The sequence below is a fragment of the Saccharopolyspora oryzae genome, assembly GCF_027853915.1.
GTDB classification, from domain to species: domain Bacteria; phylum Actinomycetota; class Actinomycetes; order Mycobacteriales; family Pseudonocardiaceae; genus Saccharopolyspora; species Saccharopolyspora oryzae.
Genome location: NZ_JAQGLA010000063.1, coordinates 1 through 45,398, shown reverse-complemented (window position 1 = coordinate 45,398; position 45,398 = coordinate 1). Strand labels below are relative to the sequence as shown.

Genomic DNA, 45,398 nt, shown 5'->3' with positions numbered 1-45,398 from the left:
GATCGGTGACGATCGCGGTGAGCTCGCCGTGCATGTCGTGGATGCGGCGCGGGCTGTGCGGCGGGCCGAACGGCCGCATCGCCAGTCGCCGCAACCGGTCGTGCTCGGGCGGGTCGAGGCGGATGAAGCTGGGCGGCAGCGTCGCCTCGTCCGCCTCGGCGAGCAGGTTGCTCGCGCCCGGCGCGAGGTTGCGGGAGTCGGAGCTGATCCGCGGGTCCTGGAGCAGGTCGCGGATCTCCCAGTAGGTGGTGACCAGGTGGACGCCGCTCTCGTCGCGCAACACCGGCGTCCGGCGGAGTTCGGCGTAGATCGGGTACGGGTCGGGACGCGCGGCCGGGTCGGTGACCCGCTGCACCGGGCTGGTCGAAGTCATGCGACGGCTCCTGTCGATCAAGCGCGGGACGGGGTGAACACGACCCGCTTGTCGCTGGGCGAGTGGCCGGTCAGGGTGACGGTGGGCCCGTGGCTGGGCAGCGCCGGGTCCGGGAACCGCGCCGGCACCGGCCGCACACCCCGGGTGCCGGGCAGCTCCGGCGGGAATGCGGCGGCGCGCTCGATCAGCCTGCGGTAGCCGCCCATCCACTTCCCGTGGTCGAAGCCGACCGCGGCGATCACCCGCCCCTGGTAGCCGTAGGCGGCGGCGAAGCTGTGGTCGGTGAGCGAACCCTGCGTCACCACGATCTCCTCCCCCATCGACGGCGCCCCGACGGATTTGATGTTCACCCCGAACTGCGACGACCAGAACGACGGCGTCCACAGGTGCGGCAGCCGCCGGGAGTCGGGACTGATCATGTTGTGCGCGGCGATCTCGGCCTGCGCAACGGCGTTCCCCCAGTGCTCCAGCGAGAGGAACTGGTAGCCGAACAGCGGATGCGGGGTGCGCGCGACGTCGCCCGCGGCGAACACGTCGTCGGTGACGATGCCGTGCACGTCGAAGGCCCGGCACCCGGCATCGCAGGCAACACCGCGAGGCCCCGCGGCCAACCCCGAGCCGTCCAGCCAGGCCGTGTTGCGCACCGCGCCGAGCGCCACGACGGCGATGTCGGCGTCCAGCACGGAACCATCGGACAGGTGAGCGCGCTTGAGCCGCCCGGCCGGATCACCTTCCAGCGACGTCACCATGACGCCGCAGCGCAGGTCGACCCCGTGCTCGCGCTGCAACCGCGCGGCCACGTCACCGACGACACCGCCGAGGGCTCCCACCAACGGTGTTTCGCCCCGCTCCGCGACGGTGACGGCGAAACCCCTTTCCCGGCAGGCGGAAGCGATCTCCGACCCGGTGAACCCGGCGCCGATGATCAGCACTCGATTGGGCCTGCGCGCCAGCAGGCGCTCCAAGTGCCTCGTGTCGTCACTGGTGCGCAGCACGCACACCCCGTCCAGGGCGGCTTCGGAGTCATTGGGCCACGGCCGCGAACGCACACCAGTGGCGATCAGCAGCTTGTCGTACGCGACTTCCGAACCGTCGGCCAGCTGCACCCGCCTGCGATCCCGGTCCAGCCCGGCCGCGGCGACGCCGAGCCGCCACTCGGCGTCGACCTCGCGCCGTCGAGGCAGCGCGGTGTCCTCCGGCAGCACCCTCCCCAGCAGGACCTGCTTGGACAGCGGCGGCCGGTCGTAGGGCTCGTGCGGCTCGTCCCCGATCAACGTGAGCGAACCGTCGAACCCCTCCTCGCGCAGGTGTTCAGCCGCGCGCAACCCGGCCAGCGACGCACCGACGATGACGATTCCGGTCATCGCCGCTCGCCCCGCTCGAGGTCGACGCGGTCCACGAGTATCGCCTGAACAGGACAAGCGGCCGCGGCCCGCAGCACGTCCTCCCGACGAGCCTCGTCGACGTTCGGCTGGTAGAGCAGCGCTTCCTCACCGTGCAGCTGGAACACGTCCGGAGCCAGGAAAGCGCACTGCGCATAAGCCTGGCACCGGTTGAGATCAACGTTGATCCTCATGACCCCGCCCCCTCGAAGTCCGCCGTCCCCCCATGCTCACCGACCCGGGAACGCGCCGCATGACCACCGGGAACCCGCACGTCCGCGAAGGGATGCCGGAAAATTTCCCACCGAACCACGGCCCGCATCCACAACGGCGAGCACAACACCGACCACAATGGACAGCGGCAGAACCGGTGTGGTCGCGGCGACCGGCCCGCTGCGATCCGTCCTGAGTGGCCGGTCGCCGTGGAGCGCGGCCGATCTCGCGAAAGATCAGCGCTCGTCGGAGCCCTGGCTCCGCTGTCCGATCCGTAGCATGTGAGGCATGTTCCAGGCTCTCCGCACAGCGCGCAGGCGGATCTCCGACCTTGATCACGCTCTCGTGCGACGGTGCGCTGCGCTCCCGAAGAGCGTTGCCGACCCCGCGTTGCGGAACCTCAGCACGCTGGCGAACCACAGCAAGTTGTGGTTCGCGCTGGCCGGCGGACTGGCGCTCCGCAAGGGCCCCACCCGGCGGGCGGCGCTGCGCGGCGTCGCGGCCATCGCAGCGTCCAGCTCCACGACGAACCTGCTGGCCAAGCAGTTGCTACCGCGACGGCGCCCGGCCACCGACCTGCTCCCGGCGCACCGACGGCTCATGTCCCCGCCAGCCTCGTCGTCGTTCCCGTCCGGGCATGCGGCCTCCGCCGCGGCGTTCACCACGGCGCTGTGCATGGAGTCACCGCTGCTCGCTGCGGCGGTGGCGCCGGTGGCGGCAGCGGTGGCGTACTCGCGGGTCCACACCGGGGTGCACTGGCCGACCGATGTCGCCGTCGGGGCCGCAGTCGGCTGCGGGATCGGGCTCGCGACCCGCTGGTGGTGGCCGGTCCGCCCCGCCACTCCCGCGCTGGCTCGACCGAGCGAGCGCGTCGCCGCGCTGACCGGTGGGAACGGTCTCGGGCTGCTGATCAACCCCTCGTCCGGCGATTCCGATCCGTCCAGCGCGCTGGCCGACCTGTGGCCGGGGGCCGAGGTCCTGCACCCGGACCCCGGTGGCGACCTCGTCGAGCAGCTGCACCTCGAACTCGACGCCGCAGGCGACACCATCCGCGCACTGGCCGTCGCGGGTGGCGATGGCACCGTGGCGGCTGCTGCCTCCGTCGCCGGCGTCCGCGGCCTACCGCTCGCCGTGGTCCCGTCCGGCACGCTGAACCACTTCGCCCGCGACGTGGGTGTGACGAGCGCGCAGGACTCGGACCGCGCGCTGACCGCCGGTTCGGCGGTGCACGTCGATCTCGGTGCGGTCAGCGTCGACGGCGAGCCCGAGCGGTGGTTCGTCAACACCGCCAGCCTGGGCGGCTACCCGGACATGGTCCGCATGCGGGAGAAGTGGGAGCAGCGCTGGGGCAAGTGGCCCGCAGGGGCGGCGGCGCTGGTGCGCGTCCTGGCCGAGGCCGAACCGATCGAGGTCCGCATCGACGGTGCGCACCGCAAGATCTGGCTGCTGTTCGTGGGCGCCAACAGCTACCAGCCGAAGGGCTTCGCACCCACGTGGCGCCCGCACCTGGACGACGGGATGCTCGACATCCGCTACGTCCGCGCCGACCTGCCGCTGTCCCGCATCCGCTTCGCCTTCGCGGCGCTGACCGGCGCCCTGTTCAACAGCCACACCTACGTCCAGCAGGAACGGCAGTCAGCGCACGTCGAGGTGCTGGGCGAACGAGTGGCGCTGGCCTGCGACGGCGAGGTCATGCCGCCGGGACGCACGTTCAACTTCACCGCGCACGACGAAGCGCTGCGCGTGTACCGCCCGGAGCACCCCGCGGAGTGATCACCGCACCCCTGCTCCCGTTCGAGGGGCCACCGCGTGTTCGGTGAACTCGCCACAGGCGCGGAAGCCCAAACGCCGGTACACGGGCTCCCCATCAGCCGACGCCTGCAGCACCGCCGTGCGATGGCCGCCTTCGATGGAAGCGTGCAGGACCGCCAGAGTCATGGCCCCGCCGTAGCCGCGGCGACGGTGAGTGGCCAGGGTGCAGATGTTGTAGATCCCGGCGACTCCGGCGTTCAGGAAGACCTCCGCCGAGCAGACCGGACGGCCTGCCGCGTAGCCGACCAAGTAGCGGGACGGGCAGTCGTCGGCCAGCGCTCGATCCGCGGTTCGGGCGAAGAAGTCGCGGACGGTCTCGGCGGGCGGATCCCAGTTCGCCGCGAGCACCTTCGCGTAGTCCGCGAGCTCGGCGGGCGTGGTCGCCGTTCGGATCTCCAGCCCGTCCACCTCGGGCCGCGGGAGGCTCTCGTCGAGGTCCGCCCACATCGCCGTTTCGCGTTCCGCCTCGGGTAGACCGGCATCCGCCAGACGGGCGCGCAGGTCCACCGGAGTCGACGCCGGCCCCACCCACCACGAGAAGGGGCGGCCGGTGGTGGCCAGCACCTCGACGGTCTCCTTGATGCGGGCCTCGACCACATCGGGGGCGAAGCGGGCCGCCGCGACGATGTTGAACGTGTCGTCGTCGAGGCCGCTGTCGGCCACCAGCAGGTCATCCGTCCTCGTGACCGTCGCTCCCGCCAGCCCGCTATGCAGGTGGCAAGCGTGCTCGGCCAGGTTCCGCTCCATGCGGACCAGCAGATCGGCTTCCTCGATGCGGGACGACGCGCTCACAGCGCGATCCCACCACAGCCAACCCGACGACGCACCCGATTTTCAGCGTCCACTGTGTCCTGTCGAGCCGCTGGCAACGCAAATTCAATGGAAATCGGACGTCCAATTTCCATTGAATTTGCGGGATCGGAGCCGTTACCTCGGGAACAAGCCGTTCAGGGTGCCGTAGTCCAGGGCGTCGTCCAGCGACGTGTAGGTGCCTTCGCCCAGGAGTTCCAGGGTGGCCTTGCGGGCTGCGGTGTAGGCGGCCTGAGCCACTCCGGTTCCGACGCTGATCCGCCGCACCCCGGCCTTGACCAGGTCCGCGACCGCAGGGCCGCCCGGGACTGCCATCGCGTTCACCGGGAGCGGGCCTGCCGCGAGTTGAGCCAGGGTGTCCAGGTCGAGCAGCCCGGGTACGAAGATGCTGTCCGCCCCGGCCTCCGCGTACGCCGCCGCGCGGGCCTCCACATCGGCCAGCCGGCCGCTCTCCTCGCCGATGCCGAACAGGTACACGTCCGTACGCGCGTTGATCACCAGTTCCGGCAGGCCCGCCGCCACCGATGCCGCCCGGGCCTCGGCGATCCGGGCCGCCTGCTCCTCGACCGGGTGCAGGGTGCCGTCCGCCTTGGAGTCCTCCAGGTTGATCCCCACGACTCCGGCACCGATCAGGCCGGTCACCGTCGCGGTGATGTCGCCGTAGCCGCCTTCGGCGTCGAACGTGACCGGCACGTCCACCGCGGCAACGATCCGCGCCGCGGCTGCGACCATCTCCTCGCGCGTGGCTCCCTGGCCGTCCGAACGCCCCACCGACCAGGCAACACCGCCGCTGGTCGTCGCGATCACCGGCGCACCCGCCGCCGCGATGACTGCCGCGCTACCGGCGTCCCAGGCGTTGGGCAGCACCAGCGTGCTCGCACCCAACTCCCGCAGGCGCAGGGCCTTCTCCGTCACCTTCGCGTCGACCGTCATCGTTCTCCTCCCGCAGCAATTCCGGGCTCGTAGGAAGTCGTGCTGACCCAACGGCCGCGCACCACCCATGTCCCGCCGTCCGCCGTCGCACCGCGCATTCCGTCCAGGACGTACCCGTCGGCGAGCGCGGGCAACCTGGAGTCCTGCAGCGAGGCGAAGGCGACCGTCCGGCTCGGCTCCCACTCGGTGCTGTGCCGCAATCGCCGGGCCAGCTGCGCGAAGCCGAGCGGAGCAGCGGCCACCACCCACGCATCGGGCGCATCGGCGGTCATCCGCCGCGCCGGCCGCAACCAGGACGCGGCCTCCTCGGGCCAGTCCACTGTGGCCAGAACGGTGCCGCCCACTTCCGGCCAGGCAGCCGCGAACGCCTCCGCCGCAGCTCGGGACGCCTCATAGCGACTGCGGCCGATCACGACCGTCCGAGCCCGCCCCAGCAGATCGACCACGGCAGCGAGCTCAGCAGCGGTGTGCGGCGCCGGTTCGGAGAACTCGCCGACCCACGCCGAACCTGCCCCGATCAGGGGCGACCTCTCGTCCACGCCCCGAACCTGCCACGCACCACCGACAGTCGCTGGCAGCATTCAGCCCTCGATCTGCCGACCTAGCGCCTATTTTCCCCAGTTGGCATACTTCGGGGGTGTCGGTTTTCGGAGCACTCGCGCAGCCGATCCGGCGGCAGATCCTGGACCTGCTGCTGGAGCGCCCCCGCCTGGCCGGCGAGGTCGCCGAGCAGCTCAGCCTCCCCCAGCCCGCCGCGTCCAAGCACCTGCGCGTGCTGCGCGAGACCGGGCTCGTGCAGGTGCGCGTGGATGCCCAACGCCGCTGGTACGAGCTCCGCCCCGAAGCGCTCAGCGAACTCGACGAATGGCTGGCCCCGTACCGCGCGCTGTGGTCGGAACGGCTCGACGCGCTCGAACGGCACCTCGACGCCAGCGAGGACGGGTCGTGAGTGCTTATGCAGTCACGGCCGCGACCAGCTCGTCCAGTCCGTTGAAGTACCCGTCGAAGGTGTCGGAGCTGGTCGGCGGATCACCGACCGGACGCTGGACGTAAGCGGTCCGCATGCCCCGGGCTTGCGCCCCTCGGAGGTCCCAGGCGTGGGCGGCGACCATGAGCACGCGTTCCGGCGGGCATCCGGCAGCGTCGATGGCGAGCTGGTAGACCTCCGGCGCAGGCTTGTAGGCCGAGGCGGATTCCGTGGACAAGGCTTGGTGCCAGCGCAATCCGGCATGCGCGTTGAGCCGCAGGAGGGCAGCGCGGCTCGCGTTGGAGAGCCCGATCACGGGGTACTTCCGAGCGAGCCGCTCGAGCCCGGCGACGGAGTCGTCCCAGGCAGGTAGCCGTTGCTCCGACGTGGCCAGCCGGACAACGGCCGCCGGATCGGCGAGCCCGGCGCGGTCCGCCACCAGCTGAGCTGCTTCTCGGTCGATGACCTCGGAATTGGCGTACGCACGCCGTCCTTGCCCGATGCGCTGCTGCTCGACCTCGACGTGCCGCGACCACAGCGCGACCAGCTCGTCGACGTCGTCGAAATGCGGTGCCACTTCGCGAATTCCCGCCCGGAGCCCACTGGGTTCGTCCACCAGCGTGCCCAGGACGTCGAAGACGATGACCTCGATGTCGTCCATAGCTCCCCTTCGCGTCACCAGTTGAACCGGTGACGAGGTTGCCACCACGTCGCGTCACCGGTCAAGATGGTGACGTGAATTTCGCGTTCGTGAGCGGCAACCCGGCCCTGGACCTGGCCGCAACAGTGGGATCTCGCCGGGACACGCCCGACGACGCCCTGGCCACGCCCAGTGACCTCGAACGATGGGTGGCCGAATGCGACGAGCTCCCCGATCGCGTCACCGCCGACGCCGCGGGCTTCGAGTCCGCGCTGGCCCTGCGGGAAGCGATCTACCAGCTAGCTCTCGACCGCGTACTAGGCCGTCCCTTCGACCAGGACAGCCTCGAAGTCGTCAACAACGCCGCCGCCGAACCACCGCCCGCGATCGAACTCAGCGATGCGGGACTGCACACGTCGGGAGATCTCCCCGCCGTCCTCTCCCAGATAGCCAGGAGCGGCATCGCGGCACTCGCCGATCCCCAGGCCTGCCTCAAGGAATGCGGGCGCGCCGACTGCACGCGCATCTACCTCGACCGCTCGCGCGGAGCGCGTCGCACCTGGTGCGGCATGGAGGAGTGCGGCAACCGAGTCAAGGCGGCGGCTTACCGGGCCCGCAAACGGGCTTCAAGCACGTAGAGAAGTGCGCAGCAGTGTTCGAGCACCGCTGCGCACTCACGATCCGTCAGCACCGGCCGCGCTGGTTGCGACGGACCCAGCTGACTGCGTACGTCGCCAGCGCGAATGCCACGGCGGCTTCCATCAGCAACAACGCCCACATCGGGACCCTCCTCCGATCGCTCCGTTCGCCTTTCACGGCAATCGTGCGACAGCAGGCACCCGCCAGCGAGTGTCCCGATGGACAACGTCCGAAAGAATCGGGCCACACAAGGCGGCCGTGGTCACTGCATGCTCACCGCGAGGACGAGAAGGCCGACGGCGACCACTCCAACGACGACGATCAGCGCCAGGTTCGAAGTCTTGTTCATGCCCCCACCCTCCCCACCTGTTTCGCCGAGCAACCACCACCTGCACCTACGCGAAACCCTCTGACCTGCAAGAACTCCACTGCGCACGTTTCCACGAACGGGTGGGTGAGACGCAGCTCGCAGAGCCGTCCCCCACAGATGAGGGGGGGGCAGCGGCGCACCGCCCGCGGTTCGGCCTGGTCAGATCCCGTGAGTCTTTTGGGGCGCTATAACAACCCAAAGTGCTCACGGGTCAGAGCAGGCCGGACTTCGCCGCCTTGGTGATGAGTTCGATCCTGTTGCGCGCGTTGAGCTTTCGCATCGCGTTGCGGAGGTATCCGGTCACCGTGTGGCGGGTCAGGCCGAGCTGTTCGGCGATCTCCGGGTTGGTCCGGCCCGCCGCCGCGTGGCGGAGGACGTCGTACTCGCGTTGGGTCAGGCCGGTTTCGTGGAGGCGGGAACGCATCCTCGGCGCCGCCCGGTCGTCCACGCGCGGGTCGAAGATCCCGATGCCGTTCGCCGCCTGGTGCACCGCCGTGACCAGGTCCGTTGCGCCCGCGTCCTTGAGGATGCAGCCGTCGACCCCGGCTTCGAGGGTGGCGCGCAGGGCAGCGTGGTCCCGGTAGGCGGTGAAGACGACGATGCGCGCGTCCGGGGCCGCTCGGCGCAGCGGGGCGACCATCTCGCTGGCCACCGCGTCCGGGAAGCGGAGGTCGAGCAGGACCACGTGCGGATTGGTCCGGGCCGCCAGGCCGACCGCCGAGGTCGCATCGGTCGCGCCGCCGACCACGCGGATCGTCGGGTCGTCGCGGAGCAGCAGGCGCACGCCGTCGACGACCACCGGGTGGTCGTCGACGACCACGAGTCGGATCTCGTTCACGGCAGCGGGATCCAGATCCTGACCGTCAGGCCACCGTCCTCGTTGGCCACCACCGACAGCGTGCCGCCGAGCTCGGCCAAGCGGTCGGCAGTGGTGCGCAGGCCGATCCCGTTGCCCGCGGGCTCGGACCAGCCGTTCCCGTCGTCGGCCACCGAGATCGCGACCCCGCCGTCGAGCGCGATCGTGCTGATCAGCACCGATCGAGCGCCGGCGTGCTTCTCCACGTTCAGCAGCGCTTCGCGGGCCGCGGCGACCAGGACTCGCGTGCGGTGCTGGCCGCAGTCCGGGATCTGGCCGATCTCGACGGCCTGCGCCGAGGTACCGGTCCGGCGCTGGAAAGCCGCGCAGTCGCGGGACAAGGCCGAGGCCAACCCGCCCACCGGTTCGTCGTGGTCGAGCGCGTGCACCGAATCGCGGAACGCCGACGCCGTTTCCGCCAGCTGGTCCTCCAACGACGCCAACCGGTCCAGCAGCTCGGTGCTGTCCGAGTCGGCGTGGGTGCGCAGGTCGCGGAGTTCGGCGCCGATGCGGAACAGCCGCGCCCCCACCGAATCGTGCAGTTCCGCGGCGATGCGCCGCCGCTCGGCCGCAGCCGCTTGCTCCCGCTGGCGACGCGCCGCCGATGCGGTTTGCAGCGCCAGACCACCGCTGTCGGCGAGGTGCACCGCGGCGTCCAGCTGCCTGCCGCCGAAGTACGAAACTTCCCGCATGGCCGCGTAAACCACGCCCTGCACCAGGCCCGCGCGGACCATCGGCACCGCGAGCATGGTCTTGATGCCGTCCGCCGAGATCGGGATGTCGAAGTCGTGGGTGATCAGCTCGGAAGCGCAGTAGTCGGCCACCCAAACCGGACGCCGCTCAGCAGCGGCCAGCCCGCCCAGGCCCCGCCCCATCGCGACGTGCAGGTCGTGCAGACCGGTCGCCCAGGTGCCGTTCCACTGCCGCAGCACCAGCATCTGCTCGGCCTCGACCGGACCAGCCAGGCCGATGTGCGCGCCGGTCTCCTCCCGGACCCGCCGCGCCAGGCCGCGCAGCGCAGCCGCGTCGTCGAGCAGGTGGAGGACTTGGGCGTGCTCGTCGATCAGGTGCTCGAACCGCCGTCCGTGCTCGGCTGCGCGTTCCGCGCGGTGCTGCTGCGCCACCTGCACCCCCGTGTTGTCCCAACCGCCCGGATGTTACCTGCCGTGCTGGGACTTTCACGATCCACTGTGCACTGTGAGGGTCCGCACAGCGGACTACTTGCCACCTCGCGCCGACGCGATCAGCTGGTCGATCTCCGCGCCAATCGCCCGGGCGTCCGCGGGCGCGAGCACGCAGAGCTGTTCACCGGACGAGCCGCGTTCGCGGTAGTCGAGGTAGCGGCCGTCAGGTTCGGCGTTGTCGAACCAGCGCAGCACTTCCGACCGCCGCACGCGACCGTGCTGGTCGCGCATGTTGGCCGCGATCTGCCCGCCGCGCACGTGCTCGGCCTGCCCGATCTCCTGGTAGGCCGCGACCTGCCGGTCACCGCTGCTGCCGCGGGACTCGGTGACCTCCTGCATCAGGCTGTCCGGCGTGTCCTCGGCCGGTGCCTGCGGGCGGAACGACTCCACCGGCACCCGGACCGCACCCCGGTTCCCGGGCGGCGCGGGCGGGAACGTGGGCAGCAGGACCTGCGGCAACGGCGCCTTGTCGTGCACCTCGACGGTCAGCGGACCGCCGTAGCGCTCGGTCTCGCCGGGCCCCTGCACGCCGAGCACGACGCGCTGGCCTTCGGTGATCGCGGCGACCGCGCGCCAGGAGTGATCGCTCTCGAAGTCCGGGAACCACAGCGAGTCGACCCACAAGTACGGCTTGGTGAGCACCTTCAGCGCCTGCGCCAAGCCCGGCTCGACCTCGTTGTCGACGAGGATGCCCAGCGACGCCATGGTGGGTGCTTCGCGCTGCGCGACCTCGCTGAGCTGCTGGAGGGTGCGGCCGTAGGCCTGCCCTTCCAGCGGCAGCGTCAGGTCGTCGAGTTCGAGGTACCGGCGCACCAGGTACAGGTGCAGCGGGTGCAGTTGCCAGCGGCCGACGAGGGCCACGCGTCCTCCCCCAGATATCTCGTGAGCGGCGATGGTGGTTATCACGACCATCGCCGCTCACGAACGGTTTGATCAGGCGCCGAAAACGGGCGGCGCGGTCTTGGGCATGTCGTCGAGCCAGACGTCGTCCTGCTCCTCGAGCCAGCTGGGACGGTCGTGCTCCTGGTCCTCGCTGCCCTGCCCGCGCTGACCGGCACCGGCAGCACCAGCGCCCATGCCGCCACGACCGCCGGCACCCGCACCAGCAGCGCCGGCGGCTCCACCACCAGCGCCAACGCCGGCAGCGCCGCCCGCACCGAGCGCACCGGCACCAGCACGACCACCGGCGCCGAGACCACCAGCGCCAGCACCGGCTCCGGCGCCCGCACCGAGTCGGCCAGCACCCATGCCGCCGGGCTTACCGCCGCCAGCACCACCGGCACCACCAGCGCCGACGCCGCCGGGCCGCCCCAAGCCGCCACCGGCACCGCCGCCACCCGGACCGCCCATGCCCGGGCCGGGCATGAAGCCCATACCGCCGCCGGTCGGATCACTGCCGGGGCCGCGACCGACACCGGGACCACCAGGCCACGCGCCGCCGCCCGGCCCGTTCGGATGGCTGGGCGTCCACGCCGAACCGGTCCCGGCCGGAGTCGTCCCCGAACCGGACCCGCCGCCGGAACCGCCGGGGCCGCCACCGGAGATGTCGCCACCACCAGGAACGCCCCCACCCCCGGGACCACCCCCGCTGTAGTCGCCGCCGCCCCCGGTGCGGGGCGGAGCGACCTGGGGCGGGCTGATCGGCGGAGGTGGCGGCGGAGGCGGTGGCGGCGGAGGAGTCGCGGGCTTGCCGTCGAGATCCCGGAACGCCGGAACAGAGCTGTCCACATTGGAGTAGGTGGGGGTCAGGACACGACCCATGGTCTCCTGAGCAGCCCGCTCGGCCTGCTGCCGCTCCTTCATCTGAGCGACCTGGTCAACCCCGCCAGCAATGGGGCTGGCCACGCCCATCGCAAAGCTGCGCCCGTAGTGCTGCCCCTCGGGCTCAGGCACCATCAGCTTGACCTGCCCAGCAGCAGACCCAGCTTCCTCGATCTTGTTCCCGGTGGCCTGAAAAGCGTCCCCGCTGTCGGACATCCACTGAACCAGCGGCTCGGAGGACTGGTTGGCGGCATCAGCGGCCTCGCCTTCCCAACCACCTTGAATCGCCGAGCTAGATTCCTGCTGAAGCTCCGGTCCCAGAGTCCGAAGCTTCTCTGCGATCTCTCGCCAACCATTCGCCGCTTCAGCGGTTTTGCCCTGGTCCAAGGACCGCTGGTTGGTTTCGTAGAGTTCTTGGTGGCCGTAGGCCTGCCAGTTCTCCTGCTGGGTGATCGAAGTGGGGTCGACGTCCATCCCGCGCGTCAGACCACGGTTCTCACGCTCAAGCTCCGCACGCAGCTGCGCATTGTCTTTCTGCGCTTGCTCAGCAGCATTCTGCCGCGCGATCTCCGCCCGAGAGTCATAGCCGAAGAGATCAGCACCAGCGTCGTAGACCTGACCAGCACCTTCCGCAACCGCGTTACCCACGGTCTTGACGCCGTCGACTACAGCGCCGCCGACGGCGCTACCGACTTCGCCGGCCCACTCCAGAAACCCCATCATTCCCCCAGGTCACTTCGGCAATCCCGGCGCGATCTTCTCAGCGATCTTCAGACCCTCAGCGCAGGAATCGATGCTGGCCTCGCCCTTATTGCTAACGGTCAAGATGATCACGCCACCGCCTGCATCGAACAAGGTCGTGCAAACTCCTGTGTCGCCCGCCCCGGTTGCAACCCCACTGGCAGCGGCACGGCCATCAACCTGCTTACGGTCGTATCGCTCCCAAATACCCGGCTTATCGCCGTAGGTGGCGACGGTCATCTCCTGGTTCTTGTAGAACGTGCCGGAAATCGGATCCCCCGCGAAGTAGCAACCAGGTTCCGAGGCACCGTTGCTGTCCGGGTCACCAGGTCCCCGAAGGCCAAAGGATGCCAGCACGTCCGTGGGCACCATCGTGCACGGATCCACCTGCGCGAGGCCGCTCGCAGAACCTTCCTCGTCCTTATCCCCGTTCCCCGGCGCCCCGGCACCACAGCTTGCCGTGGAAAGAATGGCTGCACCCGCGACCGCCGCGATCGCAGCTCGAGACAATGCCCTCACGCCTGACTACCCCTCTGCAAGTCCTCGCTGATCTGCTCGTCCGTCGCAACATAGTCCTTCGCCGCTTGCTCGAAGAGCTCCGCCTTGCGCTTGAGCTCATCGCGCAGGCCAGTAAGCAGGTCAAACGCACCTGTCGACCCATTTTTGGCCTTCATGACGAACTTGCCCCTGAGCTCCTGAGCGGAGCTATAGTCACCGAAACCCTCGAGACGCACGAGGTCCGCAGCCTTCTGGATCAGGCGGTCTACCTCGTCCATCTTGCCTCGGTAGACCTTGGCCGCCTTGTTGGCGGCTTCCGGGTTCATCTTGAGCTGACCGGACGAGATCTGCTGCCCCAGCTTGTCGTTCTCGCCCTTGATCGCGTCCAGCTTCGCGCCAGCGCCGGCGAAGCCCATGGCGGCGCCCGCCGCGCCAATCGCCCCCAGGTCACCCGACATCTGCGCGTCAGCCATCCGTAGCCCCCTCCGGCACCGATCGATCGACCGAAGGTGAACCTAACGAACCCGACAACCCGCCCGCAGCGAAACCCGAAAGATGATCACGTGATAGTCAGCACGTCACCCGTTCAGACCGGCAAGGAACGCCGCCCACCTGGCCTGCGAGAACACCAGCACCGGCCCACCCGGATCCTTCGAGTCCCGAGCCGCCACAACCCCATCGCCACCAGCGACCTCAACGCAGTCGGCCCCGTCGTCGCTGTAGCTGCTCTTACGCCACTCCGCGAGCGCCCGCTGGTCAACAAAAGCGACCTCGACGCAGGCTCCCTGGTTCATGCTCCTGCTCGACTTTCGCCAGCGGACTGCGGGTAACTCACGCACCGGTCACTCCTCACGGCAGGCCAGCAAGCACACCTTCGATGAACCTCGCGGATTCGCTCTGGCTCAACGCTTCTTCGCGAAGAGCATTCGCGATTGACGAATAGGTGTCAATCAGCACGGGATCCTCCACGTCGTAGCGAGCACCCAAGACAGGGTGTCCTTCCAGGAAGACACCGGGACTGAAGTCTTCGAACTCCAGCAAGACGAACTTGCCATCCATCCCGGAGTGTGCGCCCACGCTCGCCGGGATCACCTGCACACCGACATGCGGAAGTTTCGACATCTCCAGCATGTGCGTGAGCTGCGCCCGCAGGACTTCCCAACCGCCGATGGGCCGCCGCAACACGCCTTCCTCGACCACGACGTCGAGCTTCAACGAGTTCTGCTCGACAACGCGCCGCTGACGCTCCAGTCGAAGACTGGTCACCTTCGCCTGGTTTTCCGCGGAAACACTCCGACTCGCCTTGGTCAACGCAGCCGCGTAGTCATTCGTCTGAAGCAGACCAGGAACCACAAGCTGCTCGTAGTTGAACTCACGAACAGCTTCCCCCTCCGAACCGAGGAAGAACGCGAACCAGTCCTCGACGACGTCGGCATAGGGCGCCCACCAGCTGGGCTCCGCAGAACGTTTCGCCTGCTCGACGGCGATCTCCACTTCCGACTCCGACGCACCGTAGAAGCGGAGCAGGTCACGGACGTCTCGATGCTGAAGCCGGTACATGCCGGCCTCCATCTGACTGATCTTGCCCCGCGAACAGCCAAGCTCCTCCGCAGCCTCGTTGGTCGTCTTCCCAGCCTGAGAGCGAAAGTGCCGCAATCGCGCGCCGATCCTGCGTCGCAATGATGCGGGGTCTGTTCTGGTCGCCACGCTTGCCTCCTGTTCGGCCACAAGTCTGCACGGTCGACGATCACAACCGGCAACCACCCAATCGTGCTCTGTGATGGCTAACCGTTAGCAATTAACCTGTTAGCAAGATCACGCTCGATCACAGGGAGGTTGTTATGTCGGAGCTGTCGTCGTGGAGCCGGGAGGAGTTCATGTCCGCCCTCGAAGAGCTCGCTCGGGAGAACGCTCCTCGAGTGTTCGCGTTGTGCGAGGAAGTCGGCGATCAGCAGGACGGACACGTCGAGTACTGGGGCATGGCCTTCGAAGAGAGCACCGACGTCGTCAGCGCTTCCGGCCAGCTGCGCGCCAGCTTCCAGTCGCCCGAAGCCGCACTGAACCGCTTGTCGCGCCGCGCGAACCTGCACCTCGTCTGGGTTTGACCACGCGGAGCTGACCCAGGGCACCTTGATACTGGCGCCCTGGGCAAAGCCCTAGCTACTTCGGCAGCTTCGGCGCAACAGCCTCAGCGACCTTCAATCCCTCAGCGCACTCGTCAAGGCCTTGATCACGAAATTCCTGAACCGTCAGGATGATCACGCCGCCGCCAGCGTTGAACATCGCCGAACAAATTCGGGCCCGCGTGGACCCGCTAGAAATACCACTCGCCGCTGGACGGCCATCAACCTCAAGGCGGTCGAACTTCGCCCAGGTTCCTTCTTGCCGCCCCAGAGACTCAACAGTCTCTTCCTCGTTCTTGAAGACGGTGATACTAAATGGCTCGCCCTTGAAAGCACAGCCAGGCTGCGACGGAACGATCGACGTTGGCTCACCTGGACCATTGAACCCAAATGACTTGAGCTGCTCGGGGGCCAAAAGCTCACAAGGGTCGACCGCAGCAAGCCCTTTCTGTGACTGCGCCTCAGAAGCGGGGTCTCCGCCCTGAGTGGGACCACCACAACCCGCTACCGTCAGCGCCACCGCACTGGCGCACGCGGCAAACACAGCTCGCGACAACACATTCACGCCTGGATCCCCTCTGAATGTCCCGTTTGTCAGCTGCAAGATAGTCGGCCTCGGCTTGGCGGCGGACCGGGTTCGATCAGAACCGCCCGGCTGCGGACCGTGAGGGCTTGCACAGCGGGCAGCCGTTCGGTGATCACCGAATTGACACCTCATCGAACTGCAACTACGTTCGTTGCAGTTCGATCGGAGGGAGCGGAGTGGGCCTCAGCAGCAGGAGCGCGGTCGCCATCCACGCGCTCACCATGTTGGCGCGCTGGAGCGACAAGTCGCTGACCTCCGCGGAGATCGCCGACAGCCTGGCGAGCAATCCGGTGCTGGTGCGGCGAATCCTCGGCAGCCTGCGGGACGCGGACCTGGTGCGATCCACCGAGGGGCGCGGCGGCGGCTGGCTCTTGGCGCGCGCCGCGCGCGAGATCACGCTGCACGACGCGTACACCGCCGTCGAGGCCGGGCCCGTCCTGTCGCGGCACCCCCACCCGCCCAGCGATGCGTGCGAGGTCGGGCGCAACATGCAGGCCCTGCTCGAAGCCGAGTTCCAGGACGCAGAGCGGGCGATGGAGGAACGGCTCAGCCAGACGACCATCGCCGACCTGGTCCAGCAGGTGCTGACCATCGAACGCAAGATCGGGCGATCGGCCCGGTAGTCGAGCAGTGGCGGAGGCGCTCCCTCCGCCGTTTTCACACCCAAACTGCAACCACATTGGTTGCAGTCAAATGGAGGAACGCGGAATGACAACCACGTCGACCCCGACCGAGCGGGCGCCATCGGGGGTGGGCCTGCTGGCGGTGCTCCTGCCCGCTCTGCTCGTCACGGTCATCGCCAGCGACATGGTCAACCTCATGCTCCCGTCGATCGGCGCGGAGTTCGGGGCTTCCGAGGCCGAACTCGCCTGGGTCGTCACCGGATTCCTGCTGGTGTTCGCGGTCGGAATCCCCTTCTACGGCCGCACTTCCGACCGGGTGGGCCTGCGGCAGCTGTTCACCTTCGCCCTGCTGGCCTACGCGGCCGGAAGCCTGATCTGCGCGCTCGCACCGGATCTGCTCGTCCTCGTGCTCGGCCGGATCGCCATGGGGATCGGCGCGGCGGCGGTACCGGTGCTGTCGATGGTCGCCATCACCCGGCTCATCCCGGCCGACCGGCGCGGGACCGGGATCGGCGCCCTCTCCGCGGCCGCCGGCGTCGGCGCTGCCGCCGGACCTGCGCTGGGCGGTGGTATCGGCCAGTTCCTCGGCTGGCGCGCGCTGTTCTGGGTCATGGTCGTGGCGGTGCTGGTACTGCTTCCCGCGGCGCGACGCGTGCTGCCGGGCGATGTTCCGGAAGGCGCGAGCCGGTTCGACCTGCTCGGCGGCATCTTCCTGGGCGTCGGGTCCGGGCTTCTGCTCTTCGGCGCGACTCAGGCGCAGGTCGCCGGGCTCACCGCACCCTCGTCGTGGGGCAGCTTCCTGGTGGCTGCTGCGGCGATCGCGCTCTTCGGCTGGCGCACTGTGCACGTGGCGAACCCGTTCGTCCCGCCCGCGCTGTTCGCCAACCGCGTCTACCGGATCGCCGTGCTCGTCACCTTCCTGGCCATGGCCGTCAACCTCGGCGGTCTGGTCTTCGTGCCGCTGCTGATCGTCGACGTCAACGGCCTGGAACCGGGAATCGGCGCCCTGGTGATGATCCCGGCCGGGATCTCCGTCGCCGTCCTCTCCCCGCTGATCGGCCGCCTCGCCGACCGCATCGGCACGAGGCCGCTCGTCGTGGTGGGCCTCGCGATCATGGCGGCGTCCGCGCTTTTCCTCGCCACCGCGACGACGTCGGTGGTGCCGATCGCGGCCGGGATCCTCGGGTTGAGCGTCGGTTTCATCCTCGTGCTCACCCCGATCATCAGCGCTGCGGCGAGCGCACTGCCGTCCGAGCAGGTCGGGATCGGCCTCGGGATCCTCCAGGGCGCCCAGTTCCTCGGCGCCGGCACCGGACCTGCCCTGTTCGCCGTACTGGTGGCCGCGCGGCAGCAAACCGTCGGAGCCGCAGCAGCATTCTCCGAGGTCTTCTTGGTGATGGCGGTCGTCGTCGTGCTCGCCCTGATCACCGCGTTCCGGATGCGCCCGGCGCACCACGAAGCGCACTAGAGCGCGCATCGGGTCGTGATCCGGGATGGTGCGTCAGAGAACGGCGAGCCGGTCCACCAGCAGCTCCATCCTCCGCTCGGTGTGCTCCGGCGGCTGCCGTCCCGCCCGGGTCAGGGTCGCCAGCCCGTGCAGGGACGCCCAGAACACCTCGGTGAACAGCCCCGGATGGACACCGTCACCGGCGACCTCTTCGAGGCTCTCCAGCAGAGCAGCGAAGGCATCCTTCAGAGGTTCCGGGGTGTCCTCCTGCGCGAACGCCAGGCCGCCGTCGAGCTGGAATATGGCGTCGTAGACCGCCGGGTTGCGTGCGGCGAAGTCGAGGTAAGCGCGGGCGAGGGCGGCGACCCGGGCGCGCCGGCCGTCCGCGGCGGAGGTCGCGGCCCGCAGCGCCGCGGCCAGCTCGGCGGCGCCTTCGAGGGCCACGGCGCCGATGATCTCGCGCTTGCCGCGGAAATGGCTGTAGAGAACGGGTTGGCTGTATTCGATGCGCTCGGCGAGCCGGCGGGTGGTGACCGCGTCCCAGCCCTGCTGCTCGGCGAGTTCGCGGGCCGTCGCCAAGATGAGGCGTTCGCGGTCCGCCCGTTCGCGCTCCTTGCGTTCCTGTACCGACATACCTCGATCCTAGCACCGCTAGACAAAAGAGCAGCAGCAGCGCTAGCGTTGCTTCATCATCTAGCAGCACTAGATTCCTGGAGGGGCAACATGCTCAGCACGCTCGAGGTCGTCACAGTCGTGGTCGTCGGCCTGATGGTGGGGGTGGAGTTCTCCGTCGCCTTCGTCCTGAACCCGATCTTCAACGCACTCCCCGACGACAGCAATCAACGCGGCCGAAGCCACGGCGGCCGGATGCTCGGCGCCGCCATGCCGGTCTGGTACATCGGCTCACTCGTCCTGAGCGCGGTCTGGGCCATCGCCGGATGGCATCAGCCAGGCACCGGCCTCGTCGTCATCGCCGCCGCGCTGCTGATCACGAGCATCATCATGTCGCTGCTGCTGCTCGTCCCGATCAACAACCGGGGCAAGACGTGGACCCCCGAGAACCGGCCCGCGGACTGGAAGGAGCAGATGAACCGCTGGGACCGCTACCACTACGTCCGCGTCGCCATCATCATCGCCGCGTTCGCCCTGCTGGTCGCCGCCCTCGCCTGAGCCCGCGGGCCGGCACCACGCCCCGGGCGCCAGCGATGCCCCTTGAGCGTCCGTCAGATCCCCTCGTGCCACACGTGAGCGTCGCCGGATCCAGTACGGCCGGCCTCGGTGGAACAACCGATAGTGAGAGGAAGTACCGAAGATGGCCGAGCTGCAGAGCCTGGACCCGAATACGCCGATTTTCGCGCAGTTCAAGGAGAAGACCGGCCCCATCGTCCTGGCCAACACCTTCTTCGTTCCGGAGGAGAGGACTGAGGAGTTCCTGTCCCTCTTCCGGAGGCAGGCGGAGTTCATGAAGGCTCAGCCGGGATTCGTCTCCCTGCAGATGCACAGGGGAACAGCGGGCAGTCGACTTCTGATGAACGTCGCGGTCTGGGAGTCGACCGAGGCACTCGCCACGGCGTTCGGCCGCCCGGAGTTCCAGCGCATGGCTGCCGAGTCCCCCGACGACATCGTGTCGTACCCGCACATCTTCGAGCAGATCGACCTGTGACACACCAGCTGCAGAGGCCTGCCAGCGGTCGTCCTGACCGCTGGCAGGATTGCCAAATTCCTTGAAACCACAGGGGATCCCGGCTTCTGATCCACCCTCGAGCTGGTCCGTCGAACCCGATCGGCGGAATGTCAGAGGCTTCGGGCCAGGGCTCGTCCTGCGGCTCGGCCGGAGAAGATGCAGCCGCCGAGGAAGGTTCCTTCCAGCGCGTTGTAGCCGTGCACTCCGCCTCCGCCGAAGCCGGCCACCTCGCCCGCCGCGTACAGGCCGGGCAGCGGGGCTCCGTCCGGGCCGATCACCTGCGAATCCAGGTTCGTCTGGACTCCGCCGAGGGTTTTGCGGGTCAGGACGTTCAGGCGGACCGCGATCAGCGGGCCGTGCGAGGGATCGAGGATGCGGTGCGGCTTGGCCACCCGCGACACCTTGTCGCCGAGGTAGCGGCGCGCGTTGGCCACCGCCATCAGCTGGAAGTCCTTGGCGTACTTCTGCGTGACCTCGCGGTCCCGCGCGACGATCTGCTGCTTGATGGCGTCGTGGTCGAGCTGCGGGCCGCGGGCGATCGCGTTCATGCCGTCCACGAGTTCGCGCAGGTTGTCCGCGACGACGAAGTCCACGCCCTTGTTCTTGAACGCGTCCACCGGTCCCGGCGCGCCCTTCGCGAGACGGCTGGCGAGGGTGAACTTGAGGTCCTTGCCGGTGATGTCCGGGTTCTGCTCGGATCCGGAGAGGCTGAACTCCTTCTCCAGGATCGACTGGGTGAGCACGAACCACGAGTAGTCGTAGCCGGTGGACAGGATTTCCCGCATGGTCCGGTTGGTGTCGAAGCCGGGGAAGTTCGGCGCCGCCATCCGCTTGCCGGTCGCGTCGAACCACAGCGACGACGGGCCGGGGATGATCCGGATCGCGTGGTCCGGCCAGATCGGGTCCCAGTTGTGGATTCCCTCGGTGTAGTGCCACATCCGGTCCCGGTTGACGATGCGCCCGCCTGCGGACTCGGTGATCCCGATCATCCGCCCGTCCACGTGCGCGGGAACGCCGGAGATCATCGTCTCCGGGCACGGTCCCAGCCGTTCCACCGGCCAGTTCGCCCGGATCAGCTCGTGGTTGTGCCCGATCCCGCCGGAGGAGACGACGACAGCCTTCGCCCGCAGCTCGAAATCGCCCACCGCTTCGCGCGACGACGCCACCCCGCGGTCGGCCTCCGACGGCTCCAGCACGGTGCCGCGCACGCCCACCACCGCGCCGTCCTCGACGACGAGCTCGTCGACCTGGTGGCGGAACTCGAACCGGACCAGCCCGCGCTTCTCCGCCGCCAGCACCGGTTCGGCGAACACCCGCACCACCTCGGGACCGGTTCCCCAGGTGAGGTGGAAGCGGGGCACCGAGTTGCCGTGCCCGCCCGCGACCCCGCCACCGCGCTCGGCCCAGCCGACCAGCGGAGTCAGCCGCAACCCGAGGTCGTGCAGGTACTTGCGCTTCTCGGTGGCCGCGAAGTGCACGTAGGCGCGCGCCCACTGGCGGCCCCAGTGGTCCTCGTCGTCGCGGTCGAAACCGGCCGAACCGAGCCAGTCCTGCATCGCCAGCTCGTAGGAGTCGCGCACCCCCAGCCGGCGCTGCTCCGGGCTGTTGACCAGGAACAACCCGCCGAGCGACCAGAACGCCTGCCCGCCCAGGTTGGCTCGGTTCTCCTGGTCGACGACGACCACCCGGCGGCCGGCCTGCACCAGCTCGTAGGTCGCCACCAACCCGGCCAGCCCGGCGCCGACCACGATCACGTCCGGTTCGCTCATCCTTCGCCCTCCACGCTGTAGGCCAGCACGACCCGCTCGAACAGCTCGACCCGGCGCTGCCGCACGGCCGGGTCGTCGGGTTCCATCAAGCACTGCACGGCGGTTCCGTCGTGCACGGCGATCAGCGCCTGCCCGAGCGCGACCGGGTCCGGGACCTTCCGCCCGACCCGGTCGAGCAGCGCCTCGACCCCGGGCACGATCGCCGCCGCGATCGCTTCCTCGCGGGCCACCACGACCCGCCGCAACGCCGGATTCCGCAGCGCGTGCGCGCTGAACTCGGCGGTGATCCGGTACCAGTCGTCGTCCACCGGCGTGGCTTCGAGCAACCGCTCGACCGCCGACCGGACGTCGTCGACCCCGGCCGTCCGCGCGGCGTCGACCGCTGCCCGGACCTCGGCGAGCATCCGCTGCGAGTGCTGCTCCCACATCGCGAGGAACAGCTCCTCCAGCGAAGCGAAGTTGGAGTAGAAGGCGCCGCGGGTGTACCCGGCCCGATCGCAGACCTGCTCGATCGTCGACCTGCCGAACCCCTCGGCGGCGAACACGACCAGCGCGGCATCGAGCAACCGCTGCCGGGTCCGCCCCCGCCGCCTGGTCACCCGCACCTGCCCGACCACAGCCGAACCTCCCGATCGCCGGATGCATGACCGTATCGGATGCACCGGCGTATCGAAAGGCCTCGGAACAGCGACGTTGCGGCGGACGGGGTCAGGGCAGGTGGGCGAGGACGTTGATCACCGCGCCGGTGGCGTCTTCGACGAAGAAGCGGCGCACGCCCCAGGGCTCGTTCGTGAGCGGGTAGACGACGCGCAGGCCCCGGCGTTGCGCTTCGGCGTGGGCCGCGTCGACGGCTGCCGGTTCGCCGAGGTCGATGCCGAAGCGGGGTTCGGGGTTCTCCATGCCCGGCGGCGAGACGATGACCTGGGCCGACGGGTTCTCCGGTGACCGCAGGCAGAGCACCGGGTCCTCCATCGCCACCTCGAGCCCGAGCACGTCGACGTAGAAGTCCTTGACCGCGGCGGCATCACCGACGAGGTAGGGAATGATTCGACTGACCATTGCCCCATCCTCGCCGCCCCGCTCCCCCACCGCCTTGTACGAATGGAAGATCGGCGCACGAGGTGGGGGTCGGTTCCGCCCGGAACTGGCACTTCCCCTGGCGTGAACACCTGGCCAGTCCTGGGCAGAACCGACGTTCTGGGGCGGGTTGTCAGCTCAGCTCGCCGGTTTCGGCCACCACTCGGCCGTTGTGGATGACCGTGCGGTCCGTGCCGCGGTCCATCACCGCCGAGGTCACCGTTTCGCCGTCCACCAGCAGGATGTCCGCCTGGTCGCCGGCGTCCAGGCCGGGGCGGTCCGCCGTCGAGGTCAGGCGCGGCAGGTCGCGGTCGAGGATCGCCGCACCACCTCGGGTGGCCACCGCGACGGCGTGCTCGACGAGCTCGTCGGCGCGGAAACCGTTGGTGAAGGCCAGCTGCCAGGTCCGGTCGAGCATGTCGGCGTTGCCGTACGGACCCCAGTAGTCGCGCTGGCCGTCCTCGCCGAGGCCGATGCGGACGCCGGCTGCCGTCAGGTCGGTGAGCGGCAGCGAGTGGTGCTGCGCGGGGGCGACCGTGGTCATCGAGACGTCCAGCTCGGCGAACTCCTCGATCAGCCGGTTGGTGGTGGACTCCGAGACGCTGCCGAGGTCGTAGGCGTGCGAGATGCTGGCCTTGCCGGTCATGCCCAGCGCGCGCACGCGCTCCAGGATCAGGTCGACCGAGTACACGCCGAGGTGGCCCGGCTCGTGCAGGTGGAAGTCGATCGGCGCCTGGTGCTTCTCGGCCAGGCCGAACAGGATGTCCAGGTGGCGGACCGGGTCGCGGTCCAGCGTGCAGGGGTCGATGCCGCCGACCACCGCGGCGCCGGAGGACAGCGCCTCCTCGAGGAGTTCCGGGACTCCCTGCTCCAGCAGCACGCCTGCCTGCGGAAACGCGATGACCTCCACGTCGGCGCGGTCCTTGTGGGCTTCCTTGGCGGCGAGCACGCCTTCGAAGCGCTCCAAGCGGCAGTCGGCGTCGATCTGCGCGTAGCTGCGGACGCGCGTGGTGCCGTTGGCGATGATCCGGCCGAGCGTGTGGGTCGCGCGCTCGGACACGGTCCACTCGTCGTTGCGCCAGTTCTCGCGGTCGTTCATCACCATTTCCCAGACGCCCTGGCCGCCGGTGTGCGGGCGGAACGGCAGGCCGATCCGGGTCGAGTCCAGGTGGCAGTGCACGTCGGAGAACGACGGCAGCGCGAGGCGTCCGCGCCCGTCGACGACATCCGCGCCCTGGGTGTCCACTTCGGACTCGAGTGGCTTGACGGCGGTGATCCGGCCGTCCTCGACCACGATCTCCGCGAGCGGACCGCCCCACGGACGGACATTGGTGATCAGCATTTCGCCTCCGTTGTGCATCGTCTCGCGATTCCACCGAGCCCGGTCATCGCGCGTTCAGCAGGGGCGCAGTTTCAATTGAAACTGCGGACTCCACCCACGGCGATTCGCAGTTTCAATTGAAACTGCGGTTCCACGTGAGTGGCGATGGTTGCTCTTACGACCATCGCCGCTCACGAGGTGGATCAGGTGAAATCCGGGTAGGTGGGCGGGAACAGCTCCGCAGCCGGACGGCGGAGGAGGTCTCGCTCGGAGTAGGCGGCGCGCATCTTCTCGAAGAGCCCCTGGGCCCGGGCGCGGAGGTCTTCTAGGTCGACGCCGGGGATCTGGGAGTCCGAGAGCACCGGGTTGCCCGCGACCACCGAATGCGTTGCCTGGCGGGCGGTCCCGTTGAGCAGGAACGTTCGCACCGGGTCGTCGAGGACGCCGTCGCGGATGTCGTCGATGCGGAAGGCCGCCAGGTCCGCCTGCGCACCGGGTTCCAGCCGGCCGAGGTCGCTGCGCCCGAGAGCTCGTGCACCGCCGAGAGTCGCCGCGTCGAGGTAGTCCTCAGCGGGAGCGGCGTCCATCCGGCCGTCCAGGACCTTGGCGATGTGCACGCCGAGGTCCATGCCGCGGATCAGGTCCGGCGGGAAGGAATCCGTGCCCAGGCACAGGTTGATCCCGGCCTGCTTGTACGCGCCGAAGGACCGCAGCACCGCCCCGTAGCGCAGGGACGTCTGCGGGCAGTGCACGATCGACACCCCGGCTTCGGCCAGCGTCGCCAGGTCGCCGCGGTCCTCGCCGTGCACCTGGGGATGCCGGTCGACCACCAGGCCGTGCGGGACGAGCAGTCGGGTTCCGAGCAGGCCGGTGCGGTCCAGCATCTCCAGCGGCGTGGCGCCGTGCTGCCGCTGCACGAGTTCCCGCTCCAACAGGCCTTGCAGGCTGTGCAGGCGCACGAGGACGTCTCGCTGCCGTGCGATGTCGGCGGTTTCGCGCATGAGCTGTTCGGTGAGCGTCTCGATCCGGCACGGCAGGAGAACACCGGTGACCAGCGGGTCGGACAGCTCGGCGGCGTGGTCCAGGAACCGGACCGCGTCGCGCAGGCCTTCCCGGCCGCGCTCCTCGTCGAAGGCCACGTCGCGCCCGCCTCCCGGCGGCGCGACGTTGACGCCCGAGCGGTACGCCGGGCCGAGGTAGCCGCGCAGGCCGATCCGGCGCGAGGTCTCCGCCATGCCGACCAGCTCGTCGAGCGGTTCGGCCCACGAGCTGTGGATCTCCGAGGCGATCGGCATGTAGGTGGTGATGCCGTGCAGGGCCAGCTGCACCAGGGCGTACTCGCGGATCGTCGCCCGCTCCTGCGGGGTGAACACGTCGCGGCGGCGGTTCTGGAAGTAGTCCAGCGACCACTGGAGCCCGTCGGCGCGCTCGGGGGTCGTCCACGAGTCGAGCACCAGGTGGTCGATGTCGGTGAGCGCGTCGAGGTCGATCAGCCCCGGCAGCACCAGGGAGTCGCCCAGATCCAGGTCGACGTCCACGTGGCCGTCGTAGTGCTGTCCGACGTGGACGATGACGTCGTCCTCCCAGACGACCTCACCGCCGCGCAGCAGCGCGTGGTGCCCGTCCTGGTGGGCGAGGACGTGGCTGGCGCGCCAGCGAGTGCGCATCGAGAACCTCCTCCGGCAGGACCTTCGCCCGCGGCACCGACCCTACCATTTGGCATACCAAATTCTCATCCATCGAAGCGCGGTCGATCCGTGGTGGCGTGCGCTGAATCGCGAAATGTCCGGTTGAAAAGCATGTATAGACAAGTATTTGCGAATGCCAACCACACTTCTGCAGCAACCCGCTACGCTCCCGCCGGTATACCGAATTGGTCACACCGCCGGAGGATGCCATGGACCAAGGCACCGAAGCGCCCGCGAAGATCACCCGGGCCCACTGGGCGACCTCGATCGCGCTGTCCACCGCCGTCTCCGTCGTCGCAGTGCTGATCGGCAAGCACAAGTTCGACCTCGGCCCCGCCGCCATCGCGCTGTTCCCGATCATCTGGGCGGTGCTGATCGGCGCGGCGATCGGCGTCCAGCGCTGGCGCCCGGTCTCCGGCGCCACCCGCGCGGTGTCCACCGTGCTGCTGGAGATCAGCATCCTGCTGTTCCTGGCCAAGCTCGGCACCGAGATCGGGCCCTCGCTGGCGAAGTTCCAGAACCTGGGCCCGGCGATCCTGCTGCAGGAGATCGGGCACATCTTCGGCACGGTGGTCATCGCGCTGCCGGTCGCGGTGGTGCTGGGCATCGGACGTGCCTCGATCGGCGCCACCTGGTCCATCGACCGCGAGTCGTACCTGGCCTTCGCCATCGAGCGCTTCGGCGTCCGCTCCCCGGAATACCGCGGTGTCTTCTCGGTCTGGCTGGTCGGCACGGTCTTCGGCGCGCTCTACATCTCGCTGCTGGCCGGGTTCACCGGCAGCCTGGGCATCCTCCACCCGCTGGCGCTCGCGCTCGGCCTCGGCCTGGGGTCCGGGTCGATGATGCTCGGCGGTGTCGGCGCCCTGTCGCTGCTCTACCCGGACCAGGCCGCCGAGATCGCTGCGCTGGCCGCGCTGTCCAACCTCGTCACGAACATCGTCGGTTTCTACTCCGGGGTATTCCTCGCGCTGCCGCTGTGCCGCCGCCTCTACTCCTTCTGGAGCCGCCTGTTCGGCCGCGACGACAACGGCCAGCGCGTCCACGCCAAGACGAAGGAGACCGCCGCCGAATCCGCCGAGGAAACGGTGCTGGAAGTCGCGCACGACCCCGTCGCTCGGGTCACCCCGCTCGTCGAGCTGCTGAGCTACCTCGTCGTCGGAGCGGTCGGGCTGCTCAGCAGCGCGCTCGGCACCTGGTCGTTCCGGGTCGAGGACGTGATCGGCGTCGTCGTGCTGCTCGTGATCGTCCGCATCGCAGTGGCGCTCGGGAAGCTGCTGCCCATGATCCCGGGCAGCGTGTTCGTGCTCGGCATCGGCACCCTTCTGTCGGCCAACTTCCTGCCGACCGGCGCCTGGATCTCCCACCTGATGGAGAACCTGGACGTGATGCTGATCGGCCTGCCGGGGCTGGCGCTCATCGGGCTCACGCTGGGCCGTGACGCTCAGGCGCTGAAGCAGCTCAGCTGGAAAGTCGTGCTGGTCGCGCTGGTCACCTACACCTCCTCCTTCCTCGCAGCCGCAGCGCTCGGCCAGTTCGCGCTGCACCTCTGAACCGGGTCATTTGACGTGCACGGGCAGGGAATCCAGGCCGTAGACGATCGAGGCCTTCCGGAACTCCAGCTCCGCGGCGGGCACCGCCAGCCGGATGTCCGGGAACCGGCGCACCAGCGCCGGGTAGGCCGCGCGCAGCTCCATGCGGGCCAGCTCGGCACCGATGCAGCGGTGCAGGCCGTGCCCGAAGGCCAGGTGGGACGTCGGCCGACGATCGGCGTCGAAGGCCTCCATCCCCGGCCCGAGCACGTCATCCCGGTCCGCACCGCTCAACGAGCACAGCACGACGTCGCCCCGCTCGATCCGGACCCCGGCGACCTCGACGTCCTCCCGGGCGAACCGGGGGAACGCCACCTGCACGACGGTGAGGTAGCGCAGCAGCTCCTCGACCAGACCTGGCACCACCTCGTCGTCGTCGCGGACTCGCTCCAGCAGTTCCCGGTCCTCGAGCAGCACCAGCGCGCCCAGCGCGAGCATGCTCGCCGTGGTCTCGAAGCCGCCGGTGAGCACGCCGTCGGCGAGTTCGGCCAGCTCCCGGTCGCTGACCTCGTCGCCGTGGTCCCGGATCAGCGCGCCCAGCAGCCCCTCCCCCGGCTCTTCGCGCTGCCTGCGCACGACGCCGTGCAGGTACTCCATCGACTGCGACATCGCACCCAGCGACGCGCCCACGCCGTCGAAGACGTCGAACCGCGCCACGCTGAGCTGCTGGAACTCCTCGCGGTCGCCGTAGGGAACGCCGAGCAGCTCGCTGATCACCAGCGACGGGATCGGCACCGCGAACTCGGTCACCAGGTCGACCGGCTGGTCCGCGGCCGCCATCACGTCCAGCCGCTCCTGCACGATCGCCTCGATCTCCGGGGTCAACCGGGCCAGCCGCCGCATGGTGAACTCGGGCGTCAGCAGGCGCCGCAGCCGGGTGTGCGCCGGCGGATCGGTGAACCCGAGACCACCGGGGTTGTCCTCGGCGGTGACGCCCGCGTACCCGACGAGGTTGGTGAAGTCGTTGCTGAACCGCCCCGCGTCGCCGAGCACCGCCTTCGCCTCGTCGTAGCCGGTGACCAGCCAGACGTTGGCCGCGAACGGCAGGTCCAAGCGGCTGATCGGCTCCCGCTCGCGGACCTCGCCCAGCGCTGGGACGGGGTCGAGTCCGGTCCGCTGCAGCGGCATCAGCGCGGCCGCCGGCAGGACCGAGCTCAGCCCCTTCCGGCGGGCGCGCGCGAGGTATAACCGAGCGAACAACCCGGTGATCGTGGACCGAAGGCGTCCCACTGTGACAAACCCCCATCGAACTTTGGCGTTCCGAATCAACCGCCCCCGGTTCCCCGGCCGGATCGGCGGTTCCGCGCTGTGTCGATGATCGACGCGGTGGCCCGCTACTCTACCTCGCCCTGATCGATCGCTGCCAAGTGCAATATTCGGAGCTCGGAGCAGTCCACTTCGCACCAACGGCGCGAAATCCCAGGCAGCGCAACGAAAGGATGCGGCCGGCGCACGCTCGGACGCCCTCGCGGGACGCGGTGGATACCGACCGATGAGCCAGATCGTCTCGGTCGATCGGCCGAGTACGCGCGTACCGAAGCCCGGCCGATCGACCGATGCCGGCGAGCCGATGAGTCGTGTTGCAGCGCGGTGCGGCCCGGCCAGAATCGATTGCGTGAACTTCCCGATCTCCAACTCCCACGCTCCGGTCGACGCACCGACGGTCCGCATTCCCGAGGCGCCCACTGTCCGGCTGCCCGCCACGTCCGGCAGCCGGCGCATCGGCGAGCTCGACGCGCTCCGAGGCCTCGCGCTGTGCGGGATCCTCCTGGTCAACATCCCACCGATCTTGCGCCTGACCAGGACCGCCGACTTCGCGGAGCTGCCGGTACCGCACGCGTTCGACCTGTTCGTCCAGGAGCGGTTCTTCCCCATCTTCTCGCTGCTGTTCGGCGTCGGGTTCGGGATCTTCCTGGCCGGCGCGGGACAGCGCACGGCCCGTCCTCGGGTCGTGCTCCTGCGCCGCCTGCTGGTGCTCGCCGGCTTCGGTGCGCTGCACCAGCTCCTGCAGCCAGGTGAGGCGCTGCTGCCCTACGCGATCTTCGGGCTTCTCGTGCTGCTGCCGATGAGCTTCCTGCCGTGGTGGGCCAACCTCCCGATCGGTGCCGCCATGATCACCGCGGTCCTCGCGCTCGGCAGCGGCGGCATAATGCTGGTCCCGGGGCTGCTGCTGGCCGGCTTCGGGCTCGCGCAGTCCGGGGTCTTCGCCACGCTGCAGGAGCGCGGCAAGCAGATCGCCGCTGCGTTCGGGATCTCCACCGCCGCCTCGGCCGTGTTCCTGGCGATGCAGTGGCCGATGGACCTGGAGACGGCGTGGGCCAGCTCCGTGCCTTCGGCGGCCGGCCTGTTCATGGCGATCGCCTACTCCACCGGCCTGCTCCTGCTGCTGCGCACCCCGGCCCGCCGAGTGCTGTCCCCGGTCCTCGAACCGCTCGGGAAGATGGCGCTGACGAACTACGTCACCGCGACGCTGCTGACCATCGCGTTCGGCAGCCTGCTCGGCATGTACGACTCCGCCGAGTGGGGCTTGCTCTTCGTGCTGGCCGCCGGGATCACCCTGGTCCAGATCCTCTGGAGCCGCTGGTGGCTGGCCCGCTTCCAGTACGGCCCGATGGAGTGGGTCTGGCGCTGCGCGACCTGGTGGAGCATCGTCCCGTTCCGCAAGCCCCGACCATCGGCCAGGTGACCGACCCCGGTGCCGGACTCACCCAACGACGACATCAGATCCCGTTGCGGTTCAAAGCGATTCAGCACCGGGGGTTAAGTGGGAAGCCGCCTTGTCCCAGCCGGTGCCCGGAGCGGTTGATCCAGTAGCGGCGCAGGACGTCCAGCACGACCGAAACCTCCACCGAGCGGATGCCGGGCAGTACCGCCAGGTCGTGGGACAGAAAGTCGGCGAGGTGCTCCTCACCGCGGAACACGCCCTGGTGGATCACCGTCGCGTTGCCCGCCACCATCGAGACGTAGCGGGCGGACGGGTGCCGCCCCAGCGCTTGCCCGACCTCCTCGGTCGAGCCGGGCTCGGTCGACAGAGACAGCGCCACCTCGAGGTGGAAGCCCAGCAACCCGGGCTCCACCTCCACGCGGGGGCGGACGACCTGCCGCTCCAAGAGCCCGGCGATCAGCCGGTGCGCGGTGGACTGGCTGACGCCCAGCGCCCGGGACAGGTCGCTCGACGTCAGCCGCGCATCGGCGTGCAGCAGCCTGGTGGCCTCCCACTCCTGACCGGAAAGTGCTTGCGGCGCAACCGATTCCTGCGCCTCGATGCGGTACGGGTCGAGGACGGCGCGCTGGGCAGCGTCGAGGCGATCGATGCGCCAGGCCTCGGCCCGGCCGAACGGCTTGAGCACCAGGTCGGACTGGGTCGACACCACGCCCGGCACCGACGGGAGGCGCTGGGTCAGCAGGTCCTTCACCGAATCCCGCCCCAACGGCCGGACGGTGCAGTACACGTCGGCGCGTCCGGTGGCCATCGCGACGTACTGGGCTTCGGGGATCTCGGCGACCTGGCGGGCGACGTCCTGCAGGCGACCGGGCGCGGTGGTGATCCAGACGTGCCGGGGGTGGGTGTCGGAGACCAGCGTCCAGTCCAGCTGGCCGATCACCCGCAGCACCTGCTCGGCGTGCATGCGCTGCAACCGCCGTCCCACGGTGGTCGGCGAGCTGCCCACCGCATCGGCCAGCGCGTTGATCGGCGCGCGCGGCGCCTCCTGCAACGCGGACACCAGGTCCAGGTCGAGGTCGTCCAACGCGAAGTCGCCATTCACAACCAGTGATAGTACGCCCATCCTTCGCTCCTTAACCGAATAGATACACCACCACAACGTTCGCTATTGACAGATTGCTCCATGCCCGATTTCAATGGCCGCCATCGGCCCAGGTGGCCGGATCGGATCACTAGGAGCTCGGTTGACCAACACGGAGAACGCGCGTCCCACCCGGTCGATGTCGCTGCTGCTGGGCTTCCTGCGCGGCGTCGAACGCTTCGGGAACAAGCTGCCCCACCCGTTCTGGCTGTTCACGCTGATGGCGCTCCTGGTGATCGCGCTCAGCGCGGTGCTCAACGCCCTCGGCGCTTCCGCGGTGTCCCCGGTGGACGGCAAGACCATCGAGGTCAAGAGCCTGCTGACCGCCGACGGGATGAGCACGATCTTCGGCGACGCGGTGGAGAACTTCGCCAAGTTCCCGCCGCTGGCGCTGATCATCACCGTGATGCTGGGCGTCTCGGTCGCCGAGCAGAGCGGCATGCTCAACGCGATGCTGCGCGGCAGCGTCACCCGCGTGCCTGCGAAGTACCTGACGTTCGTCGTCGCGCTGGTCGGCATCAGCGGCAGCGTCGCCTCCGACGCCGCGTACGTGGTGCTGATCCCGCTGGGTGCGCTGGTGTTCAAGGCCGTCGGCCGCAGCCCGATCCTGGGTCTGGTGGTCGCGTTCGGCTCGATCTCCGCCGGGTACAACGCCTCGCTGCTGCTCACCCCGACCGACGCGATCCTGGCCGGGCTGACCACCTCCGCGGCCCACTTCATCGACCCGAACTACGTGGTCACGCCGCTGGCCAACTACTTCTTCTCGATCGGCTCGGCGCTCTTCCTGGCCGTGGTGATCACGCTGGTCACCGAGTTCGTGCTCACCAAGCGCACCGAGGGCATGCACGCCGACGGCGACGGACTGGACGAGCAGCTCGGCGAGATGCAGCTCAGCGCGGTGGAACGGCGCGGCCTGCGCAACGCCGGTCTCACCCTGCTGGCCGTGCTGGTGCTGCTGGTGGTGGCGCTGGCGCCGTCCGGCTCGCCGTTCCGCGGCGAGGACGGCGGAATCCTCAACTCGCCGCTCATCACCGGTGTCGCCTACCTGCTCGGAGCGGTCTTCCTGCTGACCGGCGCGGTGTACGGCCGCACGACCGGCAGCCTGTCCACCGCCCGCGAGATCCCCGCCGCGATGGCCAAGGGCGTGATCGACCTGGCCCCGGTGGTGGTGCTGTTCTTCGCGGCCTCGCAGTTCCTGGCGTTCTTCAAGTGGACCCACATGGGCGAGGTGCTCGCCATCCACGGTGCGGCGCTGCTGAAGTCGGCGAACGTGCACCCGCTGGTGCTGTTCCTCGGCCTGATCGTGCTGGTCACCTGCATCAACATGGTGATCACCAGCGGTTCCGCGCAGTGGGCGCTGGTCGGGCCGATCGTGGTGCCGATGCTGATGCTGCTCGACGTGAGCCCGGAGACGACGCAGGCGGTCTACCGGATCGCGGACTCGGCGACCAACCTGATCACCCCGATGAGCCCGTACTTCGCGATGGCGCTGGGAATGCTGCAGCGCTACCGCAAGGAAGCTGGCATCGGCACCCTGATGTCGATGACGCTGCCGATCTCCTTCGCGGTCCTGGTCACCTGGACGCTCTTCTTCATGGCCTGGTGGGCCCTCGGCATCCCGTTGGGCCCAGGCGCCCCGGTGCGCTGACGAGCCACCGCACTCGTCTTGCGCAAGTAGCGGAATGTCCTGGCAGTTGCAGACAAAGCTGCCGCACGACACGTCGGGCGGCGGAGGTCCTGAGAGGTGAGTTGTGACGACGAAGCTGGTGGCGCGGGCCGAGCAGGAGCTTCCGGAGGTGCTCGCCGACCTGCGGCGGCTGGTGGAGCACGAAACCCCCAGCAGCGACAAGCAGGCCCTGGACGCCGGGCTCGCCGACATCGAGCAGTGGCTCACCGAACGCCTCGGTGAACCGACCGCCCGGCAGCGCCACGACGGCGGCGACCGCGGCGACGTCCTCGACGTCACCTACCCCGGCACCGCCGACGGAACAGTCCTGCTGCTGTGCCACTACGACACGGTGTGGCCGATCGGCACGCTCGCGGACTGGCCCTTCACCGTCGACGGCGACCGCGTCACCGCGCCCGGCTGCCTGGACATGAAGGCGGGCATCGTGCACGGCGTGTGGGCGCTGCGCCTGCTGCGCGAGCTGGACGTCCCGCACCCGTCGGTGCGGTTCCTGCTCACCGGTGACGAGGAGATCGGCAGCCTCGCGTCGCGCGAGCACATCGAGCGGGCGTGCACCGAGGTGACCGCGACGCTCGTGCTGGAGGCGAGCCGCGAGGGGATGGCCAAGATCCGCCGCAAGGGCATGGGGCTGTTCGACCTGGCGGTGCACGGTGTCGAGTCGCACGCCGGCCTCGACCCGACGGCGGGCGCCAGCGCCATCCACGCCATCGCGGAGCTGATCCCAGCGATCACCGGGCTGGCGGATCCGGAGCGCGGCACCACGATCAACGTCGGGCTGATCAACGGCGGCACCGGTCGCAACGTGGTGGCCGGCCGGGCGACCTGCGAGATCGACATCCGCATCCAGGACCCGGCCGAGATGGCCCGCATCGACGCCGGTTTCCGCGAGCTGGCGGTGGCCGACGACCGCATCCGGGTGGAGCTCACCGGCGAGTGGAACCGCCCGCCGATGAACCCGAACCCGCTCTCGGAGAAGCTGTTCGCGCACGCCCAGGCGGCGGCGCAGGAGCACGGCCGGGTGCTGGAGGGCACATCGGTCGGTGGCGTGAGCGACGCGAACTTCGTGTCAGCGCTGGACAAACCGGTCCTCGACGGCCTCGGCGCGGTCGGCTCCGGCCCCCACGCCCGCGACGAGCACGTGATCCCGAGCGAGTGCCCCGGCCAGATCGCCACGCTCGCATCCCTGATCAGCAGCCTCCGCAACTTCTGACCGGAACCGCCCAGCAGCGAGGAGATCCCCGTGTTGCCCGCAGAACTCGCCGCCCTGTCCGGCCTCGAACTGATGCGCTGGGTGCAGGCCGAACGGCCCACCGACATCCCGTCCATCGGCCGGCTCCTCGGCATCCGGTTCGACGAGGTCGAGCACGGCCGCATCGTCCTGTCCCTGGACACGCGCCCGGACTTCGCCAACCCGCTGGGCACCGTCCACGGCGGCATCGCGGCGACCATGCTCGACTCGGCGATGTCCTGCGCGGTGCACACCACGCTGCCCGCCGGGGTCAGCTACACCACCTTGGAGCTCAAGGTGAACTACATCCGAGCCGCGAAGACCGACGGCAGCACGCTCACCGCCGAAGGCACCGTCATCCACGGCGGGCGCAGCACAGCCACAGCGGAGGGGAAGGTCCTCGACGAGAGGGGCAAGCTCATCGCCCACGCCACCACCACGTGCCTGATCCTCACTCCCGGGAGCTGACGGCCGGTTTCCGGGCTGACAGTCGTTCGACGATGCCGAGCTTGAAGCGGTCTGTTTCCTCCAGCTCCAGGCCGGCGGCGCGGACCAGCGGCAGCGGGCGGCGGCGGAAGTGCTCGCCGCCGAGCGGAACAGCGACCAGGTCCGCTGCTCGCTGCACGAGGCGCGCCGGCCACGACGTGCTCTCCACGTGATCGAGCAGCAGGAGCTTCCCGCCCGGCCGCAGGACCCTCGCCATCTCGGTGATCGCCTGCTCCTCGTCGGGGATCGCGCACAGGCCGAAGGTGCACACCACGGTGTCGAAGGTGGCGTCCGGGAACGGCAGGTCCTGCGCATCCCCTTCGCGCAGGTCGACCGGCACGTCCAGGTCCCGCGCGCGCTGCCGCGCGAGGTCCAGCATCTGCGGGCTCCACTCGATGCCGGTCAGCCGGACGTCGCTGCGGTAGGCGGGGATGTTGAGGCCGGTGCCGATGGCGACCTCCAGGACCTCGCCCTCCGCGCGGGAGCACACCCACTTCCGGCTGCCCGGCGCCATGAACCGCTCGAAGCGGCCCATCATCTTGTCGTAGCCGCTCGCGGATCGGTCCCAGTAAGCGCGCCACCGCTGGGCGCGGTCCCCATCGACTCCCATGCCCCGACGTTACCGGCGAAGGTCCCGTTCCAGTCGCACAGCGGGAAATCCGGTCAGCGGTCCTGCGTGGGGAGGAACTTCGGCGGGCGCCAGGCCGCCAACTCCCGCTCGACCGCTGCCGCGAGGGACAGCAGGGCGGAGTCCTGCTGGTCACCGGCCATCAGCAGCAGGCCCACCGGGAGCTCGCCGACGGATCCCGCCGGTACCGAGGTCGACGGGTATCCCGCCACCGCGGCCGGGGTCGAGGACGGGATGACGTCGTCGTCTCCGCGCGCGCAGTCCGTGATCCAGGCGGGTGGGTTGGTCGGCGAGGCGATCGCGTCCAATCGGTGCTCGGCCAGGGTCTCGTCGATCGAGCGCTTGGCCAGGTCCGTCAGCTCCGCGCGCATCGCCTGGTACTGCGGATCGGTGGTCGGCGGCGCGGTGAGGGCCTGCTCGAAGAGCTCCTGACCGGCGAAGCAGGTCTGCTCCTCCGGGTGCCTGCGGTTGAACTCGATGAGCTCGGCGAGGTCCTGCGGGCCTTCCCGAGTCGCCAGGTAGGCGTCGATGTCGCGGTGGAATTCGCTGAGCAGCGCGGGGAATTCGAGCTCGTCGAGCCGGTCCTGGTAGGGCGGGGTCACCTCGACCACCTCCGCGCCCGCCGCGCGGAACTTCTCCGCCGCGCGGGTCATCACCGCGTCGACCTCCGGGCCGAGCTCCGGCAGCCGCCACAGCCCGATGCGCTTGCCCGCCAGGTCACCGACCTGCGCAGTCACCTGCGGGGCGGCGAAAGTGGCCGGGTCGGCCGGATCCGGCCCCTGCAGCACGGCCAGGGTCAGGGCGGCGTCGATGACGTTGCGCGCCATGGGACCGGCGGTGTCCTGCTCCGACGAGATCGGCACCACCCCGGCGCGGCTGACCAGGCCCAGGCTCGGCTTGTGCCCGACGACGCCGTTCATCCCGGCCGGGCACACGATCGAACCGTCGGTCTCGGTGCCGATCGCCACCTGCGCCAACGAGGCGGCCAGCGCCGCGCCGGAACCAGCCGACGAACCGCAGGGGTTGCGGTCGAGGACGTACGGGTTGCGGGTCTGCCCGCCGACGGCGGACCAGCCGGAAGTCGGTGCGGCGGCTCGGAAGTTGGCCCACTCGGAGAGGTTCGTCTTGCCGAGGATCACCGCGCCGGCGTCGCGCAGCCGGGTCACCAGCGTCGCGTCGGTGTCCGGTGGCGCACCGGCCAGCGCCAGCGAGCCGGCGGTGGTCGGCATGTCGCGGGTGTTCACGTTGTCCTTGAGCAGCACCGGGATTCCGTCCAGCGGGCCGAGCACCCGACCGGTCCGGTGCCGGACATCGCTGGCCGCCGCCTGCGCCGGTGCCTCCGGGTTCGTGCGCAGCACCGAGTTGATCTTCGGGTCGACAGTGCGGATCCGGTGCAGGTACGCGCTGGTCAACGCGCTCGACGTCAGCGAGCCGTCGGCCATCCGCTCCTGCAACTGCGGAATGGTGATGGTGTCGAGGTCGATCCCGAGCGCCGGGGCCGCCTCGGCCTCCCGCACGTCATTTGCACCCATGAACGTCCCTGCGGTGAGAGCGATGATCAGCGCGAGCGCGCCAGTCCTGCGCATGGGGCTCATCAGACTACGAAGAGATCACCCGTGCAAGCGAATTTCGACCCCCGCTGATCCACAGTTTCAATCGAAACTGTGCTTCCCCCTGCGTGGATTTCACAGTTTCAATTGAAACTGCACCCGACACGGAACCCGAACGGGTAAGCCTTCCGCACGGCCGACCTCCACGCATCTGGCTCGACGCAGGCCGACACGTGGTCGGTGTGTCGGTCCACGACATGCCGAGACCTGTGGACAGGTCGTCGTCGGTGTGGAGAACTTCCGCAAGTTCAATGGAAATCGGAGGTCCGATTTCCATTGAATTTGCGTCGGGACGTCATGGGACACCGTGGGAGGGGGCTTGGCAGGGTGATGGGGCGTGAGTGGGGATGGTGGTTGTTGCGACCACCTGCGTTCACGAGTCGTCAGAGCCAGCCCTGGTCGCGGGCCGTGTTGGCCGCTTCGATCCGGTTGCGGGCCGCTAGTTTCGCCATCGCCGTGGAGAGGTAGTTGCGGACCGTTCCTTCGGCGAGGTGCAGGCGGTCGGCGATGTCGGCGTTGCTCGCACCGGTGACCACTTCGCGCAGGATCTCGCGCTCCCGGTCGGTCAGCGGGTCCGGCCGGCCCCAGGCCGCCACCGCGAGTTCCGGCGCCACCACCCGCTCCCCCGCGTGCACGCGGCGCAACGCCGTGACCAGCTCGGCGATCGGGGCGTCCTTCAGGACGTAGCCGGCCACCCCGATCTCCATGGCGCGCCGCAGGTATCCGCTGCGGGCGAAGGTGGTGACGATCAGGACCCGCACCGGATCACCGCGCCGCCGGAGTTCCGCCGCGACGTCGATGCCGCTGCGCTCCGGCATCTCGATGTCGGTCAGCAGGACGTCCGGCCGGTGCTGGTCGACCGCCGCGAGCGCTTCGGCTCCGTCCCCCGCCGTGGCCACGACCTCGACGTCGGGTTGCAGGTCCAGCAGCGCGGCGAAAGCGCTGAGCACCATCGTCTGGTCCTCGGCCAGCACGACCCTGATCCGCTCGCCCACTACGCCGCCACCTCCACCGGCACCGCGATGGTCACGGTGGTACCTGCCGCGCCGGTGCGCCGGACCTCTCCGCCCAACGCGCTGATCCTCTCGCGCATCCCGCTCAAACCGTTGCCGTCCGGCGCTTTCCCGCCCACTCCGTCATCGGCGACGACCAGCCGCAACTCGCCTTGAACGACCTCCAGCCCGATGTGGCAGGTGCGCGCCGAAGCGTGCCGGGCGACGTTGGTGGTAGCTTCGCGCAGCGCGAGCGCGAGTTCGTGCTCGGTGGAGTCCACGATGCTCACCTCCGCATCCCACTGCACGGTCACCTCGACCCCCGTGCTGGCCAGGGTGTTGCGCGCGGACTCCAGCTCACCTTCCAGCGTGGCCTGCCGCCAACCGCTCACCACCGCGCGGATCTCGGTGAGCGCAGCCCGCGAAGTGCGCTCGATCTCGGCAGCTTCCCCGCGCGCCCGCTCGCCGTCCACGTCGATGAGCCCGTTCACCAGCTGCGCGCGCATGGTGATCGCCGTCAGGCTCTGCCCCAGCAGGTCGTGCAGGTCGCGGGCGATGCGCTGCCGCTCCGCGAGGGTCGCCAGGTGCTCGACCCGCGCGTTCCGCAGGCGCAGGTCCGCCTGCGCGCGCTCCCGCTCCGCCCACTCGATCTGGAACGAGCCGATCAGCCACAGCAGGATCAGCGACGGCAGCATGCCGTACATCCGCCAGGGCAGCGGCACCGTCGAGTACACCGAGCACGCGCTGAGCAGGGCCGTCATCCCGATGAACCACCGCAGCGCGGCGCGGCGCGACTCGGTGAACCCGGCGATGGCGGCGGCGTAGACGAACAGCACCGCCGCACCGGAGTTGAACGGCGTCACGAGGGCGCCGAGCAGCACCGTCGGCACGGTCGAGGTCCAGCGGGCCCGGTCCGGTCGCTGCCAGGCCACCGCGTACATCGGGAGGAAGAGGACGACCACGACCGCGACCAGCGTCCAGTCGACCCAGGTCGCGGTCGGCGAGAACACCGGAAGCCACAGCAGGTTCGCCAGGTAGATCAGGTGTCCCCAGCGGGACAGCAGTCCGGAAGTCCTCATGATCGAGCACGACGATACGACACCGCGGCCAGCATCCCGGCCACCGCGGTCATGCCGACCAGCACCAACGCGTGCCCGGCGGCAGCGCTGCCGTCCAGCTGCGCCATCGCCAGCCGAGCCAGGTGGTAGGTCGGCAGGAACAGCGCGATCTGGTCGAAGATCTCGGGCAGCGCGGCCAGCGGCACCCACAGCCCGGACAGCACAGCCATCGGGAACAGCAGCGCGTTGAGGATCGCGGCGGTGGCGTTGGCCCCCGCCTGGAACCCGATCGCCAATCCCAGCAGGGCGAACGGCAGCGTCCCCAGCACCAGGACGGCCCAGAGCCGGGCGAGCGCGGCAGGTGATGCCTGCAGCGTCCCGAGCAGCGCGGAGGTCGCGGTGATCGCCGCCAGCACACCGATCGCGTAGGGCAGCGCGGCCACCACCTTGGCGGTCAGCGTCACGCCGATCGGCACCGAGGAGACCTGCTTGGCACGCAGCCAGCCGCGTTCCCGGTCCGATGCGACGCCGATGCCCGGGTTGGTCAGCACCACCGCCAGGACGGCGAACGTGCCGAAAGTGGCCAGCATCGCCGTACCCGTCGGCACCGCACCGGATGGCGCACCGCCGTAGAGGAACGCGAACAGCGCGAAGAAGACCACGGGCATCACGATGGAGAAGAACAGCGCGGACGGTTCGCGGAGGATGCCGCGCAGCTCGTCGGCGATCTCCGCGGCGAGGATCCTGGTGTTCACGCGGCGACCTCCTCGGTCAGCCCGATCAGGGCCTCTTCCAACCCGGCGCCTTCGACGCGCAGGTCCGACAACGTCGGGTCAGCGCCTAGGAGGTGGCGCAGCAGGGCTTCCGGTTCGCGGGTGCGCAGCCGGACCAGGTCGCCGTCGCCCGCGACCGACACGACACCGGGCATCCGGCCCAGCTCGGCGCTGTCCAGCGCGGTTCGCGCGATCACGGTGCGGTCGGACAGCCGGGCGGTCAGCGCGTCCGGGCTGTCGGCGGCCAGCACCCGACCGCGGTTCAGCACGACCACCCGGTCGGCGACCGCGGCGGCCTCCTCGATCAGGTGCGTGGTCACCAGCACCCCGGCCCCGCGGGCGCGGCGATCGGCCAGCACCTGCCAGAACCGCCGCCGAGCAGCGACGTCGAGGCCGTTGGTGGGTTCGTCGAGCACCAGCAGCGCAGGCTCGGTCACCAGCGCCATCGCCAGCTGGACCCGCTGCTGCTGCCCGCCGGAGAGCTTGGCGGCACGCCGCCGCACCAGGTCGGTCAGCCCGAGCTCGGCGAGCACCGGAGCGGCTGCGGAGCGCGGGAACCCGCCCCGCACCGCAGCCCCGGCGACCAGCTCGCCGACCTTCAGCGCGCTCGGGAACCCGATCGACTGCTGCACCACGCCCAACTGCTTGCGCACCAGGGGTTTCCGCGGATCACCACCGCCGATCCGGACTGTTCCCCGTTGCGCGTGCAGCAATCCGACGACGAGTTCGACGAGGGTCGTCTTGCCCGCGCCGTTCGGCCCGAGCAGCGCCACGCACTCCCCCGCTCCGACGGCGAGGTCCACCCCGTCCAACGCCGGGGTCGCACCGTAGCGGTGCCGCACCCCGCGCACTTCAAGCACAGATCCCATGCATGAAGAGGCTCGTCGCCGGGGACGTCAGCCGGTAGTGAGGCGAAACCATCCACCGCGGCTGACATTTGTCATCCCGGCTCAGCTCGTCCGGGCGATGTCGGCGTCGATGAGGGCCGTGATCTCCTCGTCGGTGTAGCCGAGGCCGGTCAGGATTCGCCTGGTGTCGGCGCCCTGCTCGCGAGGTGCCGTGCGGACGTTGCCCGGTGTCCGGCCGAGCTTGATCGGGATTCCGGTGCCCCGGTAACCGTCCTGCTCCACCACCATCTCGCGGTGCAGGACCTGCGGGTCGGTGAGCGCTTCGCCGACGTCGTGCACCGGCGTCGCCGGCACGCCGCGCTCCAGCAGCGACTCGGCGAGGTCCGCGCGGGTTCGGGTGCTGATCGGTGCGGCGAGGGCGTCCCGCAGCACGGCCATGTTGTGGACCCGGTCGGCGTTGGTGGTGAACCGGGGGTCGTCGGCGAGCTCCGGCAGCCCGAGGACCTCGACGATGCTGCGGAACTGGCGGTCGTTGCCGCCGCTGATGAAGATCTCCCCGTCCGCGGCGTCGAAGGTGTCGTAGGGGGCGATGGACGGGTGCGCCGAGCCGGTGCGCTGCGGGATCTTCCCCGAGGCCAGCCAGGACGCGGAGTGCGGGTGCAGCAGCGACACCGCCGTGTCCAGCAGCGTGCAGTCGACCAGCTGCCCGCGTCCGGTGGCGTGCCGGTCGTGCAGCGCGAGCAGCACGCCGGAGAAGGCGTAGATGCCGGTCACCATGTCGACGATGGGCACTCCCACCCGCAGCATCGGGCCGGACTTCTCGCCGTTGACGCTCATCAGACCGCCGTAGGCCTGCAGGATCGCGTCGTAGCCCGGCGTTGATCCCATCGGTCCGTCGGTGCCGAAACCGGTGATGCGGCAGTGCACCAGCCGCGGGAAGCGCTCGGCGATGACCTCGTCGGAGTAGCCCCACTTGGCCAGCGTGCCCGCTTTGAAGTTCTCCACCACGACGTCCACATCGGACAGCAGCTCGCCCAGCAGCCGCTGTCCGTCCACTGTGGTCAGATCCAGGCAGATGTTGTTCTTGTTGCGGTTGACCCCGGTGTGGTAGGCGCTCATCGTCCCGGTGACGAACGGCGGCCCCCAGCGGCGGGTGTCGTCGCCGGCCGGCGGCTCGACCTTGATCACCTCGGCGCCGTGGTCGGCCAGCATCTGCGAGCACAGCGGACCGGCCAGGATCCGCGACAGGTCGAGAACCCGGATGCCCTGCAGGCTGCCGGTGGGTTCAGGTGCGTTCATCGTCCGTCCTGTTCGCTCAGTACCGCTCTTCCGGTGGTCTTCACAGCAGCGATCACGCGTTTCCGCAGATCAGGTCCCGTGAGTACTTTGGGTTGCTATAGCGCCCCAAAGTGCTCACGGTTCCTGACCTGCGCATCTGGTCAGTACGACTTGGGCAGGCCGAGGACGTGGGTGGAGACGTAGTTGAGCACCATCTCCTGGCTGACCGGGGCGAGGCGCAGGATGCGCGACTCCCGGAAGTAGCGCTCCACGTGGTACTCGCGGGCGTACCCCATGCCGCCGTGGGTCTGGATCGCCTGGTCGGCGGCGGCGAACCCCGCGTCGGCGCACAGCCACTTGGCCATGTTCGCCTCCCGACCGCAGGACAAGCCCTGGTCGTACCGCCAGGCCGCGTTGCGGGCCATCAGCTCGGCGGCGTCGAGCCGCGTGGCGGCCTCGGCCAGCGGGAACGCGACACCCTGGTTCTGGCCGATCGGCCGGTCGAAGACGACGCGCTCCTTGGCGTAGCGCACCGCGCGGTCCAGGGCGGCGCGACCGATGCCGAGCGCTTCGTGGGCCAGCAGGATCCGCTCCGGGTTGAGCCCGTCGAGCAGGTACCGGAAGCCTTGGCCCTCCTCGCCGACCCGGGCGCTCTCCGGCACGAACAGGTCGTCGATGACCACCTCGTAGGACGAGACGGCGTTGCGGCCCAGCTTCGGGATCGGGCTCAGGTGCACGTGCTCGGGGTCGATGTCGATCAGGAACAGCGACATCCCGTCGGTGGGCCGCTCGACCTCCTCGCGCCGGGTGGTCCGCGCGATGAGCACCATCTTCTGCGAGTCGCCCGCCTTGGTGATCCACACCTTGCGGCCGTTGACCCGGTAGCCGCCGTCGACGCGCTCGGCGAAGGTCGAGATCCGCGTGGTGTCGGTGCCCGCGTCGGGTTCGGTGACGCCGAAGCACACGTGCAGCGATCCGTTCGCCGCGGCGGGCAGGACCTCCTGGCGCAGTTGTTCGCTGCCGTGCTTGACGATCGTGTTCAGGCCGAAGATGGTCAGGTGCATGGTGCTGCAGCCGTTCATCCCGGCGCCGGAGGCCGCGACTTCTTCCAGCAGCAGCGCCGCTTCCAGGATTCCCAGCCCGCCGCCGCCGTACTGCTCGGGGATGGCGATGCCCAGCCAGCCGCCTTCGGCGAAGGCGTTGTAGAACTCCCACGGGAACCGGCCGGCCGCGTCGCACTCGGCCCAGTAGTCGTCGGAGAAGCTGCGGGCGAGCTCGCGCGCTCCTGCCCGCAGGTCCGCCTGATCCGCGGTCAGCTCGAAGTGCATGGCGTGGTCCTCCCGAACGCGGATGTTCGTATTTACGAACGAATGCTCAGATATAAGAACAAGATGATCCTCCGCCGGCACTTCTGTCAACCCGTCGCGACATCTTGACAGTGACGCCGTTCACTTCTTAGATTCACAGTTACGAAACACAGTTCGTATATGCGAACACTTCCATTCCGCTCCCGTGCGAGCTCCTAGCGCAGTCGCGCGATGATTCCGGCGAATAGGACCTGAGCGATGACGCTTGACAGTGCTGCCCCGGCACCTCCAAATCCGCCTTCCCGCAAGGCAGTCGGTCCCGCCGTGGTGATCGGCTCCGCCCTGGAGTGGTTCGACTTCTACCTCTACGCCTCGATGGCCGCACTGGTCTTCGGCAAGCTGTTCTTCCCCGGCGGCGACCCGACCACCGCCACCCTCGGGGCGATGGCGACCTTCGCCGTCGGATTCCTCGCCCGGCCCTTCGGCGGCATCGTCTTCGGCGTGCTCGGCGACAAGTTCGGCCGCAAGATCGTGCTGTCGGTGACCTTCCTGCTGATGGGCATCTCCTCCGGCCTGATCGGCCTGCTGCCCACCTACGAATCGGTGGGCATCGCCGCGCCGCTGCTGCTGGTCGTCCTGCGCCTGCTGCAAGGACTGGGCGCCGGGGCCGAGCTGGGCAGCGCGATCGCCGTGGCTTACGAGCACGCGGACGAGAAGTCGCGCGGACGCCTGGGCTCGCTGCCCGCGCTGGGCGTCAACATCGGACTGTTCGCCTCCTCGCTGACGGTCACCGTGCTCACCAGCTTCAGCGACGAGTTCCTCTACAGCTGGGGTTGGCGCATCCCGTTCATCGCGAGCTTCGCCTTGGTGGGACTGGGTTTCTGGGTCCGCAGGCAGATGCCGGAGACCCCGGAGTTCGAGAAGGCCGCTCGGGAGGCCGGCTCCAAGAAGAAGACCCAGCCGCTGCGCGCGCTGATCCGCTCCGACTGGCGCGGGCTGTCGGTGGTCCTGGCGATCACCATCGGCTACAACGGCGTCAGCTACGTGTTCAAGACCTTCTCGCTGTCCTACCTGACGCAGTTCCGCGACGTGGCGGCCAACGTCGGCTCCTTCGGCATCACGCTGGCCAGCGCCGCCGCCATCATCACGGTGCCGATCGCGGGCCGGATCTGCGACAAGGTGGGGTCCAAGACCGTCGTGATCACAGGTGCGGTGGCCACCGCCGCGCTGGCCTTCCCGTTCTTCTGGATGCTGGACTCCGGGCAGAAGGTGCTGATCTGGGCGGCACTCGTGCTGGCCACAGGCATCGTGGTTCCGGCGATGCTCAGCGCGCAGGGCGCGTTCCTCGCCCAGCAGTTCCCGACCGAGACCCGTGCGTCCGGCCTGGGCACCGGTCGCGAGGTCGGCGGTGCGTTCTCCGGCGGTCTGGCGCCGCTGGCCGCGCTCGCGCTGGTCTCGGCGACGCCGGGGCACGCCACCTGGGCGGTGTCGCTGATGTTCGTCGCCGGAGCCCTGTTCATCGGGATCGGCGCGATGTACGACCAGGCCAAGCGGCTCGCCGCGGTGACCGAGCAGCCGGTCGTCGAGCGGGCCTGACGGCCCCGGGCGCAGCGGCGGCGGTAGGTTCGTCGGCGAAACGTGGTCAGCTACGACGATGGGGATCACCGTGCCACCTGCCGAAGCTGGAGCAGCAAAAGCGCACCGCACGGTCTCGCGGGTCACCACGATCCTCGAACTGGCGGCGGCGCACCGGTCCGGGGTGCGGCTGGCCGAACTGGCCACCGCGCTGGACGCCCCGCGCTCGTCGGTGCACGGCCTGGTCAAGGGCCTCGTCGCGACCGGCTACCTGCGCGAGGAGGGCGGGGCCTACCGGATCGGCCCGGCGATCAACTCGCTGCTGGCCGCTGCGCCGCCGTCCATCGCCGAGGCCGCCCGCCCGGCGATGGAACGGCTGCACCGCCAGTTCGACGAAACCATCATGCTGGCAACGCTGGTCGGGGACTCGGTCGTCTACACCGACACGATCGAGTCCACCGATCCGATCCGCTTCATCGCCCCGCTGCAGACCCGCCGTCCGCTGCACCCGACGAGTTCCGGCAAGTGCATCCTCGCCTTCGGCACCGAGCGGTTCCGCGAGGGCTACCTGACCACTCACCTGCCGGATCCGGTGCAGCAGGACAAGATCCGGCGCCAGCTCGAAGAGGTCGCGCAGGCCGGTGTGGCGATCAACAGCGGTGAAACGCTCCCCGACCGCAGCGGCGTCGGGGCGCCGATCTTCGACAAGGGCAAGGTGACGGCGGCGATCGCGGTGGCGGGCCCCATCAACCGCCTGGCGGACAAGATCCCGGAGATCGCCGAGGCGACGAAGGCCGCCGCCCACGAGGTCTCCGAACGCCTCGCGGGCCGCATCTGACGGCGTTCCGGGAAGCTCGAGAACCCCGCCCCAATTCCGCCACAGGCCGACGCTGCCGCGTACAGATCGTCGCCCAGCCCCGTGCCGCGCCGGGTCGAGTGGATCCGCAGTTTCAATTGAAACTGCGGTTTCAACGGAACTTCGGGTGCCGACACGCCGACACCTGTGGACAAGTCCGGCTCCCTGTGGAGAACTTCC

General features: G+C 69.5%; 46 protein-coding genes and 1 pseudogene. 15 read left to right on the top strand and 32 right to left on the bottom strand.

Translation table 11 applies throughout. From position 1 onward, the window contains the following. The 3 genes and pseudogenes from OU415_RS27885 to OU415_RS27875 all read right to left on the bottom strand — a co-directional run. A pseudogene (locus OU415_RS27885) lies at positions 1 to 373 on the bottom strand (cytochrome P450); the annotation flags it as partial. A gap of 17 nt (positions 374 to 390) precedes the next feature. After that, positions 391 to 1,737, bottom strand: coding sequence for an NAD(P)/FAD-dependent oxidoreductase (locus tag OU415_RS27880; protein ID WP_270952275.1), 1,347 nt, complete (start codon positions 1,735 to 1,737; stop codon positions 391 to 393). Next, on the bottom strand, positions 1,734 to 1,949 hold the full coding sequence (locus OU415_RS27875; RefSeq protein ID WP_270952274.1) for a ferredoxin: 216 nt from the start codon (positions 1,947 to 1,949) through the stop codon (positions 1,734 to 1,736). Before OU415_RS27875 ends, OU415_RS27880 begins: the two co-directional genes overlap by 4 nt. 307 nt (positions 1,950 to 2,256) lie before the next feature. Between OU415_RS27875 and OU415_RS27870 the strand changes: the two genes are divergently transcribed. Further along, entirely contained in the window at positions 2,257 to 3,741 is a 1,485-nt protein-coding gene (locus OU415_RS27870) for a bifunctional phosphatase PAP2/diacylglycerol kinase family protein (protein ID WP_270952273.1), read from the top strand. On the opposite strand, the gene OU415_RS27865 is transcribed toward OU415_RS27870, so the two are convergent. The 3 genes from OU415_RS27865 to OU415_RS27855 form a co-directional block, all read right to left on the bottom strand. Further along, on the bottom strand, positions 3,742 to 4,572 hold the full coding sequence (locus tag OU415_RS27865) for a GNAT family N-acetyltransferase (RefSeq protein WP_270952272.1): 831 nt from the start codon (positions 4,570 to 4,572) through the stop codon (positions 3,742 to 3,744). Positions 4,573 to 4,707: 135 nt separating this feature from the next. After that, positions 4,708 to 5,523: an isocitrate lyase/PEP mutase family protein gene (locus OU415_RS27860; RefSeq protein WP_270952271.1), complete on the bottom strand. Its 816-nt coding sequence runs from the start codon at positions 5,521 to 5,523 to the stop codon at positions 4,708 to 4,710. Beyond that, positions 5,520 to 6,062 carry an ABC transporter substrate-binding protein gene (locus OU415_RS27855; RefSeq protein ID WP_270952270.1) on the bottom strand — a complete coding sequence of 181 codons (543 nt, stop codon included), beginning with the start codon at positions 6,060 to 6,062 and terminating at the stop codon, positions 5,520 to 5,522. Before OU415_RS27855 ends, OU415_RS27860 begins: the two co-directional genes overlap by 4 nt. 98 nt (positions 6,063 to 6,160) lie before the next feature. Here OU415_RS27855 and OU415_RS27850 point away from each other — a divergent pair, with 98 nt between their 5' ends. Beyond that, positions 6,161 to 6,472, top strand: coding sequence for an ArsR/SmtB family transcription factor (locus OU415_RS27850; protein WP_270952269.1), 312 nt, complete (start codon positions 6,161 to 6,163; stop codon positions 6,470 to 6,472). Between the two features lie 4 nt (positions 6,473 to 6,476). Here OU415_RS27850 and OU415_RS27845 read toward each other — a convergent pair whose 3' ends face one another. Continuing rightward, positions 6,477 to 7,151 carry a haloacid dehalogenase type II gene (locus OU415_RS27845; RefSeq protein ID WP_270952268.1) on the bottom strand — a complete coding sequence of 225 codons (675 nt, stop codon included), beginning with the start codon at positions 7,149 to 7,151 and terminating at the stop codon, positions 6,477 to 6,479. 74 nt (positions 7,152 to 7,225) lie between these two features. On the opposite strand from OU415_RS27845, the gene OU415_RS27840 reads away from it, so the two are divergent. Beyond that, positions 7,226 to 7,768: a CGNR zinc finger domain-containing protein gene (locus tag OU415_RS27840; RefSeq protein WP_270952267.1), complete on the top strand. Its 543-nt coding sequence runs from the start codon at positions 7,226 to 7,228 to the stop codon at positions 7,766 to 7,768. A gap of 582 nt (positions 7,769 to 8,350) precedes the next feature. On the opposite strand, the gene OU415_RS27835 is transcribed toward OU415_RS27840, so the two are convergent. The 8 genes from OU415_RS27835 to OU415_RS27800 all read right to left on the bottom strand — a co-directional run bounded on the left by OU415_RS27835 (position 8,351) and on the right by OU415_RS27800 (position 14,886). Beyond that, positions 8,351 to 8,977, bottom strand: coding sequence for a response regulator (locus tag OU415_RS27835; RefSeq protein ID WP_270952266.1), 627 nt, complete (start codon positions 8,975 to 8,977; stop codon positions 8,351 to 8,353). Then, positions 8,974 to 10,119 (bottom strand): GAF domain-containing sensor histidine kinase, encoded by a 1,146-nt coding sequence (locus OU415_RS27830; RefSeq protein WP_270952265.1) that lies wholly within the window; start codon positions 10,117 to 10,119, stop codon positions 8,974 to 8,976. The genes OU415_RS27835 and OU415_RS27830 overlap by 4 nt, the downstream gene beginning before the upstream one ends. A 93-nt stretch (positions 10,120 to 10,212) precedes the next feature. Further along, positions 10,213 to 11,040 (bottom strand): ESX secretion-associated protein EspG, encoded by an 828-nt coding sequence (locus OU415_RS27825; protein ID WP_270952264.1) that lies wholly within the window; start codon positions 11,038 to 11,040, stop codon positions 10,213 to 10,215. A gap of 72 nt (positions 11,041 to 11,112) precedes the next feature. Then, complete coding sequence (locus OU415_RS27820) at positions 11,113 to 12,414, bottom strand: PPE domain-containing protein (protein ID WP_270952279.1); 1,302 nt, start codon at positions 12,412 to 12,414, stop codon at positions 11,113 to 11,115. A gap of 258 nt (positions 12,415 to 12,672) precedes the next feature. Continuing rightward, positions 12,673 to 13,200 (bottom strand): DUF3558 family protein, encoded by a 528-nt coding sequence (locus OU415_RS27815; protein WP_270952263.1) that lies wholly within the window; start codon positions 13,198 to 13,200, stop codon positions 12,673 to 12,675. Then, the gene (locus OU415_RS27810) at positions 13,197 to 13,652 is read right to left on the bottom strand and encodes a hypothetical protein (RefSeq protein WP_270952262.1); all 456 of its coding nucleotides are present in this window, start codon (positions 13,650 to 13,652) and stop codon (positions 13,197 to 13,199) included. The genes OU415_RS27815 and OU415_RS27810 overlap by 4 nt, the downstream gene beginning before the upstream one ends. Positions 13,653 to 13,757: 105 nt before the next feature. Further along, positions 13,758 to 14,018, bottom strand: coding sequence for a DUF397 domain-containing protein (locus OU415_RS27805; protein WP_270952261.1), 261 nt, complete (start codon positions 14,016 to 14,018; stop codon positions 13,758 to 13,760). A 10-nt stretch (positions 14,019 to 14,028) separates the two neighbouring features. Continuing rightward, positions 14,029 to 14,886, bottom strand: coding sequence for a helix-turn-helix domain-containing protein (locus OU415_RS27800; RefSeq protein WP_270952260.1), 858 nt, complete (start codon positions 14,884 to 14,886; stop codon positions 14,029 to 14,031). A gap of 134 nt (positions 14,887 to 15,020) precedes the next feature. Here OU415_RS27800 and OU415_RS27795 point away from each other — a divergent pair, with 134 nt between their 5' ends. Then, the gene (locus OU415_RS27795; RefSeq protein WP_270952259.1) at positions 15,021 to 15,284 is read left to right on the top strand and encodes a hypothetical protein; all 264 of its coding nucleotides are present in this window, start codon (positions 15,021 to 15,023) and stop codon (positions 15,282 to 15,284) included. A 55-nt stretch (positions 15,285 to 15,339) separates the two neighbouring features. Here OU415_RS27795 and OU415_RS27790 read toward each other — a convergent pair whose 3' ends face one another. Next, positions 15,340 to 15,867, bottom strand: coding sequence for a DUF3558 family protein (locus tag OU415_RS27790; protein ID WP_270952258.1), 528 nt, complete (start codon positions 15,865 to 15,867; stop codon positions 15,340 to 15,342). Positions 15,868 to 16,064: 197 nt separating this feature from the next. Between OU415_RS27790 and OU415_RS27785 the strand changes: the two genes are divergently transcribed. Next, on the top strand, positions 16,065 to 16,511 hold the full coding sequence (locus OU415_RS27785; protein WP_270952257.1) for an Rrf2 family transcriptional regulator: 447 nt from the start codon (positions 16,065 to 16,067) through the stop codon (positions 16,509 to 16,511). Between the two features lie 85 nt (positions 16,512 to 16,596). Further along, positions 16,597 to 17,979 (top strand): MFS transporter, encoded by a 1,383-nt coding sequence (locus tag OU415_RS27780; protein ID WP_270952256.1) that lies wholly within the window; start codon positions 16,597 to 16,599, stop codon positions 17,977 to 17,979. Between the two features lie 33 nt (positions 17,980 to 18,012). Here OU415_RS27780 and OU415_RS27775 read toward each other — a convergent pair whose 3' ends face one another. Then, positions 18,013 to 18,591, bottom strand: coding sequence for a TetR/AcrR family transcriptional regulator (locus tag OU415_RS27775; protein WP_270952255.1), 579 nt, complete (start codon positions 18,589 to 18,591; stop codon positions 18,013 to 18,015). A gap of 90 nt (positions 18,592 to 18,681) precedes the next feature. Here OU415_RS27775 and OU415_RS27770 point away from each other — a divergent pair, with 90 nt between their 5' ends. Both OU415_RS27770 and OU415_RS27765 read left to right on the top strand, forming a co-directional pair. Beyond that, positions 18,682 to 19,128 carry a DUF1772 domain-containing protein gene (locus tag OU415_RS27770; RefSeq protein ID WP_270952254.1) on the top strand — a complete coding sequence of 149 codons (447 nt, stop codon included), beginning with the start codon at positions 18,682 to 18,684 and terminating at the stop codon, positions 19,126 to 19,128. A 142-nt stretch (positions 19,129 to 19,270) separates the two neighbouring features. Further along, positions 19,271 to 19,621: an antibiotic biosynthesis monooxygenase family protein gene (locus OU415_RS27765; RefSeq protein WP_270952253.1), complete on the top strand. Its 351-nt coding sequence runs from the start codon at positions 19,271 to 19,273 to the stop codon at positions 19,619 to 19,621. 131 nt (positions 19,622 to 19,752) lie between these two features. Here OU415_RS27765 and OU415_RS27760 read toward each other — a convergent pair whose 3' ends face one another. From OU415_RS27760 to OU415_RS27740, 5 genes are all read right to left on the bottom strand, one after another. After that, a complete protein-coding gene (locus OU415_RS27760; RefSeq protein WP_270952252.1) occupies positions 19,753 to 21,411 on the bottom strand; it encodes an FAD-binding dehydrogenase in 1,659 nt (552 codons plus the stop codon). Further along, positions 21,408 to 22,028 (bottom strand): TetR/AcrR family transcriptional regulator, encoded by a 621-nt coding sequence (locus tag OU415_RS27755; protein ID WP_270952251.1) that lies wholly within the window; start codon positions 22,026 to 22,028, stop codon positions 21,408 to 21,410. The genes OU415_RS27760 and OU415_RS27755 overlap by 4 nt, the downstream gene beginning before the upstream one ends. Positions 22,029 to 22,119: 91 nt before the next feature. Next, positions 22,120 to 22,470: a VOC family protein gene (locus OU415_RS27750; protein ID WP_270952250.1), complete on the bottom strand. Its 351-nt coding sequence runs from the start codon at positions 22,468 to 22,470 to the stop codon at positions 22,120 to 22,122. A gap of 151 nt (positions 22,471 to 22,621) precedes the next feature. Next, the gene (locus tag OU415_RS27745) at positions 22,622 to 23,830 is read right to left on the bottom strand and encodes an amidohydrolase (RefSeq protein ID WP_270952249.1); all 1,209 of its coding nucleotides are present in this window, start codon (positions 23,828 to 23,830) and stop codon (positions 22,622 to 22,624) included. 182 nt (positions 23,831 to 24,012) lie between these two features. Continuing rightward, complete coding sequence (locus OU415_RS27740; RefSeq protein WP_270952248.1) at positions 24,013 to 25,476, bottom strand: chlorohydrolase family protein; 1,464 nt, start codon at positions 25,474 to 25,476, stop codon at positions 24,013 to 24,015. Between the two features lie 230 nt (positions 25,477 to 25,706). Between OU415_RS27740 and OU415_RS27735 the strand changes: the two genes are divergently transcribed. Beyond that, a complete protein-coding gene (locus OU415_RS27735) occupies positions 25,707 to 27,047 on the top strand; it encodes a DUF3100 domain-containing protein (protein WP_270952247.1) in 1,341 nt (446 codons plus the stop codon). A 6-nt stretch (positions 27,048 to 27,053) separates the two neighbouring features. On the opposite strand, the gene OU415_RS27730 is transcribed toward OU415_RS27735, so the two are convergent. Continuing rightward, positions 27,054 to 28,316, bottom strand: coding sequence for a cytochrome P450 (locus OU415_RS27730; RefSeq protein ID WP_270952246.1), 1,263 nt, complete (start codon positions 28,314 to 28,316; stop codon positions 27,054 to 27,056). A gap of 385 nt (positions 28,317 to 28,701) precedes the next feature. Here OU415_RS27730 and OU415_RS27725 point away from each other — a divergent pair, with 385 nt between their 5' ends. After that, positions 28,702 to 29,772: a DUF418 domain-containing protein gene (locus OU415_RS27725; RefSeq protein ID WP_270952245.1), complete on the top strand. Its 1,071-nt coding sequence runs from the start codon at positions 28,702 to 28,704 to the stop codon at positions 29,770 to 29,772. 61 nt (positions 29,773 to 29,833) lie between these two features. Here OU415_RS27725 and OU415_RS27720 read toward each other — a convergent pair whose 3' ends face one another. Continuing rightward, positions 29,834 to 30,853, bottom strand: coding sequence for an Lrp/AsnC family transcriptional regulator (locus OU415_RS27720; RefSeq protein WP_270952244.1), 1,020 nt, complete (start codon positions 30,851 to 30,853; stop codon positions 29,834 to 29,836). 178 nt (positions 30,854 to 31,031) lie between these two features. On the opposite strand from OU415_RS27720, the gene OU415_RS27715 reads away from it, so the two are divergent. From OU415_RS27715 to OU415_RS27705, 3 genes are all read left to right on the top strand, one after another. Continuing rightward, complete coding sequence (locus tag OU415_RS27715; RefSeq protein ID WP_270952277.1) at positions 31,032 to 32,540, top strand: AbgT family transporter; 1,509 nt, start codon at positions 31,032 to 31,034, stop codon at positions 32,538 to 32,540. 103 nt (positions 32,541 to 32,643) lie between these two features. Then, complete coding sequence (locus OU415_RS27710) at positions 32,644 to 33,789, top strand: M20 family metallopeptidase (RefSeq protein WP_270952243.1); 1,146 nt, start codon at positions 32,644 to 32,646, stop codon at positions 33,787 to 33,789. Between the two features lie 30 nt (positions 33,790 to 33,819). Continuing rightward, complete coding sequence (locus tag OU415_RS27705) at positions 33,820 to 34,275, top strand: PaaI family thioesterase (protein ID WP_270952242.1); 456 nt, start codon at positions 33,820 to 33,822, stop codon at positions 34,273 to 34,275. Here the strand turns inward: OU415_RS27705 and OU415_RS27700 are convergent. The 8 genes from OU415_RS27700 to OU415_RS27665 form a co-directional block, all read right to left on the bottom strand. Next, the gene (locus OU415_RS27700) at positions 34,259 to 34,903 is read right to left on the bottom strand and encodes a class I SAM-dependent methyltransferase (protein ID WP_270952240.1); all 645 of its coding nucleotides are present in this window, start codon (positions 34,901 to 34,903) and stop codon (positions 34,259 to 34,261) included. The two genes, OU415_RS27705 and OU415_RS27700, sit on opposite strands and share 17 nt — an antisense overlap. A gap of 53 nt (positions 34,904 to 34,956) precedes the next feature. Continuing rightward, entirely contained in the window at positions 34,957 to 36,507 is a 1,551-nt protein-coding gene (locus OU415_RS27695; RefSeq protein WP_408641925.1) for an amidase, read from the bottom strand. Positions 36,508 to 36,914: 407 nt separating this feature from the next. After that, a complete protein-coding gene (locus OU415_RS27690; RefSeq protein ID WP_270952238.1) occupies positions 36,915 to 37,526 on the bottom strand; it encodes a response regulator transcription factor in 612 nt (203 codons plus the stop codon). Beyond that, a complete protein-coding gene (locus OU415_RS27685) occupies positions 37,526 to 38,602 on the bottom strand; it encodes a sensor histidine kinase (protein ID WP_270952236.1) in 1,077 nt (358 codons plus the stop codon). The genes OU415_RS27690 and OU415_RS27685 overlap by 1 nt, the downstream gene beginning before the upstream one ends. Beyond that, positions 38,599 to 39,336, bottom strand: a complete 738-nt coding sequence (locus tag OU415_RS27680) for an ABC transporter permease (RefSeq protein ID WP_270952235.1) — start codon at positions 39,334 to 39,336, stop codon at positions 38,599 to 38,601. Before OU415_RS27680 ends, OU415_RS27685 begins: the two co-directional genes overlap by 4 nt. Then, entirely contained in the window at positions 39,333 to 40,223 is an 891-nt protein-coding gene (locus tag OU415_RS27675; RefSeq protein WP_270952233.1) for an ABC transporter ATP-binding protein, read from the bottom strand. Before OU415_RS27675 ends, OU415_RS27680 begins: the two co-directional genes overlap by 4 nt. Positions 40,224 to 40,304: 81 nt before the next feature. Next, positions 40,305 to 41,501 carry a CaiB/BaiF CoA transferase family protein gene (locus OU415_RS27670; protein ID WP_270952232.1) on the bottom strand — a complete coding sequence of 399 codons (1,197 nt, stop codon included), beginning with the start codon at positions 41,499 to 41,501 and terminating at the stop codon, positions 40,305 to 40,307. 140 nt (positions 41,502 to 41,641) lie between these two features. Beyond that, positions 41,642 to 42,808, bottom strand: coding sequence for an acyl-CoA dehydrogenase family protein (locus OU415_RS27665; RefSeq protein ID WP_270952231.1), 1,167 nt, complete (start codon positions 42,806 to 42,808; stop codon positions 41,642 to 41,644). Positions 42,809 to 43,045: 237 nt separating this feature from the next. Between OU415_RS27665 and OU415_RS27660 the strand changes: the two genes are divergently transcribed. Together OU415_RS27660 and OU415_RS27655 are read left to right on the top strand one after the other, a co-directional pair. Next, positions 43,046 to 44,383: an MFS transporter gene (locus OU415_RS27660; protein WP_270952230.1), complete on the top strand. Its 1,338-nt coding sequence runs from the start codon at positions 43,046 to 43,048 to the stop codon at positions 44,381 to 44,383. A gap of 58 nt (positions 44,384 to 44,441) precedes the next feature. Then, positions 44,442 to 45,200, top strand: a complete 759-nt coding sequence (locus tag OU415_RS27655; RefSeq protein ID WP_270952229.1) for an IclR family transcriptional regulator — start codon at positions 44,442 to 44,444, stop codon at positions 45,198 to 45,200. Positions 45,201 to 45,398: the final 198 nt, after the last annotated feature.

Excerpts from the sequence above, each read along its gene's own strand:
- OU415_RS27715 (WP_270952277.1), top strand. The coding sequence starts at position 31,032 with ATGTCGCTGCTGCTGGGCTTCCTGCGCGGCGTCGAACGCTTCGGGAAC.
- OU415_RS27655 (WP_270952229.1), top strand. The coding sequence starts at position 44,442 with ATGGGGATCACCGTGCCACCTGCCGAAGCTGGAGCAGCAAAAGCGCAC.
- OU415_RS27845 (WP_270952268.1), bottom strand. The coding sequence starts at position 7,151 with ATGGACGACATCGAGGTCATCGTCTTCGACGTCCTGGGCACGCTGGTG.
- OU415_RS27820 (WP_270952279.1), bottom strand. The coding sequence starts at position 12,414 with ATGGACGTCGACCCCACTTCGATCACCCAGCAGGAGAACTGGCAGGCC.
- OU415_RS27875 (WP_270952274.1), bottom strand. The coding sequence starts at position 1,949 with ATGAGGATCAACGTTGATCTCAACCGGTGCCAGGCTTATGCGCAGTGC.
- OU415_RS27810 (WP_270952262.1), bottom strand. The coding sequence starts at position 13,652 with ATGGCTGACGCGCAGATGTCGGGTGACCTGGGGGCGATTGGCGCGGCG.
- OU415_RS27685 (WP_270952236.1), bottom strand. The coding sequence starts at position 38,602 with ATGAGGACTTCCGGACTGCTGTCCCGCTGGGGACACCTGATCTACCTG.
- OU415_RS27745 (WP_270952249.1), bottom strand. The coding sequence starts at position 23,830 with ATGCTGATCACCAATGTCCGTCCGTGGGGCGGTCCGCTCGCGGAGATC.
- OU415_RS27660 (WP_270952230.1), top strand. The coding sequence starts at position 43,046 with ATGACGCTTGACAGTGCTGCCCCGGCACCTCCAAATCCGCCTTCCCGC.
- OU415_RS27695 (WP_408641925.1), bottom strand. The coding sequence starts at position 36,507 with ATGCGCAGGACTGGCGCGCTCGCGCTGATCATCGCTCTCACCGCAGGG.
- OU415_RS27795 (WP_270952259.1), top strand. The coding sequence starts at position 15,021 with ATGTCGGAGCTGTCGTCGTGGAGCCGGGAGGAGTTCATGTCCGCCCTC.
- OU415_RS27780 (WP_270952256.1), top strand. The coding sequence starts at position 16,597 with ATGACAACCACGTCGACCCCGACCGAGCGGGCGCCATCGGGGGTGGGC.
- OU415_RS27775 (WP_270952255.1), bottom strand. The coding sequence starts at position 18,591 with ATGTCGGTACAGGAACGCAAGGAGCGCGAACGGGCGGACCGCGAACGC.
- OU415_RS27880 (WP_270952275.1), bottom strand. The coding sequence starts at position 1,737 with ATGACCGGAATCGTCATCGTCGGTGCGTCGCTGGCCGGGTTGCGCGCG.
- OU415_RS27750 (WP_270952250.1), bottom strand. The coding sequence starts at position 22,470 with ATGGTCAGTCGAATCATTCCCTACCTCGTCGGTGATGCCGCCGCGGTC.
- OU415_RS27665 (WP_270952231.1), bottom strand. The coding sequence starts at position 42,808 with ATGCACTTCGAGCTGACCGCGGATCAGGCGGACCTGCGGGCAGGAGCG.
- OU415_RS27870 (WP_270952273.1), top strand. The coding sequence starts at position 2,257 with ATGTTCCAGGCTCTCCGCACAGCGCGCAGGCGGATCTCCGACCTTGAT.
- OU415_RS27735 (WP_270952247.1), top strand. The coding sequence starts at position 25,707 with ATGGACCAAGGCACCGAAGCGCCCGCGAAGATCACCCGGGCCCACTGG.
- OU415_RS27770 (WP_270952254.1), top strand. The coding sequence starts at position 18,682 with ATGCTCAGCACGCTCGAGGTCGTCACAGTCGTGGTCGTCGGCCTGATG.
- OU415_RS27740 (WP_270952248.1), bottom strand. The coding sequence starts at position 25,476 with ATGCGCACTCGCTGGCGCGCCAGCCACGTCCTCGCCCACCAGGACGGG.
- OU415_RS27760 (WP_270952252.1), bottom strand. The coding sequence starts at position 21,411 with ATGAGCGAACCGGACGTGATCGTGGTCGGCGCCGGGCTGGCCGGGTTG.
- OU415_RS27700 (WP_270952240.1), bottom strand. The coding sequence starts at position 34,903 with ATGGGAGTCGATGGGGACCGCGCCCAGCGGTGGCGCGCTTACTGGGAC.
- OU415_RS27670 (WP_270952232.1), bottom strand. The coding sequence starts at position 41,501 with ATGAACGCACCTGAACCCACCGGCAGCCTGCAGGGCATCCGGGTTCTC.
- OU415_RS27860 (WP_270952271.1), bottom strand. The coding sequence starts at position 5,523 with ATGACGGTCGACGCGAAGGTGACGGAGAAGGCCCTGCGCCTGCGGGAG.
- OU415_RS27765 (WP_270952253.1), top strand. The coding sequence starts at position 19,271 with ATGGCCGAGCTGCAGAGCCTGGACCCGAATACGCCGATTTTCGCGCAG.
- OU415_RS27675 (WP_270952233.1), bottom strand. The coding sequence starts at position 40,223 with ATGGGATCTGTGCTTGAAGTGCGCGGGGTGCGGCACCGCTACGGTGCG.